Origin of the sequence: Streptomyces sp. 2323.1 (assembly GCF_900221035.1) — a bacterium.
Taxonomy (GTDB): Bacteria; Actinomycetota; Actinomycetes; order Streptomycetales; family Streptomycetaceae; genus Streptomyces; species Streptomyces sioyaensis.
Genome location: NZ_LT907981.1, coordinates 7434540 through 7492210, shown reverse-complemented (window position 1 = coordinate 7492210; position 57671 = coordinate 7434540). Strand labels below are relative to the sequence as shown.

48 protein-coding genes (2 of these 48 cut by a window edge) are annotated in these 57671 nt (G+C 72.9%); 34 read left to right on the top strand and 14 right to left on the bottom strand.

Going from position 1 to position 57671, the window contains the following annotated elements:
• The 3 genes from CPH93_RS32395 to CPH93_RS32385 form a co-directional block, all read left to right on the top strand.
• Window positions 1–1630: the 3' portion of a SpoIIE family protein phosphatase gene (locus tag CPH93_RS32395; protein ID WP_096214874.1), read on the top strand. The gene continues 548 nt to the left of window position 1, outside the view; 1630 of the gene's 2178 nt are visible here — the last part of the coding sequence; its start codon lies beyond the left edge, outside the window; its stop codon occupies window positions 1628–1630.
• A gap of 83 nt (window positions 1631–1713) precedes the next feature.
• The gene (locus CPH93_RS32390; protein WP_096214873.1) at window positions 1714–2892 is read left to right on the top strand and encodes a MalY/PatB family protein; all 1179 of its coding nucleotides are present in this window, start codon (window positions 1714–1716) and stop codon (window positions 2890–2892) included.
• Window positions 2893–3185: 293 nt separating this feature from the next.
• Entirely contained in the window at window positions 3186–4004 is an 819-nt protein-coding gene (locus CPH93_RS32385; RefSeq protein WP_093481733.1) for an IclR family transcriptional regulator, read from the top strand.
• Here CPH93_RS32385 and CPH93_RS32380 read toward each other — a convergent pair.
• A complete protein-coding gene (locus tag CPH93_RS32380; RefSeq protein WP_096214872.1) occupies window positions 3983–4864 on the bottom strand; it encodes a fumarylacetoacetate hydrolase family protein in 882 nt (293 codons plus the stop codon). The two genes, CPH93_RS32385 and CPH93_RS32380, sit on opposite strands and share 22 nt — an antisense overlap.
• 568 nt (window positions 4865–5432) lie before the next feature.
• Here CPH93_RS32380 and CPH93_RS32375 point away from each other — a divergent pair.
• Both CPH93_RS32375 and CPH93_RS32370 read left to right on the top strand, forming a co-directional pair.
• A complete protein-coding gene (locus CPH93_RS32375; RefSeq protein WP_096214871.1) occupies window positions 5433–6707 on the top strand; it encodes a VWA domain-containing protein in 1275 nt (424 codons plus the stop codon).
• Window positions 6707–7531 carry a hypothetical protein gene (locus CPH93_RS32370; RefSeq protein ID WP_096214870.1) on the top strand — a complete coding sequence of 275 codons (825 nt, stop codon included), beginning with the start codon at window positions 6707–6709 and terminating at the stop codon, window positions 7529–7531. Before CPH93_RS32375 ends, CPH93_RS32370 begins: the two co-directional genes overlap by 1 nt.
• Window positions 7532–7678: 147 nt before the next feature.
• On the opposite strand, the gene CPH93_RS32365 is transcribed toward CPH93_RS32370, so the two are convergent.
• Window positions 7679–8998, bottom strand: a complete 1320-nt coding sequence (locus CPH93_RS32365; RefSeq protein ID WP_096214869.1) for a DUF5685 family protein — start codon at window positions 8996–8998, stop codon at window positions 7679–7681.
• 401 nt (window positions 8999–9399) lie between these two features.
• Window positions 9400–10233, bottom strand: a complete 834-nt coding sequence (locus CPH93_RS32360) for an undecaprenyl-diphosphate phosphatase (protein ID WP_093481738.1) — start codon at window positions 10231–10233, stop codon at window positions 9400–9402.
• A gap of 789 nt (window positions 10234–11022) precedes the next feature.
• Between CPH93_RS32360 and CPH93_RS32355 the strand changes: the two genes are divergently transcribed.
• The 5 genes from CPH93_RS32355 (at window position 11023) to CPH93_RS32335 (ending at window position 18869) form a co-directional block, all read left to right on the top strand.
• Window positions 11023–12171 carry an acyltransferase family protein gene (locus tag CPH93_RS32355; RefSeq protein WP_107470910.1) on the top strand — a complete coding sequence of 383 codons (1149 nt, stop codon included), beginning with the start codon at window positions 11023–11025 and terminating at the stop codon, window positions 12169–12171.
• A gap of 23 nt (window positions 12172–12194) precedes the next feature.
• The gene (locus CPH93_RS32350; RefSeq protein WP_096214868.1) at window positions 12195–12872 is read left to right on the top strand and encodes a response regulator transcription factor; all 678 of its coding nucleotides are present in this window, start codon (window positions 12195–12197) and stop codon (window positions 12870–12872) included.
• A complete protein-coding gene (locus CPH93_RS32345; RefSeq protein ID WP_096214867.1) occupies window positions 12869–14230 on the top strand; it encodes an ATP-binding protein in 1362 nt (453 codons plus the stop codon). The genes CPH93_RS32350 and CPH93_RS32345 overlap by 4 nt, the downstream gene beginning before the upstream one ends.
• Before the next feature lie 386 nt (window positions 14231–14616).
• Window positions 14617–16248, top strand: coding sequence for a PucR family transcriptional regulator (locus tag CPH93_RS32340; RefSeq protein ID WP_231977033.1), 1632 nt, complete (start codon window positions 14617–14619; stop codon window positions 16246–16248).
• Window positions 16249–16391: 143 nt separating this feature from the next.
• On the top strand, window positions 16392–18869 hold the full coding sequence (locus CPH93_RS32335) for a SpoIIE family protein phosphatase (protein WP_096214866.1): 2478 nt from the start codon (window positions 16392–16394) through the stop codon (window positions 18867–18869).
• A gap of 39 nt (window positions 18870–18908) precedes the next feature.
• On the opposite strand, the gene CPH93_RS32330 is transcribed toward CPH93_RS32335, so the two are convergent.
• Entirely contained in the window at window positions 18909–20279 is a 1371-nt protein-coding gene (locus tag CPH93_RS32330) for an NAD-binding protein (protein ID WP_093481743.1), read from the bottom strand.
• Window positions 20280–20993: 714 nt separating this feature from the next.
• On the opposite strand from CPH93_RS32330, the gene CPH93_RS32325 reads away from it, so the two are divergent.
• The 14 genes from CPH93_RS32325 (at window position 20994) to ppk2 (ending at window position 36635) form a co-directional block, all read left to right on the top strand.
• Window positions 20994–22457 (top strand): amino acid permease, encoded by a 1464-nt coding sequence (locus CPH93_RS32325; protein WP_173909924.1) that lies wholly within the window; start codon window positions 20994–20996, stop codon window positions 22455–22457.
• A gap of 181 nt (window positions 22458–22638) precedes the next feature.
• Window positions 22639–23628: a hypothetical protein gene (locus CPH93_RS32320; RefSeq protein ID WP_096214865.1), complete on the top strand. Its 990-nt coding sequence runs from the start codon at window positions 22639–22641 to the stop codon at window positions 23626–23628.
• Window positions 23629–23814: 186 nt separating this feature from the next.
• The gene (locus CPH93_RS32315; RefSeq protein ID WP_096214864.1) at window positions 23815–24255 is read left to right on the top strand and encodes a hypothetical protein; all 441 of its coding nucleotides are present in this window, start codon (window positions 23815–23817) and stop codon (window positions 24253–24255) included.
• Between the two features lie 101 nt (window positions 24256–24356).
• A complete protein-coding gene (locus CPH93_RS32310; RefSeq protein ID WP_096214863.1) occupies window positions 24357–24584 on the top strand; it encodes a hypothetical protein in 228 nt (75 codons plus the stop codon).
• Between the two features lie 101 nt (window positions 24585–24685).
• A complete protein-coding gene (locus tag CPH93_RS32305; protein WP_096214862.1) occupies window positions 24686–25714 on the top strand; it encodes a zinc-dependent alcohol dehydrogenase family protein in 1029 nt (342 codons plus the stop codon).
• Between the two features lie 217 nt (window positions 25715–25931).
• Complete coding sequence (locus CPH93_RS32300; protein WP_096214861.1) at window positions 25932–28472, top strand: SpoIIE family protein phosphatase; 2541 nt, start codon at window positions 25932–25934, stop codon at window positions 28470–28472.
• A gap of 1 nt (window position 28473) precedes the next feature.
• Window positions 28474–29571, top strand: coding sequence for a sugar ABC transporter substrate-binding protein (locus CPH93_RS32295; protein WP_096214860.1), 1098 nt, complete (start codon window positions 28474–28476; stop codon window positions 29569–29571).
• 11 nt (window positions 29572–29582) lie between these two features.
• Window positions 29583–30383, top strand: coding sequence for an ATP-binding cassette domain-containing protein (locus tag CPH93_RS32290; RefSeq protein ID WP_093481751.1), 801 nt, complete (start codon window positions 29583–29585; stop codon window positions 30381–30383).
• A gap of 2 nt (window positions 30384–30385) precedes the next feature.
• The gene (locus CPH93_RS32285) at window positions 30386–31678 is read left to right on the top strand and encodes a sugar ABC transporter permease (RefSeq protein ID WP_096214859.1); all 1293 of its coding nucleotides are present in this window, start codon (window positions 30386–30388) and stop codon (window positions 31676–31678) included.
• 54 nt (window positions 31679–31732) lie between these two features.
• The gene (locus CPH93_RS32280; protein WP_096214858.1) at window positions 31733–32917 is read left to right on the top strand and encodes a permease; all 1185 of its coding nucleotides are present in this window, start codon (window positions 31733–31735) and stop codon (window positions 32915–32917) included.
• A 108-nt stretch (window positions 32918–33025) separates the two neighbouring features.
• A complete protein-coding gene (locus CPH93_RS32275; protein ID WP_096214857.1) occupies window positions 33026–33916 on the top strand; it encodes a universal stress protein in 891 nt (296 codons plus the stop codon).
• Window positions 33917–34079: 163 nt separating this feature from the next.
• The gene (locus CPH93_RS32270; protein ID WP_093481755.1) at window positions 34080–34379 is read left to right on the top strand and encodes a dsRBD fold-containing protein; all 300 of its coding nucleotides are present in this window, start codon (window positions 34080–34082) and stop codon (window positions 34377–34379) included.
• Window positions 34380–34436: 57 nt separating this feature from the next.
• Window positions 34437–35783, top strand: coding sequence for a nicotinate phosphoribosyltransferase (locus CPH93_RS32265; RefSeq protein ID WP_093481756.1), 1347 nt, complete (start codon window positions 34437–34439; stop codon window positions 35781–35783).
• A gap of 33 nt (window positions 35784–35816) precedes the next feature.
• Complete coding sequence (ppk2, locus tag CPH93_RS32260; RefSeq protein ID WP_096214856.1) at window positions 35817–36635, top strand: polyphosphate kinase 2; 819 nt, start codon at window positions 35817–35819, stop codon at window positions 36633–36635.
• 10 nt (window positions 36636–36645) lie between these two features.
• Here the strand turns inward: ppk2 and CPH93_RS32255 are convergent, their stop codons facing one another.
• Entirely contained in the window at window positions 36646–37521 is an 876-nt protein-coding gene (locus CPH93_RS32255; protein WP_096214855.1) for a universal stress protein, read from the bottom strand.
• Window positions 37522–37735: 214 nt separating this feature from the next.
• Here CPH93_RS32255 and CPH93_RS32250 point away from each other — a divergent pair, with 214 nt between their 5' ends.
• The 3 genes from CPH93_RS32250 to CPH93_RS32240 all read left to right on the top strand — a co-directional run bounded on the left by CPH93_RS32250 (window position 37736) and on the right by CPH93_RS32240 (window position 41584).
• Complete coding sequence (locus CPH93_RS32250) at window positions 37736–38308, top strand: Rv1733c family protein (protein ID WP_231977032.1); 573 nt, start codon at window positions 37736–37738, stop codon at window positions 38306–38308.
• A 109-nt stretch (window positions 38309–38417) separates the two neighbouring features.
• On the top strand, window positions 38418–39182 hold the full coding sequence (locus CPH93_RS32245; RefSeq protein ID WP_096214854.1) for an HAD family hydrolase: 765 nt from the start codon (window positions 38418–38420) through the stop codon (window positions 39180–39182).
• On the top strand, window positions 39179–41584 hold the full coding sequence (locus CPH93_RS32240; protein ID WP_093648505.1) for a glycoside hydrolase family 65 protein: 2406 nt from the start codon (window positions 39179–39181) through the stop codon (window positions 41582–41584). The genes CPH93_RS32245 and CPH93_RS32240 overlap by 4 nt, the downstream gene beginning before the upstream one ends.
• 64 nt (window positions 41585–41648) lie before the next feature.
• Here CPH93_RS32240 and CPH93_RS32235 read toward each other — a convergent pair whose 3' ends face one another.
• A complete protein-coding gene (locus CPH93_RS32235) occupies window positions 41649–43994 on the bottom strand; it encodes a collagenase (RefSeq protein ID WP_231977031.1) in 2346 nt (781 codons plus the stop codon).
• A 142-nt stretch (window positions 43995–44136) separates the two neighbouring features.
• Between CPH93_RS32235 and CPH93_RS32230 the strand changes: the two genes are divergently transcribed.
• Window positions 44137–45522, top strand: coding sequence for an aminopeptidase P family protein (locus CPH93_RS32230; protein WP_096214853.1), 1386 nt, complete (start codon window positions 44137–44139; stop codon window positions 45520–45522).
• Window positions 45523–45561: 39 nt separating this feature from the next.
• Here the strand turns inward: CPH93_RS32230 and CPH93_RS32225 are convergent, their stop codons facing one another.
• The 6 genes from CPH93_RS32225 to CPH93_RS32200 all read right to left on the bottom strand — a co-directional run bounded on the left by CPH93_RS32225 (window position 45562) and on the right by CPH93_RS32200 (window position 51331).
• Window positions 45562–46266, bottom strand: a complete 705-nt coding sequence (locus CPH93_RS32225; RefSeq protein ID WP_096214852.1) for a GntR family transcriptional regulator — start codon at window positions 46264–46266, stop codon at window positions 45562–45564.
• A 99-nt stretch (window positions 46267–46365) separates the two neighbouring features.
• Complete coding sequence (locus CPH93_RS32220; protein ID WP_096214851.1) at window positions 46366–47367, bottom strand: proline racemase family protein; 1002 nt, start codon at window positions 47365–47367, stop codon at window positions 46366–46368.
• Between the two features lie 10 nt (window positions 47368–47377).
• Complete coding sequence (locus CPH93_RS32215; RefSeq protein WP_096214850.1) at window positions 47378–48274, bottom strand: dihydrodipicolinate synthase family protein; 897 nt, start codon at window positions 48272–48274, stop codon at window positions 47378–47380.
• A 76-nt stretch (window positions 48275–48350) separates the two neighbouring features.
• Complete coding sequence (locus CPH93_RS32210) at window positions 48351–49739, bottom strand: FAD/NAD(P)-dependent oxidoreductase (protein ID WP_096214849.1); 1389 nt, start codon at window positions 49737–49739, stop codon at window positions 48351–48353.
• The gene (locus tag CPH93_RS32205) at window positions 49720–50046 is read right to left on the bottom strand and encodes a (2Fe-2S)-binding protein (protein ID WP_093481765.1); all 327 of its coding nucleotides are present in this window, start codon (window positions 50044–50046) and stop codon (window positions 49720–49722) included. Before CPH93_RS32205 ends, CPH93_RS32210 begins: the two co-directional genes overlap by 20 nt.
• A gap of 112 nt (window positions 50047–50158) precedes the next feature.
• Window positions 50159–51331, bottom strand: a complete 1173-nt coding sequence (locus CPH93_RS32200; protein WP_231977030.1) for an NAD(P)/FAD-dependent oxidoreductase — start codon at window positions 51329–51331, stop codon at window positions 50159–50161.
• Between the two features lie 351 nt (window positions 51332–51682).
• Here CPH93_RS32200 and CPH93_RS32195 point away from each other — a divergent pair, with 351 nt between their 5' ends.
• Entirely contained in the window at window positions 51683–52387 is a 705-nt protein-coding gene (locus tag CPH93_RS32195; protein WP_096214847.1) for a pyridoxamine 5'-phosphate oxidase family protein, read from the top strand.
• Between the two features lie 61 nt (window positions 52388–52448).
• Window positions 52449–53240 carry a uracil-DNA glycosylase gene (locus CPH93_RS32190; protein WP_096214846.1) on the top strand — a complete coding sequence of 264 codons (792 nt, stop codon included), beginning with the start codon at window positions 52449–52451 and terminating at the stop codon, window positions 53238–53240.
• Between the two features lie 64 nt (window positions 53241–53304).
• Here the strand turns inward: CPH93_RS32190 and CPH93_RS32185 are convergent, their stop codons facing one another.
• Window positions 53305–54216 carry an SDR family oxidoreductase gene (locus CPH93_RS32185; protein WP_096214845.1) on the bottom strand — a complete coding sequence of 304 codons (912 nt, stop codon included), beginning with the start codon at window positions 54214–54216 and terminating at the stop codon, window positions 53305–53307.
• 1 nt (window position 54217) lies between these two features.
• Window positions 54218–55093, bottom strand: coding sequence for an SDR family oxidoreductase (locus tag CPH93_RS32180; protein WP_096214844.1), 876 nt, complete (start codon window positions 55091–55093; stop codon window positions 54218–54220).
• A gap of 82 nt (window positions 55094–55175) precedes the next feature.
• On the opposite strand from CPH93_RS32180, the gene CPH93_RS32175 reads away from it, so the two are divergent.
• The 4 genes in view from CPH93_RS32175 to CPH93_RS32160 are tightly spaced (at most 2 nt apart) and all read left to right on the top strand, a layout consistent with a single transcriptional unit that may run on beyond the window.
• Window positions 55176–55949, top strand: a complete 774-nt coding sequence (locus CPH93_RS32175) for an enoyl-CoA hydratase family protein (RefSeq protein WP_096214843.1) — start codon at window positions 55176–55178, stop codon at window positions 55947–55949.
• Between the two features lie 2 nt (window positions 55950–55951).
• Window positions 55952–56791, top strand: a complete 840-nt coding sequence (locus CPH93_RS32170; protein ID WP_096214842.1) for a CoA transferase subunit A — start codon at window positions 55952–55954, stop codon at window positions 56789–56791.
• A complete protein-coding gene (locus tag CPH93_RS32165; RefSeq protein ID WP_096214841.1) occupies window positions 56788–57534 on the top strand; it encodes a CoA-transferase subunit beta in 747 nt (248 codons plus the stop codon). The genes CPH93_RS32170 and CPH93_RS32165 overlap by 4 nt, the downstream gene beginning before the upstream one ends.
• A protein-coding gene (locus CPH93_RS32160) for an NAD(P)H-dependent flavin oxidoreductase (protein ID WP_096214840.1) crosses the window boundary here: on the top strand, window positions 57531–57671 show its beginning. It continues 951 nt past the right edge of the window; the window shows 141 of its 1092 coding nt (coding positions 1–141); it begins with the start codon at window positions 57531–57533; its stop codon lies beyond the right edge, outside the window. Before CPH93_RS32165 ends, CPH93_RS32160 begins: the two co-directional genes overlap by 4 nt.

Below are 57671 nucleotides of genomic sequence, written 5' to 3'. Positions count from 1 at the left end.
CGTCTCGGTGCTGCTCGCCGATGCCGACGGCCGGCATCTGCGGCACGGCACCGGCCCGAGCCTGCCCAGCTTCTACAACGCGGCGATCGACGGCATCGCCACCGGTCCGCGCGTGGGCTCGTGCGGTACGGCCGCCTATCTGCGCGCACCGGTGATCGTCACCGATATCGCCACCGACCCGCTGTGGGAGGACTACCGCGAGCTGGCCGAGCAGGCCGGGGTCGCGGCGTGCTGGTCCACCCCGATCATGGCTGCGAACGGCCGGCTGCTGGGCACCTTTGCGATGTACCACCGCACCCCCAAGGCCCCCGACGACAAGGACGTGACCCTCAGCTCGGCGTTCGCCCGTATCGCATCCCTGGCCATCGAGCGCCACCAGGCCAAGGAGGCGGGCCGCGCCGCCCAGGACCGGGAGAAGGAGGCCCGGGAGGACCTGGCCTTCGTGCTGGACGCCAGCACCGCCATCACCCGCGAGCCGCACTTCACCGACTGCCTGCAGTGCCTGGCCCGGCTGACCGTGCCGACCCTGGCGCCGCTGTGCACCGTCCATGTGCTGGAGGACGGCCGGACCCGGCGGATCGCCGTCGCCGCCACCACCCGCTCCGACGAGGATCTCCTCGCCTTCCCCGCCGTACGCGACCGGGTCGACGAGGCGGTGGCGCGGGTCCTGGCCTCCGGCAGCACGGAGACGGACCACTCCGGCGCCGCACGGGACACCCGCGCCGGGATACCCGGCACCACCGGTTACGTCTGCGTCCCGCTGGCCACCCGCGGCCGCACCTTCGGCGTGCTGACCCTGCTGGCCACCGGCCGGCCGCTGGACGGCCACATCGCCGCCCTCGCCGAGGAGCTGGCCAGCCGGGCCGCCGCCAGCGCCGACAACGCCCGCCAGTTCTCCGACCGGGTCCAGCTCGCCCGTGAGCTACAGGCCGGCCTGCTCCCCCCGGAGCTGCCCAGGATTCCCGGTGTCGAGCTGGCGGCGTCGTACCACCCGGCCGGCGAAGGGCTCGATGTCGGCGGCGACTTCTACGACGTCTTCCCGCTCCCCGGTGACCGCTGGGCGGTGATGATCGGCGATGTGTGCGGCCGCGGCGCGACCGCCGCCACCACCACCGGCATGGTCCGCCACACCGCACGCGCCGCCGCGCGGCTGCTGGACGACCCGGCGGACGTGGTCCGCGCCATCAACGACGCGCTGACCGGCAGCTCGGTCAGCGCGGACCACTTCGTCTCGCTCGTCTACGGAGAACTGCTGCCCGGCACCTCCCCGCTCACGCTGGAGCTGCTGCGCGCCGGCCATGTCCCCCCGCTCGTCCGCCGCACCGACGGCACCGTCGAGCAACTCGCCCAGTCGGGCCTGCTCCTGGGGGTCGGCCCGGAATTCGACGGCTCCCCGTGCCGGGTCGAGCTGCATCCGGGCGACAGCCTGGTCCTGGTCACCGACGGCATCACCGAGGCGCGCTCGCCCGACGGCGATTTCTTCGACGAGCACCGGCTGACCGACGCCCTCCTGACTTCCGGCTCCTCCTGTGCCGCCGGCCTCATCGCAGCGGTCAATGCCGCGGTGACCGCCTTCGCGGGGCCCTCCACCCCCGATGACCAGGCCGCTCTGGTCCTCACCGCCGTCTGAGCCCCGCGCCGCTGCCGACCGGCGGGCGGGCCGTCCCTGCCGCTCCCCTGCCGCGTCGGACGGATCGTGCTTATTTTTGCCTCATGGACCAAGCGCCCCGCGACGCCTTTGACCACCCCGACCCGCTGCGCCGGCTCACCCTCGACGAGCTGCGGCTGCGCACGAGCATGAAGTGGCGCACCTACCCGGACGACGTGCTGCCCCTGTGGGTGGCGGAGATGGATGTGCCGCTCGCCGCCCCGGTCGTCCGGGCGATCACGGAGGCGGTGGCCCGCGGCGACACCGGCTACCCGTCCGGGACGGCGTACGCCCGTGCCCTGGCCGACTTCGCCCGGACGCGCTGGAACTGGCCCGGGCTCGCCGTGGAGCGTACGGCGATCGTGCCCGATGTGATGCTGGGCGTCGTCGAGATGCTCAAGCTGGTCACCGGCCCGGGCGACCCGGTGGTGGTCAACTGCCCCGTCTATCCGCCGTTCTACCAGTTCGTGACGCATATGGACCGGCGCGTGGTGGAGGCGCCGCTGGGCGAGGACCTGCGGATCGACTTCACCGTGCTGGAGGGGGCCTTCCGGCACGCCACCGCGGGCGGGGGCCGGGCCGCGTATCTGCTGTGCAGTCCGCACAATCCCACGGGCACGGTGCACAGCGCGGAGGAACTGGCGGCGGTGGCGGCGCTGGCGGACCGGTACGGCGTACGGGTCGTCGCCGACGAGATCCATGCACCGGTGGTGGCTCTCGACGCCACCTTCGTGCCCTATCTGAGCGTGCCCGGGGGTGAGCGCGGTCTCTCACTGATGTCGGCGTCCAAGGCGTGGAACCTGGCCGGTCTCAAGGCCGCACTCGCCGTCGCCGGGCCTGCCGCGGCCGACGACCTGGCCCGCCTTCCGGAAGAAGTCAGCCACGGCCCCAGCCACGTCGGCATCCTCGCCCACACCGCCGCGCTGCAGGACGGCGGCGACTGGCTCGATGCGCTGCGCGGCGGTCTCGACGACAACCGGCGGCTGCTCGCCGACCTGCTGGCCGAGCGGCTGCCCAAGGTCCGTTACCGGCCGGCCGAGGGCACGTTCCTCGCCTGGCTCGACTGCCGCCCGCTCGGCCTCGGCGACGACCCCGCCGCGGTGTTCCTCGACCGCGGCAGGGTGGCCTTCAGCTCCGGTCCGCTCTTCGGCACCGGCGGCGCCGGTCATCTGCGGCTCAACCTGGCGACCTCTCCCGAACTGCTCACCGAGGCCGTCCGGCGGATGGCCGTGGCGGTCGCCTGACACCGCGATCGCGCGGCTGCGGATTCCGTCCCCGGCCGACGGCGCCCGCGTCCGGCGCTCGTCATGCCGGGCGCCTCCCTGCCCATGCACCCCTCCTGCAGCACAGAATTCCCCTTCCCGCCGCACCACTTGACAGTCCCACCCATTGGGACAGAGTCTCGTTCAGTGGGTTGGTTGAACGCCGTAATTGCCGTAAGTGCGGCGCAAGTCCCAGTGACAGCGTCTGAATTGGCTGGCTAGGGTCACCGGCGAGTCGGATGCGCAGCAGGGACTGGGAAGGGCCGAAGGCGACCATGAGCAAGGCAGTGACGCCGGAGTCCGGCCGGGCATCCGGCGGCGGGGGCGCGGGCGAGCGGGCGGCGGGCGCACTCGACCGGGGGCTGGCGATCCTGACCCATGTGGCGCGCCACCGCGGCATCTCCACCGCGGACATCGCCCAGGCGCTGGGGCTGACCCGCAGTACGGCCTACCGGCTGGTCGACCGGCTGCAGGAGCAGGGCTGGCTGGCGCAGGCCCCGGCCACGGCCCGGTGGCAGTTGGGACCGGCGGCGGTACGCCTGGCGTCCGCGGCGGTCGCCTCGACCACGCTGCGGGATGCGGCCGCGCCCGCGCTGCGCAAGCTCGGTGAAGTCACCCAGGAAACCGTCAGCCTCGGTGTGCCCAACGGCCTGACCATGGTGTTCGTCCACCGTGAGCGCGGCACGAGGCCGGCCACGGTGACCGCGGAGCTGGGTGCGGCCCGCCCGCTGCACTCCACCTCGCTGGGCCGCGCCTATCTGGCGGCGCTGCCGCAGCAGAAGCTGGAGGACACCCTGATAGAGCTGGTCCGCGACCCGCTGTCACCGGTGACCGCGGCCACGGTCTCGGATCTGCATGCCGAGATCGAGCGCACCCGGGAGCGCGGCTGGTCCCAGGACCTGCGGGACTTCGACGAGTCGAGCTGCTGCTGCGGCGCCGCCGTCCATGACCACACCGGGATGCCGGTCGCCTGCATCAGCGTGGCCGGTGTGGCCGAGCGCATGGGGCCGCTGATCCCGGCGTACGGGCCGCTGGTGGCCCAGGTGTGCCGGGAACTCTCCTACGATCTCGGCTATCTGCCGCCCGCTTCCTGATATCCCGGGCAGCCGGCCCCGGCCCCGGTGCCGTCGCGCACCCCGCCCCGCACCGGGTTGACCAGGCACCCGATCCCCTCCACTTCCGACTCCAGCACATCGCCCGGCCGCAGGGCGCGCGGCGGCCGCATGAAGTCGCCGCAGCCGGCCGGGGTTCCGGTCAGCACCACGTCGCCCGCCCGCAGGGTGAAGAACCGGCTGAGGTAGGCGATCAGCGCAGGGATGCGGAAGACCATGTCGGCCGTCGTTCCGTCCTGCACCGTCTCGCCGTTGACCCGGGTACGGATCCGCAGCCGGTGCGGGTCGGAGATCTCGTCGGCGGTGACGACCACGGGCCCCAAGGGGCAGAAGGTGTCCAGGCCTTTGCCCCGCATCCACTGGCCGTCGCGCTCCTGCAGATCACGGGCGGAGATGTCGTTGGCGACGGTGTAGCCGAAGACGTACTGCAACGCGTCCGCCTCGGGCACCCGGTGGGCCTCGGTGCCGATGACGACGGCCAACTCGGTTTCCCAGTCGACGCGTTGGGTGAGGTCCGGGTCGAAGACGATCGCCTCGCCGCTGCCGATGACGCTGGAGGAGAGCTTGGGGAAGAGGACGGGCTCGGAGGGCCACTCCCAGCCCATCTCCGTGAGGGTCTCCGGGTAGTTCGGGCCGACGCCGTAGAGCGCGCCCGGCCGGTAGGGCAGGGCCGGCACCGGGTCGGTGCCGATGGGCAGTTCGCTCCACGACCAGGGCAGGGCGCCGCCGGCGATGACCTCCGCCAGGGTGACGGAGGGCGGCGCCAGCCGCCAGGGGTGCTGCGACGCGAGCCGGCCGACGAGCCTGCGGCGCCCCTGATGGGTGAGGGTGGCCAGATGCATGGGTGAGCTCCAGGGCGATGCGGCGCCCCCCGTGGGCACGGCGGGGCGGTCTGCTCAGGGGGATGGAGTACCGGACAACGGGGCGCCAGGCCCCAGGGCGGATGCGGCGCACGCCGCCGGGGAATCCCTCCGCGGCCGGCCGGGGAAAGCAGCCGCCGCACCGGTCGGGAGGGGCGGGAGCGCGCCCAGGACTGCGGGTCTTCCGTCATCGGGGACGGGCGCCGCCCGGTCCGTCAGGCCGGCCCCCGCCGCGTGACCTTCCTTGCCATCTTCCCCTCCTTCAACACCGCATCGGGTCCCACTGGTTGGGACGTGCGAGCAATCGGTGGGAGGCGGTCTGCCCGACGGTAAGCGAGACCGTGCGCCGACCGCAATGGCCGATGCGCTTTCGGCGGCCGCAAGTCGTATGGGGAGGCGGGCGCGCCGCCCGGGAGGGAGTCGGCCGAGGGTGCGTACCCGGCCCGCCGGCCGCGCCGGCCCGGCCACCACCCCGCGGCCGCCGGGTCGTTACCGCCCCTGGCCCGCGAACCGTTTTGGACTGCGGGGCGTTTCTCCATACGATCCGTCGATGATCACAAGAAAACGGCTGGCGGCCGGGGTGTGCGGCCTGCTCGCCGCGATGACCGTCGCGCTTCTCCCCACACCCGCCCTCGCCGCCGGTGAACCGGATGCGGACGCTTCTCCCAAGGTCGAGTTGACCCTCGACGTCAGCGGCTCGATGCGAGCCCGCGACATCGACGGGCAGAGCCGGATGGCCGCGGCCAAGCAAGCCTTCAACGAGGTGCTGGACGCCGTGCCGGACGACGTCCAGCTGGGCATCCGCACCCTCGGCGCCAACTACCGCGGCGAGGACCGCAAGGTCGGCTGCAAGGACACCCGGCAGCTCTACCCGGTCGGGCCGCTCGACCGGACCGAGGCGAAGACCGCGGTGGCGACGCTCACCCCCACCGGCTGGACGCCCATCGGGCCCGCCCTGCTGGGGGCGGCCGACGACCTCAAGGGCGGCGACGCGAGCCGCCGGATCGTTCTCATCACGGACGGCGAGGACACCTGCGCCCCGCTCGACCCCTGCCAGGTGGCGCGGGACATCGCCGCCAAGGGCATCCATCTCACCGTCGACACCCTCGGGCTGCTGCCGGACGCCAAGACCCGCAACCAGCTGAGCTGTATCGCCGAGGCGACCGGCGGTACCTACACCTCGGTGGAGCACACCAAGCAACTCCGGGACCGCGTACACCAGTTGGTGGACCGGGCGGCCCGTCCGGTGGCCACTCCCGTGGCGACCCAGGGGGCGGCGGACTGCGCCGGCGCCCCCAAGCTCAAGCCCGGTCTCTACAGCGACCGTGAGAAGTTCGCCGAGCACCGCTGGTACCGCGTCGACGTCCGGCCCGGCCAGGAGCTGCGGGCGTCGGTCAGTGTCGCCGCCGACCGGGCGGTCAACAACGACTACGGGGTCCTGCTGCGGGCCTCGACCGTGCACGGCCGGGAGATCGTCCGCGGCGCGGAGGCGGGCGACGGCCGTACGGATGTGATCTCCTCCGGGCTGCGCTATCCGAAGGCGCCCAGCGATGCCTCGGACGAGGACGCGCCCGCGGCGGAGACCGTCTGTCTCCAGGTCAGCAACTCCTTCTCGGCCCCCGCCTCGGTCAAGACCGACCCCGGGATGCCGGTCGAGCTGACCGTCGACCTGGTGGACGGCCCCTCCGACGCCTCCGACGCCGCCTTCTTCGGGCTCGGCCACGGCTGGTGGCTGCTGATCACCCTGGCCCTGTCCGGGCTGGTGGCCGGTCTGCTGTGGGGCTGGATCTCCCGTTGGCGCGTCACCGTCTGGAGGACCAACTGATGCGTACCGTACGCACTCTGCTGACCGCTGTGCTGGCGAGCGCCGGCCTCCTCGGCATGGCGGGTACCGCCCTCGCCGACAGCCCGTCCCCCTCGCCGAGCGGCAGTACCGGGGCGGAGGCGGCCGCGCCGACCGAGGCCGGCACGTCGTTCCGTACGGCGACCGCCATCAGGCCGGGCCAGCCGGCCACGGCCAGCGCCTCCACCGGCGACTACCTCTACTGGGTGCTGCCCGTGGATGCCGGACAGCGCGCCACCGTCAAGGCCAAGGTGACCCTGCCGCAGGCCGCCCGGCACGGCGCGGCCACCTGGCAGCTCGATGTCTACGACGGGCTGCGCCGACGCCAGGCCTGCACCTACGGCGCCCAGACCAGGGCGGCCGACAAGGACACCGGCTCGGTCGAGCTGTCCTGCACGCTGCGCACGGTCCGCGCCTGGGCGGAACCCTGGGCCAACGACCCGCTGCCGGGCAGCTACTACATACGGCTGACGGTCGTCGATCTGCCGAAGGACGACCTCGGTCTTCCGGTACACGCCGAGGTCGACGCCACCACGGCCGACACCGGCGGCGCCCAGGCGGTGGACGGCACGCTCGCCGCACCCCTGGTGCCCGGCGCCTCCACCGCAACGCCGCAGGACAAGGAGAGCCCGGCGGCGCAGCCCGCGGCCCTGAGCGAGCCGGACGGCGGCTGGTCGTCCGGCTGGTGGTCCGACCGCTGGATCTGGACGGCGGTGGGCGGGCTGCTCGCGGCCCTCGCCGGGATCGCCGGGTATCAGCTGACCCGGGGCTCCGGCCGCCCGGCACGGATACCGCCGGGCGCCTGACCGAACGGGGCGGCCATGGCAGGGTCATGGCCGCCCGACGGACGGGGGCACATGGCCGCGCCTCGCCGGGGGCACGGCCGCTGTCTCAACGGGGACAACCGGGCGGCGGCAGTACCCCGTCAGGGATCAGGGGTCAGGCGTCAGGGCTCAGCAGTCGCAGCAACTGCAGCAGTCACAGCAATCGCAGTTGCAGTCGCAGCAGTCGCAGTCGTCGCAGCACCCCTCGCGCTTCTTCCGCGACCACGGGCCCTCGTACTCCTCCGCACAGCAGAGCTTGCAGGTGCAGCACAGTCCGATGGCGACGGCGCAGCCGGCGAAGAAGCCCCGCGGCTTCTTCGGCTGCTGCGGGAAGTGCGGCATCCCACCGCCCCCGCCGCCCGGGCCTCCCCCATGGCCGCCACCCGGACCGCCGGGCGGCACCGGGCCGCCGCCGTGCGCGTGTTGCGGGCCGTTCAGCTGCTGACCCTGGACGTACGGGCCACCGGCGGCCGGTGCCTGGCCGTACGGGGGCTGTCCGCCGTAGGGGGACGGCCGGCCGTATCCGTTCCCGTACGGGCCCGGGCCCTGGCCGTCGTACGGCCCCGGCGCGCCGTGCCCCTGGTGGGAGCAGGCGGCCGTCCCGAAGGCACGGTCCACCGACCGGCGCAGCTCATGCACCAGCAGCACATGCACCAGCCTGGAGTCGCTGAACTCCACCTCGCGCAGCGCGAGTCGGATGCCGTGCAGGGCGTCGTCGCACAGCCGGCGGGCCTGTGCGGGGGTGGCGCCGGTGGCGGTGAGCGGGTTCCAGGCGCCCTCGGCGGCGTCCGCCGCGCGGTCCTCCACGGCGTCGAGAAGGTGGGCCAGGCGTCCGAAGAACCGGCCCGCCTCGGCCAGTGGCGCGGCGTTGCCCGGCCGGCCCGCCAGCACCGCGGTGTGGGCGAAGGCCGCGGCCGTCGCCGTCTCGGTCGGTTCGGTGACGACCGTCAACGGGGTGCCGGGGCCGGCCAGTTCCTCGATGCCCAGCTGCCGGTCGACCGCACCGACGAGCAGCGTGGTGTCGAAGCCGAGGGCGGCGCCGGTGCGCGCCCCGGCCCGGTCCCAGCCCGCGGCGACCTTGCGGGCGGCGGCGGCCACCGGCCGACGGCGCAGCAGTCCGTTCCGGTCGGCGACATGGTCGCGTATCTTCGCAGAGGCGAGCACCAGGGACACCGAGGCCGCCAGGCGTGCGCCCTCCCCCTTCGCCACCGAAGCGGTCCGCATCCCGCGCAGCGGGCAGGGCCCGGCGGTGCGGCGCGGTGCCTGAGCAGAGCCGGACTGGGCATCCGTCAGCACGGAGACGATCAGCCCGTCGTAGTTGGTGACGACCCGGGCGAACTGCCCGTGGTCGCCGCGCAGGGCGAGACAGAGTCCGCACAGGTGGGCCATCCACTCGGCCTTGAGCCCTTGGGACAGCCGATGGGTGCAGGGCCTGACGATTCCGAACACGTGGAAACCCCCGTAAGACGTCGGCAGGGCACGGCCTGAGCCGGTGTGGCAGGCCTGGCCGACCCGCAAAAGCGTAGCGAGTGGGCCGTTGACCTGGACACACACCCCTGGTGCGGGTGCCGGATGGGGCTGACGGGTCGTCAAGTCACCGAGGACGGGCGGGCGGTGCGACCGGGGAGCCGGGCGGGGCGCAGAAGTGCCGCGGCCGCTCCGCCCCGCCAGGGGAGGGCGAGGGCGGAGCGGCCGCGGGGCCCTGGTCCACAGGCAGGCCGGGCCGGGCCGGGAATCGGGGAAAATCCCTCGGCGCACCCTTGAGTACGGAGCGTGCCGCGGGAGCGTTCAACCGGATTCCCGATCCGTCGAAGCCGGTGTGCCGGCCCGGCGGGGCCCCCGGGCGGTCGTCAGCTGAGGATGCCCATGCCCAGCAGGCCGAAGAGGAGGGCGCCGACCAGGATCCGGTAGATGACGAAGGAGTTGAAGGAGTGCTTGGCCACGAACTTCAGCAGCCAGGAGATCGAGGCGTAGGCGACGACGAAGGAGACGACGGTGCCGATGGCCAGCGGTGCGACGGCGGCGCCGCTGCCGATGGCGTCCTTGAGCTCGTAGATGCCGGCGCCGGTCAGGGCCGGGATGCCGAGGAAGAACGACAGGCGGGTGGCCGCGACACGTTCGAGGTCGAGGATGAGGGCGGTGGACATGGTCGCGCCGGAGCGGGAGAAGCCGGGGAAGAGGAGGGCGAGGATCTGCGAGCAGCCGACCCACATGGCGTCCTTCAGCGAGGTGTCGTCCTCACCGCGCTTGTGCCGGCCCATCTGGTCCGCCGCCCACATCACGCCGCTGCCGATGATCAGCGACCCGGCGACCACCCACAGGGAGGCGAGCGGGCCCTCGATCAGGGGCTTGGCGGCCAGGCCGACGACGACGATCGGGATGGTGGCGTAGATCACCCACCAGGCGAACTTGTAGTCGTGGTGATAGCGCTCCTCGCGGTTGCGCAGGCCCCGGAACCACGCGCCCACGATGCGCACGATGTCCTTGAAGAAGTAGACGAGTGCCGCGGCGATCGCGCCGACCTGAATGACGGCGGAGAAGCCGACGACGGCCGTGTCGTCGACGCGGATTCCCATCAGGCCCTCGGCGATCTTGAGGTGACCCGTGGAGGAGACCGGGAGGAATTCCGTCACCCCCTCGACGGCTCCGAGGACGACGGCCTGGCCGATGCTGATGGCGCTCATGGGATCCATTTCTGGGAACGGTGCGGACGGCGGGCGCGGGTGCGCCGCGGTGGGCTGGGCGTGGGGCGGTGCGGCCGGGTGTGCGCCGGGAACCCGGTGGCATCGGCGTCATCGGCGATGTTCTCGGCTCGGCCGGGGCGGGTCCCAGGGGTGACTCCGGCGTCGCCTGCACACAGGTATGTCCCGGCATACAGACCGGTGAGGTGACTGTACTGGGGGTTGCGCCGTCCGGCCGAAAAGACCGGCTCCAGGGGCCGCCGCGGGGCCTGTGCGGCGGGGCGGCGGGAGCGGGGCAGCGGCGGCGACACCGGGGAGAGAAGGGTCATCACGGCGGGCCGGGGGGACGGCCGGCCGCCGGGGCCCGGGGCGGCTGCGCGGCGGTTCCGACCGGCGGCGAGCCGGGCGCGCGCAGCGGGGCACACAGCCATGCGGTCAGTCCCTCCCGTAGGGAGCCGGGGTGCGTTCCGCGCTTCCGGACGTCTACAGTGCCACCCAATGGTCTACAACACTGTAGACGACCAGCGGCGCGCATCCCGCCCTGGCCGGGCACGGGCTCCTCATGCTCAGCGGGCCCGCCGGAGGCGGGGAGCCACCCAGCATTGTGGGCCACCGGCCCCCGCACGCTCACATCCGGAGTACTTCACAGCAACGCCTCGTAGGGTGCCGCACCATTCCCCTCAGTCCACAAAGAGGAGCCAGGATGCCGCTCACCATGATCAGTACGGCCATCGCCCCCACCACCACGGCAAGAAGGCCGCGACGGCCCACTGATCGCTGGGAGGCCGTTTCGTGACCCTCGCCTCCCACTCCGTTCGCCCCCCGGGCACCGGCCGTGCGGCGCCCGAACGGCCCGCCGTCCGCGCGCCCGCAGCCGCCGGCGCCCCGGGCGACAAGACGCGGCCCGCCCCGGAAAAGCCGCGGGACGCGTTTTTCGACAACGCGAAGTATCTGGCCATCGTGCTGGTGGCTCTCGGCCATGCCTGGGAGCCGCTCTATGCCACCAGCCGGAGCGCGGCCGCGCTGTACATCTTTGTGTACGCCTTCCACATGCCCGCGTTCACCGTCATCTCCGGCTATTTCTCGCGCAGTTTCGATATGCGCCGCGACCGGCTGCAACGGCTGATCACCGGCGTCGTCGTCCCCTATCTCCTGTTCCAGACGGCCTATGCGCTGTTCCGTTACGCGGCCGGCGACACCCCGAGTTTCTCGGTCAGCCTGGCCGACCCGTGGTTCCTCACCTGGTTCCTGGTCGCCCTGTTCATCTGGCGGCTCACCGCGCCGCTGTGGCGGATCGTGCGGTGGCCGGTGCCGCTGGCCCTGGCGATCGCCGCGACGGCCTCCGTGTCGGATCTGGGCAGCGATCTGGATCTCCAGCGGGTCCTGCAGTTCCTGCCGTGCTTCGTCCTCGGCATGTGCCTGAAGGCAGAGCACTTCAGCCGCCTGCGCTGCTGGCCGGCGCGGATCGCCGCGCTGCCCGTCGTGGCCGGGGCGCTGGCCTTCGCGTACTGGGCCGTGCCGCGGATGAACGACGCGTGGTTCTACCACACCGACAGCGCACAGAACCTGGGCGTTCCGTGGTGGTGCGGCGTGCTGATGCAACTGGCCATGTTCGGCTGCTCGCTGGTGCTCACCGCCTGCTTCCTGGCCTGGGTACCGGGCCGCCGGGCGTGGTGCACCGCACTGGGCGCCGGCACCCTCTACGGCTATCTGCTGCACGGCTTCCTCGCCAAGGGCTCCCGCTGGTGGGACTGGTACGACGCCGACTGGATCCACACGCCCTGGGGCGCCGTCGTCGTCACCCTGCTCGCCGGCGCGGTGGTGACCCTGCTGTGCACCCCGCCGGTGCAGCGGATCTTCCGCTTCGCCATGGAGCCGAAGATGCGCTGGGCGTTCAGAGCCGAACCCCGGCTCGGCGCGGCACCGGGGCGTACGCCATGACCCGGCAGAGAGGGCGAAGCTGAATGACGAGGACCGCTCCCCGCATTCTGGTCGTCGAGGACGACCACGGCCTGCGCGACGTACTGGCCCGCGGACTGCGCGACGAGGAGTTCGACGTGGTGACCGCCGCCGACGGTGCGGCGGCGCTGCGCACCGTCGACGCGTCGGTGGACGCGGTGGTGCTCGACGTCGGACTGCCGGATTCCGACGGGCGGGACGTCTGCCAGGCGATGCGGGGAGCGGGCGTCACCGTCCCGGTGATCTTCCTTACGGCGCACGGCAATCTCACCGACCGGCTCGCCGGTTTCGCCTCCGGAGGCGATGACTACCTCGCCAAGCCGTTTCACCTCAGCGAGCTGGTGGCCCGCATCCGGGCGGTGCTGCGCCGCGCGGCCGCCGACGGCAGCATCGTCGGCGGGGACGGTGCGCTGCGGCTGGACCCGGTGCGGTACCAACTGACCGTGCACGGGGAGGCGGTCGCCCTGACGCCCACCGAATTCCGGCTGCTGGCCTGCCTCATGGCGGACCCCGGGACCGTCGTCCGCCGCCGGTCCCTGCTGCGCGCGGGCTGGCCGGAGGGCGCCCAGGTCAGTGACAACACGCTGGACCAGTATCTGTGGCGGTTGCGCCGCAAGCTGCGCGAGGCGGACAGCCCGCGGGGCATCGGTACGGTCCGCGGCATCGGCTACCGCTTCGCATGAGACGCCCCCGGCGCACCCTGCGCGGCCGGCTCGCCCTGATGGCCCTGATCACCGGCGCGGTGTGGGTCGCCGTCCTGACGACGGCCTTCAATCTGGCGCTGGAAAAGCGGCTGCACGAGCAGGCGGACGACGTGCTGCGCACCCGGGCGGAGGCCGTGGCGAGCACCGTGGAGGCCCGGCCGGACGGGCGGCTGGTGGTCCATGAGCCCGCCCAGGACCAGGCGCTGGACTCCGGAGTGTGGATCTACCAGGGCCGCCGGATCAAGGAACGGCCGCCCGGCGCACCCGCCGCACTGCAACGGCGGGCGGAGCAACTGTCCGGCGGACACGAGGTGTTCAGCGACGTCGCAGTCGGCGCCGACGGCGGGTCCGGCGCGACGCGGCTCTACGCCCTCCCGGTGCCCGCCGCCTCCGGCCCCGGGCAGGCCGGCACCGTGGTCGCCTCCGTGAGCCTGGACCCTTACCGCAGCACGGCGGACGCCGCACTGGCCGGTTCCCTGGCACTGGCGGTGCTGCTGCTCGGCACCGTCTACCTGCTCACCCGGCTCGTGGTCGGGCGCGCCCTGCGGCCGGTCGCCGAGATGAGCGACCAGGCCACCCGGTGGAGCGAGGCCGGCGCCCCGGAACGGTTCGGCGCGGCCGGCCGGCCCGCCGAACTCGCCTCGTTCGCCACCAGCCTCGACGCACTGCTGGACCGGCTGGCCGCGGTGCTGCGCCATGAGCAGCACCAGGCCGCGGCGCTGTCCCACGAGCTGCGCACCCCGCTGGCCCGGATCACCGCGGAGACCGAATGGCTGGCCCGGCGCCCGCGGACCGCGGCCGAGCAGGACACCTCGCACGAGGCCATCGCGCACGCCGCCGCGACGATGCGGCAGATCTGTGACTCCCTGCTCTCCGAGGCCCGTACCCGCGGTGCGCAGACCCCCGGCAGCTGCCGCTTCCCCGCTCTCGCGGAGGAAATCGCCCGGCGCATCGCGGCCGACCACCCGGGCGCACCCGCCGTGGCGGTGACCGGCGATCCGGTGACCGCGGGCGTACCGGCGGCGGTGGCCGAGCGGATCCTGATGCCGCTGCTGGACAACGCCCGCCGGTACGCCGTGCACACCATCGCCGTCCACTGCACGGCCGGCGCCGGCCAGGTCACGCTGTATGTCGGCGACGACGGTCCCGGCGTGCCCGAGGCGTTCCTCGGCGCGCTCTTCGAACCGGGCCGGCGCGCCGATCCCGGCGACGGGCACGACGGCGCGGGCCTCGGCCTGGCGCTGGCGCGGCGGCTGGCCCGCGCGGCCGGCGGTGACCTCACACTGGCCGCCGCCGGCCCCGGCGCACGCTTCGCCGTCACGCTCCCTGCGGGCTGACCTCCCCGGCCACGGCCACGTCCCGCTTGGTGCGGATGAGGTGGACGACGAGCCCGAGGATGACGGCCATGGGTATCCGTTTCGGTGCTCATGGTGCCGGACGGTGTCAGGGGGCACCTGAACGCTGCCTGACCGGCGCACGGCCTCGTTGACGCCGTCGGGGGCCGGGGGCCTCCCGGACACCCCGGCCGGCAGCCGCCGGCGGCGCCCCGCGGCACCGATCGCCGCGCCGGATAGCATCAGTACTGTTGGCGTGGCTCATACGTGCGAGGGCGGCTCTTTTTTGGGCCGGCCGGCTGCTTGACACCGACGGGACCCGGATCCGTCTGCGAGCCGGCCGTCCGCCCGATGAGCCCAGGCCACCCGAACCAGCAGAGGCACCACTCATGGATCCAGCTGCCGCGGCATCACCGCCCCGTACGGGCATCAGCCTGCGCCAGTTGCTGATGTCGCTCGGCGAACCCCTGGTGGAGCTGCAGGCCGCGCCCGCCGGGCTGGATGTCGAGATCAGCAGCGTGGCACTGCTCGACCCCGAGGACCCACCGCGGGCGCACCCCGGTGAGCTGATCCTCGCGATAGGGGCCCGGGGCCGCGCCGCGTTCCCCGCGCTGCGGGTCGCCGGGCGGGACGGCGCCGCCGCCGTCGCGGTGAAGCTGGACGTTCCCGGGCAGGCCGCGGCGCTCAGCGAGACCGCCGTCGAAGCGGGCGTGGCGCTGCTGTCCGTACGGGGCGAGGCCCGCTGGGAGCAGGTGGACGCGCTGGCCCGGGCGGCCCTCGACAGCGCGCCGCAGGTGCTCCCCGGCGAGGGGCCGGAGGAGGGCGACCTGTTCGCGCTCGCCCAGACCACGGCGATACTCACCGGCGGCATCGTCAGCATCGAGGACACCACCAACCGTGTGCTGGCCTACTCCCGCTCCACCGACTCCGACGAGGTCGACGATCTGCGGCGGCTGTCCATCCTCGGCTGGCAGGGCCCGGAGGCGTATCTGACCCGGCTGCGGAAGTGGGGGGTGTTCCAGCGGCTGCGCGCCTCCGACGAGGTGATCTGTATCGACAGCCACCCCGAGCTGGGGATCCGCCGCCGGCTCGCGGTGGCCATCCGGTCCGGCGAGCGGCAGCTGGGCACGATCTGGGTGCAGGAGGGCTCGACGCCGCTGACCGAGCAGTCGGACCAGGCGCTGCTGGGCGCCGCCCGGGTCGCCGCGCTGCATCTGGTGCGGCGCCGCCGGGAGCTCTCCGCCGATCTGACGCTGACCCGTACGCTCGCGGCCGGCCTCCTGGAGGGCAGCACCGGCCCCCAGCCGCTGGCCAGCCATCTGGCCCTGGACGCATCCCGCCCGGCCGCCGTCCTGGGCTTCTCGTGCGCGACCGACGAGTCCGCCGCACCGGAGCTGACCCGCTCCGAGGTCAGCAATCTGATCTCGGTGCACACCGCGGCCCGGCACCGCAGTGCCCTGGTCACCCAGGTCGACGCGCGGATCTATGTGCTGCTGCCGCAGCTGCCGCGCAGCATCGACACCGGCACCCTGCGCGGCTGGGCACAGGCGATCGCCGAGGCCGCCCGGCTCCATCTGGGCCTGTCGTTGTGCGGCTCCGTCGGCTGTATCGTCCCGGGGCTCGGCGAGGTCCCCGACTCGCGCCGGGAGGCGGACCGGATCCTCGACGCCATGGTGACCGTCGGCGTCACCACCACGGTCGCCGCACTGCCGGACATCCAGGCGGAGGTGCTCGTCAGCGAGGTGCTCGCGCTGCTCTCCGCGCACCCCGAGATGCGTGACCCCCGGCTGACCGCCCTGGTCACCCATGACAGCCGGAACCAGGGGCAGTTGGCGGAAACCGTCCTCACCTATCTGAACGCCTTCGGCGATGTCCGGGCCGCCGCCGCGGAGCTGCATGTGCACCCCAACACGCTGCGCTACCGGATCCGCCGGGCGGAGGAGCTGACCGGCCTCGACCTCAACCGGCCGGACCAGCGGCTGCTGGCGATGCTCCAGCTGCGGCTGCCGCCCGCCGGCTGAGCCGGAGGGCGGCGCGGGCGCCCCAAGCCCCACCGGCGCCGGCCGGCGCACCAGGCCCGGCGCCGCTCTGCCGCGCACCCGCCCACTGGTCCACGATTCTCCTAAAATGGGCGATATTGCTCCATTGAGCAGACGGGTTCGCCATGATGACCTCGGAGAATGCCCCGCCAGGTGGGCCGGATCGCGCAAGCGACCTCGCGCAGGCAGCCACCGCCGAACTCGACGGACAGGGGCGGGTCATCGCCTGGACCCGGGCGGCGGAGCGGCTGCTGGGCTACCGGGCCGAGGAGATCCTCCACCGGCCCGCGACGGAGCTGCTGGCGGTACCCGGCGATGCGGCGAAGGTGACCGCTGTGGCCCGGTGGTGCCGTGCCGCGGACGGCTGGGGCGGATCGGTGGCGGCACGCCACCGCGACGGCCGGAATCTCCAGCTGGCGGTCCAGGCCACCCCGGTCCTCGACGGTGCCGGCCACGAGCGGTGGTCGGTCCTCGCCCTGGAGGAGTGGCGGCTGCCGGGCGGCGGGGTGAACCAGCTGGTGCTCGAACCGTTTCTGGCGCATGCGCCGGTCGGGATGGCCGTGCTGGACACCGCGCTGCGCTACGTCTGGGTGAACGACGCCCTGGAGCGGCTGATCCCCCTCGACCGGCGGCTGGGGAGGAGGGTGGCGGAGGTGCTGCCACCGCTGGAGGCCGAGGCCTTCGACGAGCGGATGCGGCGGGTGCTGACGACCGGGAAACCGGTGATGGACTACGAATTCCGCAGCCCCACCTACGCGGACCCCACCCAGGAGCGCTCCTACTCGGCGTCCTTCTTCGGGCTGTCGGACTCCCGGGGCCGGCGCATCGGCATCTGGTACATGGTCATCGATGTCACCGAGCGCTGGCGGGCCCAGGAACGCCTGGCCCTGCTGAACGACGCCAGCGTCCGTATCGGCAGCACGCTGGACGTCACCCGGACCGCACAGGAACTGGCCGATGTCGCCGTCCCGGCGCTCGCCGACTTCGTCGCCGTCGATCTGCTGGATTCGGTCCTCAAAGGCGGGGAACCGGTTCCCGGGCCGGTCGACAGCACCCCCGTCATGCGCCGCTCGGGTCAGCAGTCGGTCCACGAAGGCTGCCCGGAGGCCACCCTGGCCGTGGGGGAAGCCGTCCGGCGCTCCCCCACGTCACCCATCGCCCGCTGCCTGCTCACCGGCGAGTCGCTGGTGGAGCCGGTGCTGGACGTCGCCACCAGCGCCTGGGTCACCGAGGACGCGGCGCGGGCCGGGGTGATCCAGGAGTTCGGCTTCCGCTCGGTGATGGTGGCGCCGGTGCAGGCCCGTGGCATCACCCTGGGCGCGGCGACGTTCTTCCGCTCCCGCCGTCTGGGGCCCTTCGTCGCGGACGACGTACGGCTGGCCGAGGAGCTGGTCGCCCGGGCTGCCGTGTGTGTCGACAATGCGCGCCGCTTCACCCGGGAACGCACCGCGGCGCGGGTGATGCAGCAGAACCTGCTGCCGCACGAACTGACCGGCGGCTCCGCCCTGGAGGTCGCGTCGTGGTACTTCCCGGCGGACGCCCCGAGCGGGGTGGGCGGCGACTGGTTCGATGTGATTCCGCTGTCCGGGGCGCGGGTCGCCCTGGTCGTGGGGGACGTGGTCGGACACGGCCTCAACGCCGCGGCCACCATGGGGCGGCTGCGCACCGCCGTACGCACCCTGGCCAACCTGGACCTGCCGCCCGACGAACTCCTGGCCCGGCTGGACGACCTGGTCACCGGCCTGGTGAAGACGCACGGCAGCGAGCCGGCGGCGGACGCCGGGAGTCCGAGCGTGGCCTCGACCTTCATGGGGGCCACCTGTCTGTACGCCGTGTACGACCCGGTCAGCCGGCAGTGCAGCATGGCGCGCGCGGGCCATCTGCCCCCGCTGATCGTCCGTCCTGACGGCACCGTCGACTCCCCCGACCTTCCGGCCGGACCACCGCTCGGACTCGGGACGCTGCCCTTTGAGGCCTTCGAGCTGGAACTGGCCGAGGGCAGCCTGATCGCGCTCTACACCAACGGGCTGATCACGACCTGCGACCGGGACATCGGCGTCGGGCTGTCCCGGCTGAGCACCGCCCTCGCGGTCCCCGGACCGGCGTTGCAGGACATCGGCGGGAACGTGGTCGACGCCCTGATGACCGGCCCGCCGTCGGACGACGCCGCACTGCTGCTGGCCCGGACCCACGCCCTGGGCACGCACCAGGTCGCCTCCTGGGAGCTGCCCGCCGACCCGGCGGTGGTCGCCCGCGCCCGTACCCTCGCCGACCGGCAGCTGTCGGAGTGGGGAATGGACGAGCTGCTGTTCACCACGGAGCTGATCGTCAGCGAACTGGTCACCAACGCCATCCGCCATGCCGCCGGACCGATCACCCTGCGGCTGATCCGGCAGGACGCCCTGATCTGCGAGGTCTTCGACACCAGCAGCACCTCGCCGCGGCTGCGGCACGCCCGGACCACCGACGAGGGCGGACGCGGGCTGTTCATCGTCGCGCAGCTCGCCCGGCAATGGGGCACCCGCTACACCCCCACCGGCAAGATCATCTGGACCGAGCAGAGCATGCCGGCCGGCCCCGATACCTCCGATGAACCGTTCTGAGCCCCGCTCGCCCGGCCGGTCTTCCGGAGGCTGCCCCGCTCAGCGGGCTCCGGGAGCGGCGCGGGCCGTGTCCAGCCCGTCCCCGGCCGCCGCCGCGGGCACATGCCCGCAGTCGTCCCCGGCCGGCACGGGCCAGCCGACCAGACCGTGTGCGGGCAGGTCGACATAGTCGCAGTCGGCATCGGCGACGACCTGCCGCGGCGGCCCGCCGGCCGGCCGGGACGTCAGATGGGCGGTCACATAGGCGGCGCTGGTCCGGACGATGTCGCGGGTCAGCCCCAGGGGAAGCAGCGAGCGGGTCTCGGCGATCGCCTCGTCCTCGCCGGCCCGCAGCACCACCCGCACCTCGGGCGCCACCGCATGGGCGGCGACCGCGACGGCGATGTTGTCGAGCTCATGGGAGCCGACGGCGGCGAGGGCGCACGCCCTCCCCAGCCCGAGCCGCGCCAGCACCTCGCGGTCCTCACCATGGGCCAGCACCACGGGTATCCCCATCGACCGCGCGAGGCGGAGGTTCGGGGCGGCGGGCTCCCGCTCCACGCCGATCACCGGTACCCCCAACTGACGCAGCGTCTGGCACAGCCGCAGCCCCACCTGTCCCAGCCCCACCACGATGACGTGACCGGAACGGGGCAGCACCCGCGGCCCCAGGACCCCGACCAGCCGCGGGCCGAAGAGCCGGTCGACGATGCCCGCGGTCAGCAGCGCGGTGAAGCCCACCGTCACCAGCATCGCCACCCCGGACACCACCTCGTACCCGGGGTGGCCGTCGTGCGGTGCGGCCGGCCCCACCCCGGCGACGACCCGGGCGGCTTCCAGGAAGGCGGTGCTGGCCGGCCGGTGGAACACGCTCACCAGCCACGCCCAGTCCAGCGCCAGGACGGCCACGATGCCCAGCAGCCCGATGAGCAGCAGCCGGGCGTCCGCGTCATGGGGCTGCAGCTGTCCGCGCAGCCGTCCGAGCAGCGCCCGCCGCCGGGCCGCCGCGCCGGCCCGCCACGGCGTCTCCACCAGCCGTCCCCGCTGCCGGCGGACCGCCACCGCCCCGTGCCCGTCGTCCCGTACGGCCAGCGCCTCGGGGTCCACGCACAGACCGGCCAGCGTCGGCGCCAGGAGGTCGGCGGGCGAGACCGGGACGCAGTCGTGCAGGAGCAGCCGCAGCTGCTGCGCCACGGTGCGGTCGAAGACCGTGACGACGATCCGGACGCGGTCGCAGACATGGCGTACCGCGAGGGCGTAGCGCAGCGCGGACAGGTCGTCGCCCACCAGGACGGCGACGCCGTCGGGCCGTGCGGCGAGCGCACGGCGCAGGTCCCGGTCGTCGGGTGCGGCGAGGTGGTCGACCCGGTGGCCGCTGCCGTCCAGCGAGGCGCAGACCCGGCGGGCCAGCGTGGTCGCCCCGATCACCACGAACCGCTCGCCCGGAGGCGTCGTCGCAGGCGTCTTCGGAGATGCCGCACTGCCTTCATCCGGCGTTCCGTCAGCGGACCCGCCGCCGTCGCCCACCACCGGTGGGGTGGGGGAAGAACCGGTGGTCACAGCGGTAGGAGTCTGTCGGGCGGGGGGAAGGGCGGCCATGGAGTCCCCTTGCGCGTCGGCCGGCGGTATGACCGAACTCACGCTAGAGCGCGCGAGGTGCGGGGCATCTGTGCTGCTGACCAAGGGTTCGCGCGCGGCATTGTCCGAGCGCACCAGCCGCCGCTCAAAACCCACCGAAGCAGGCCCCGTTGGCGGCTTCGATACCGGGCGGAGTGTCGCTTCCCGCTAGCGTGAGCTGCTTTCTCCGCTCCGGCACATTGGCCGGACGGACAGCCATTGAGAACGAATTTGTCCGTTCTCACAAATATTTCGCGACGCACCGCCACATACGCTTGCGCAAATCCAATCCGGACGTGATGCGGCTCACCTCTCATGAGGAGGACGGGCGAATAGCGTGGCGGCGCAAAACAAGCGCTCCCCATCCACGCAGGCATCCGTGGGCCGCGGCCGATGTGCGTCGCGCCTTGGAACTTCGACAGGGCCATGATCGCCACCTGCCAGCACCCGGCCCTGTCGTGCGTCCGGATATTGAGGCGATCAGCTGTCACCACATGCAGGACCCTCCAACCCTCATTGGATGTTCAGATGTCAACTTCTCCCTCCAGCTCTGTGGCTGCCCCGCCCGCCCCGCCGGGGAACGGGCAGGCTCCAGAGCAGTCCGGTCTGCAGTCGGGCCTCAAGAACCGCCATCTGTCCATGATCGCCGTGGGTGGAGTCATCGGCGCCGGCCTGTTCGTCGGCTCCGCCTCCGGCATCGCCGCCGCCGGCCCCGGCATCCTGCTGTCGTACGCCCTGGTCGGCGCGCTCGTCGTCTTCGTGATGCGGATGCTGGGCGAGATGGCGGCCGCCAACCCGACCTCCGGCTCCTTCTCGGCGTACGCGGACCGGGCGCTCGGCCGCTGGGCCGGCTTCTCCATCGGCTGGCTGTACTGGTTCTTCTGGGTCGTCGTGCTCGCGGTCGAGGCGACCGCCGGCGCCGCGATCCTGACCAGCTGGGTCCCGGCCGTCCCGCAGTGGGCCTGGGCACTGATCGTGATGATCGTCCTGACCGCCACCAACCTCGCCTCGGTCTCCTCGTTCGGTGAGTTCGAGTTCTGGTTCGCGGGCATCAAGGTCGTCGCCATCGCGGCCTTCATCGCCCTCGGCGGCCTGGCGATATTCGGCGTGCTGCCCGGCACCCACCACGCGGCCACCGGCTTCGGGAACCTCACCTCCCACGGCGGCTTCCTTCCGCACGGGCCCAGCGCGATCCTCACCGGTGTGCTGATGGTCGTCTTCTCCTTCATGGGCAGCGAGATCGTCACCCTCGCCGCCGGTGAGTCCGAGGACCCGGAGCGTGCGGTCACCAAGGCCACCAAGAGCGTCATCTGGCGAGTCGGCATCTTCTACCTGGGCTCGATCCTCGTGGTCGTCTCCCTGCTGCCGTGGAACTCTCCCGCGATCGCCAAGAAGGGCTCCTACGTCGCGGCCCTGGACTCGATCGGCATCCCGCACGCCGGCCAGATCATGAACGTCATCGTGCTGACCGCCGTGCTGTCCTGCCTCAACTCCGGCCTCTACACCGCCTCCCGGATGGCCTTCTCCCTCGGCCAGCGCGGCGACGCCCCGAAGGCCTTCGCCCGGACGAACTCCCGTGGCGTCCCGCAGGCCGCGATCCTGGCCTCGGTCCTCTTCGGCTTCATCGCGGTGGGCTTCAACTACCTGTGGCCGACCACGGTCTTCCAGTTCCTGCTGAACTCCTCGGGCGCGGTCGCGCTCTTCGTCTGGCTGGTCATCTGCTTCTCGCAGCTGCGGATGCGCGGCATCATCCAGCGCGAGAGCCCCGAGAAGCTGATCGTCCGGATGTGGCTGTTCCCGTACCTGACCTGGGCGACGATCGCGATGATCTCGTTCGTGCTGGTCTACATGCTCACCGACGACAGTGAGGGCGGCGGCCGGATCCAGGTGCTGCTGTCGCTGCTGATCGCCGTGCTGGTGGTCGGGATCTCGCTGGTCCGCGACCGGCTCGGCCGCGGCTCCGCCGAGAAGGCAGCCGTCACCACCCGCTGACCGGAAACCGTGCCGTACGGGCAGAGGTGCCCTTCCCCGCACCTCTGCCCGTACGGCACGTCTGCACGTCCACACCGCTGCCCGTACGGCACCTCCGCACCCCCGCGCCTCCGCACCGCACCGGACCGACTACGCTCGGCCGCACCTCCGCCCCGACGCACCAGGGAAGACCGCCGCAGACATGCCCGTGTTCAGACGCCGCAAAGGCAGCGTTCCCCGCCTGGTCCCCGAGCTCGACGACGCCCCTCTGGGCCAAGTACGGCGACGCGTCGAGACCTGCTGGTCCCGCGGTTCGCTGGACACCGCGGTCATGGCCCTGATGGCCAACGTGATCGACGACGCCGGCGAGGACTGGGACCGCAAGGCCCACCGGCTGGCGGTGCTCGCGGGGTCCGCGGGACGGTCGCTGCCCGGCATCTGGCGCCAGCACCGCCCGGAGCACCACGGCGCACTGCTGCTCCACGCCTGGTCGGATCTGCTGCACGCCCGGCAGCAGGACGCCGCCGTCGATCTGGACGCCACCCGGGAGACCTGCCGGCTCGCGGCCGAACTGGTCCCCGCCGACCCCACCCCGTGGACCCTGCAGCTGGCCCTCCTCCGCCTGGAGCGGCGCCCGTCCTCGGAGCTGTCGGCGATCTGGCGCGAGATCAAGGCCCGCGATCCGTGGAACCGTGAGGCACATCTGCAGGCCCTGGGCTATCTGTCGCCGGACGAGTGCGGCTCCAGCGCCCTGGTGCTGGATCTGCTCGACGGCGTCCGCTCCGCCATGCCGTCCGATGCCCCGGCCGCCGGACTGGAGCTCACCGCCTACGTCCGCAGTCACCAGCGGGCGGTCGCCGAAGGCGGGCTGGCAGCCGTGGGCGCCGGCGAGATCTGGCGCCGCCCCGACGCCGCCAGGGCACTCGACCATGCCGCGCACTACTGGACGAGCCCGGGATTCCTCAGCCATGCGGCCGCCCTGGCGGACCTCAACCTGCTGGCCTATGCGCTGCTCAAGTCCTCCCGGACCGACGAGGCCGGTGCCGTGCTGCGCGCCACCGGAGGCGTGGTGGTTCCCTGGCCGTGGAGCCTGGAGGGAGACCCCGTGGAGCGGTACGCGCATTACCACGGGCGGTATGCGAGCGATGATCCCGACGCAGGTTCCGCGGGGCGCGGGGGCCGGCGGCGCTGACGGCGCGACCGGCGAGCGCAAGAGGCGGCCGGCAACTCGGCCCCGCTGAAAGGCGCGTGCCGGGGCGCGGAGCATATGTGCGAGCGCCTACCCGGAACGGGTGGTTTTGTCGGCTCTTGCGGCGTATCGGGAGTGTCCGGCTCTCTTCCAGGGGATCCCCTCACGGAAGAGGGTTGGGAGATCCGCATGCGCGACAGCGTCAGCACCGGCCGCCCGGCGGCACGTGACGGCCTGCGCATGCTGCTGTTCCTCGCGTTGCTGGCCCTGCTGTTCGCCACGCTGACGCCCTGCTGTGTGCACGCCCCGGCCCTCGACCCCACCGGCTGCCCGCTCCGGTCCGGCGCCCCCGCCGCAGCCGCCCCGGCCGAAGGTCCGTGCCTGCCCGCGGGGCCGGTGCTGGCGTCGAACGACGGGGCCGCCAAGCATCCGGGCAGCGGCGTCCGGCGCCTGTGCGAGGCGACGCTCTGTCATCTGCGCCCGCACCTCCCCACCGGCGCCGGCGGCAAGACGCTCGGGGACTCTCCCGTGACGGAGATCAGCCCGGCCCCTGGAGATGCCTCCTCCGCGGTGGTCATGACGGCCGCCGCCCCTGCCGCGCCGAAGCGAGCGGCCGTCCTGCGCTGCTGAGCCGGCCCGGTCGCACTCAACTCCCCCTGTTCCCACGGGACTTGGGGCGAGTGCGGCCTGCCGTCGTCAGCGCTTTGGACTTCCACCGCAGGAGATGTGGCATGCCCCTCGACGTCTTTGCCGCGCTCGGCGCGCTCGTCCGTGCCGAGGCCAGGCGCACCGCACCGGATCCCAGGACCGCACCCGCCGACGAGACCCTGCCCCGGCCCCCGGCCAGCCCGGCTCCCCCGCCGCACGGCCCGCAGGCCACCGCCCCCGCCACCGCTCCCCCGACCCGGAGGTGCCTGCTGTCCCGGATGCTGCAGAGGCTGGCGGCGCTCTTCCGGTAGGGGCCGGACAGCCCCCTGGCGCAGTCGGTCCAGGCTGGGGGGCGGCCATCTCGGCCGGCGCACCGTTTGTCCGTCCCCGCGGTGGGCGCGATCCTGGGGTCATGGCCACCGTCGCAGGCCCGGACACGGTGTCCGGCTGGGCCGTTCATCGCCCTGGCCCGGTCGACTCCGGGCCACTGGCCTTCGTCCGCCGCCCCACCCCCGAGCCGGGCCCCGGCGACCTGCTGCTCAGGGTGGAGGCCTGCGGTGTCTGCCGTACGGATCTGCATCTGGCGGAGGGCGATCTGCCGCCGCACCGAACGGCTACCGTGCCGGGCCACGAGATCGTCGGCCGGGTGGCCGCCATCGGTGAGGCGGTGACGCAGTTCCGGGTCGGCGACCGGGCCGGCGGGGCATGGCTGCGCGGCACCTGCGGGGTCTGCCGGTATTGCCGTGCGGGACGCGAGAACCTCTGCCCGGACTCCCGGTACACCGGCTGGGATGCCGATGGCGGCTTCGCCGAGGCCGCGCTCGTGCCCGCGGACTACGCCTACCCGCTGCCAGACGCCCAGGACGCCGCCCTGCTGGCGCCGCTGCTGTGCGCCGGGATCATCGGCTACCGCGCGCTGCGCCGCAGCGCACTGCCCCACGGCGGCCGGCTCGGCCTCTACGGCTTCGGCGGCTCGGCACATCTGGCCGCGCAGGTCGCCCTCGCCGAGGGCGCCACCGTCCATGTGCTGACCCGGTCCCCGCAGGCCCGTGAACTCGCCCTCGAACTGGGCGCGTCCTCGGCGGGCGACGCCTACGACAGCCCGCCCGAACCGCTGGACTCGGCGATCCTCTTCGCACCGGTGGGCGATCTCGTGCCGGTGGCGCTGGCAGCGCTGGACCGGGCGGGAACCCTCGCCGTGGCCGGGATTCATCTCACCGACATTCCCCCGCTCACGTATCAGCGCCATCTCTTCTACGAGCGCAACCTGTGCAGCGTGACCGCCAACACCCGCCAGGACGGCCGGGAGTTCCTGGCGGCCGCGGCGCGGATCGGCATCCGGGTCACCGTCAGCCCCTATCCGCTGAGCCGCGCCCCGCAGGCGCTCGCGGACCTGGCCGCCGACCGGGTACAGGGGGCCGCCGTGCTGACGCCGGACTGATCCGGGGCCCGGCGGCCGCCGCGCTGGTCCGTCCGCGCCACCCCGGCCCGCCGCGGACGCATCGAGCCCCTCCCCGGTCACCCGCCGTGTTCCGCCTGTCGACTAGCTCCCGCCTCCCTGCGTGCCGCACCATGGAGACAAGGCGGTAATTTCCGACTTATCCGATGAGGCGGTGGCGGGGCGGACGCCCTGGCCCCCGAGGGCGGATACGGCGACCGTGGCTTACGACGACGGCTTCCGGCGTACGGAGGCGGTACAGGCAGTGACCGCACGAGTCCTTGGGTCTACCGGGGCCGAGCTGACCGCCGTCTACGTGCCGGCCGAAGCGGACGGCGAACTTCAGCTGGCCGAGATGGTCGGCGGCTCCGGTGTCCCGTACGGACTGCCGACGCGCTACACGCTGTCCGGCACTTCCCCGGTCGCCACGGTGTTCCGCACCGGCGTCCCGCTGTGGCTGGGCCCGGCCGAACTCGCGGAGTACGGCACCGCCGGTCCCCCCGAGACCACCGGCGCGGACGCCTGGAACGACTCCGGCACACCCCCGGCCGATGTCTCGCTGGCCGTGCTGCCGCTGGGCGGGGAGACCAAGCGGCTGGGGTGCCTGGTGGTCGTGGAGCAGGCCGCGGGGGCCTTCGACGACGACCGCCGGCATCTTCTGGAGCTGCACGCCGACCAGGTGGCGGCGGGGCTGGAGGCCGTGGGCGCCCGGGTCATGGCCCGGACCGAGCGGCGGTCGCTGCTGGGACCGGGGCTGGACACCCTCCGTGGCGGCGCCTTCACCCTGATGCTGCGCACCGGACGGATGGAGGCGGACCGCCAGGTGCTGGAGCTGTTCGGCATCCCTCCCGAGCAGTTCGACCGGCGGGTGGAGACCCTGCTGGCGCACACCGCACCGGACGATGTGCCCGCCCTGATGTCGATCGTGGAGCCGGGCCGGCAGCCCGTCCCCGGCCAGCAGCTGTCGATCCGTATCCGCCGGACCAATGGCGAACTGCGCTGGCTGACGCTGCGCAGCCGGGTGCTGGTGGACGCCGACGGCGCCCCGGAACGGATGCTCGGGGTGGTCGCCGACGCCTCGTATCTGCGCCCCACCGCCGACGAGGTCTCCATCGTGCAGCGGCTGTCCGCCGCACTGGGCGGCGCCACGACCGTCCGGGACGTCAGCCGGGTGGTGGTCGCCGCGCTGCGGCTGCCGCTGGCGGCGAGCCGGATCGCGGTAGCCGAGCTGGAGGCGGACCGGCTGGTGGTGTGCGTCCTCGATCCACCGGAACCCGCGGACTGGCCCGCCTTCTGGCAGTCGGAGTGGCGGTCGGAGTGGCCCGATACGTCGTGCCAGTCGATGCCCACGCTGGAAAGCGTGCTGCGGGCCGGCCATGTGGCCCTGTGGCCGCGGGGGGCCGCCCTCGAACCCGGCCTGGCGGACATCGGGCCCGGCGGTCTCGCCGTCCTGCCGCTGCCGGCCGACGGCCGGATCGTCGGGGTGTGCCTGCTGGGGTGGGACAAGGAGCATGCGTTCGGGCCGGAGGAACGGTCCCTGCTGACCGCGACCGCCGGTCTGGTGGGGCAGGCCCTGGTCCGCGCCCATGCCCTGGACGCGGGGCACGAGCTCGCCACGATGCTGCAGCGCAGTCTGCTGCCCCGCAAGCTGCCGTCGCTGCCCGGAGGGGTGGCCGTCGCCCGCTATCTGCCCGCCACGATGGGGCTCGAAGTGGGCGGTGACTGGTACGACGTCATCCCGCTCTCCGACGGCCATGTCGCGCTCGTCATCGGCGATGTGGAGGGCCACAGCGCCGGCGCGGCCACGATCATGGGCCAGATGCGCACCGCCATCAGGGCCTACGCGGTGGAGGGCCATCCGCCGGATGTGGTGGTCTCGCACGCCAACCGGCTGCTCCTGGGCATGGAGACCGATCTGTTCGCCACCTGCTGCTATGTGGACCTGGACATGGAGGAGGGCATCGCCTGGTTCGTCCGGGCCGGACATCTGCCGCCGCTGTTGCGGCTGCCCGACGGCAGCACCGAGGTACTGCCGGTCGAGGGCGGGCCGCCGCTGGGCGTGGCCGCGGACGGGGAGTTCCCGCTGACCGAGGTCGGGCTGGCCCCGGGCACCGTGCTCGTGCTGCTCACGGACGGCCTGGCCGAGTCGGCCACCGTCCCCCTCGACGACGGCATCGGCCGGGTGTGTGAGGCGCTCACCGCCGCCGATCCGGCCGATGCCGGGCGGCTGGCCGATGACCTGCTCGGCAGCGCCAAGCGGCGCGACGACGACGTGGCGCTGCTGGTGCTGCGCTACGACGGGATGCGGGTCCGCCCCACCCGCGTGCGCTGGGCGGTGTGGCGCCTGCCCGACGCGGTGATGCACGCCCGCCGCTTCACCGCCCGCACGCTGCGCTCCTGGGGCGTGACGGACGAGCTGGACGTGGCTTTGTTGGTGGTGTCCGAGCTGGTCACCAACGCCATCGCACACACCCAGGGCGAGGTCCGGCTGGATCTGACGCTGACCGCGGACCGGCTGCGGGTCGCGGTGAACGACGCCTCGCCGCGCGCCCCGGCCAAGCCGGCGAGCGTGGACTGGGAGGCGACCGGCGGCCGCGGGCTGCTGCTCGTCGAGGCGATGTCGGCGTCCTGGGGTTCGGTGCCGTTGAGCGGCGGCAAGCAGGTGTGGAGCGAGATCACCCTCCAGCCGGGAGAGCGGCTGGTTGCGGCGGACGCTGCGGACGCTCCGGACGTCCACTGGAACGGCGAGGAGGTGCGCTGAGGTGCGTGCACGGCTGCGCGGAGCCGGCGTGATCCTGGCCGGGCTGTGCCTGATCGCGGGCCCGGTCGCGTGCGGGGAGGCCGGCGGCGTGCACGAGCCCGGCGGACCGTCCGGCGGGCCGGTGCGGATCGGTGTGCTGCTCCCGGACAACACCTCGCGCTTCTACAAGTTCGACCGGCCCCTGATCGAGAAGGAGATCCACCGGCTGTGCCGCGAATGCACGGTGGAGACGGTCAGCGCCCAGCACGATGTGGCCACCCAGCAGCAGCAGATGGACGCAATGATCACCAAGCGGGTCGAGGTGCTGGTGCTCGACGCCGTCGACTCCAAGTCGCTGCGCTCCTCGGTCGACGACGCGCACAAGGCGGGCATCCCCGTCGTCGCCTACGACCGCCTCGTGGAGGGGCCGGTCTCGGCGTACGTCTCCTTCGACGGTGCGAAGGTCGGCAAGTTGCAGGGCGAGGCGCTGCTCAAGGCGCTCGGCAGCAAGGCGCACAACGGCCAGATCGTCATGATGAACGGCGCTTCGACGGACCCCAACTCCGCCTGGTTCAAGCGGGGTGCGCTGGCCGCGCTGCAGGGCAAGGTGAAGATCGGCAAGGCGTACGACACCGCCGGCTGGCGGCCGGAGAACGCCAACCTCAACATGTCCGCCGCGATCTCGGCGCTCGGCGCCGACACCATCGTCGGCGTCTACTCCGCCAATGACGGACTCGCCGCCGGCATCATCTCCGCCCTGCGGGCCGCCAAGATCGATCCGCTGCCGCCGGTCACCGGCCAGGACGCCGAACTCGCCGCGATTCAGCGCATCGTCAAGGGCGATCAGCTGATGACCGTCTACAAGCCCTTCACGCCCGAGGCCGACACCGCCGCCGCCATGGCCGTCGCGCTGGGACGCGGCAAGAGCCTCGGCACCCTCACCACCCACAAGGTCAACAGCCCCACCACCCAGGGCATTCCGGCCGTGCTGCTCACCCCGATCCCGGTGACCGTGCACCACATCAAGGACACCGTGGTCAGGGACGGGATGTACACCATCGAGCAGATCTGCACCCCCAAGTTCGCGGCCGCCTGTCTGAAGGCGGGGCTCACCAAGTAAGGCAGGTAGCCATGGAGTCCGGCGCATCCGTCCGGCGACCGCCGTCGCCGCCGCTGCTGGCGCTGCGCGGCGTCTTCAAACGGTTCGGCGCCGTCCAGGCACTGGCCGATGTCGATCTGGAGGTCCGTGCCGGCCAGGTCGTCGCGCTGGTGGGCGACAACGGCGCGGGCAAATCCACGCTGATCAAGGTGATCGCGGGCGTGGACCCCGCCGACGAGGGAGTGGTCGAGTGGGACGGCCGGCCCGTTCAGATCACCCGGCCCCACGAGGCCCAGGCCCTGGGGATCGCCACCGTCTACCAGGACCTCGCGCTGTGCGACAACCTCGACGTGGTCGGCAATCTCTTCCTCGGCCGCGAGATCCACCGGGTCGGTGTGCTCGACGAGGTGGAGATGGAGCGTCTGACCCTGGACCTGCTCGACACCCTCGCCATCCGGATGCCCGATGTGCGCCTCCCGGTGGCCTCGCTCTCCGGAGGCCAGCGGCAGACCGTCGCGATCTCCCGCTCGCTGCTCGGCGAACCGCGGCTGGTGCTGCTCGACGAGCCCACCGCGGCCCTGGGCATCGAGCAGACCGCCCAGGTCCTCGACCTCGTGGAGCAGCTGCGCGAACGCGGTCTCGGCGTGCTCCTCATCAGCCACAACATGGGGGACGTCAAGGCCGTCGCGGACTGGATCGCGGTGCTGCGGCTGGGCCGTAACAACGGGTTCTTCGATGTGACGACCACGTCCCACGAGCAGATCATCTCCTCGATCACCGGAGCCACCGACAACGCCGTGACGCGCCGCGCCTCCCAAGGGTGGGGGGCGTAGCCGTGAGCCGGACATGGACGCTGCGGAAGCAGAAGCAGGCCGGTGCACAGGGCGGCGGGGCCGGGGCCGTCACCGCGGCTGACCGGCGGCAGCTCGCCGCCGGGGCCGGGCCCGGCGGCCAGAACCCCCTGGAGATCCTCAAGCGCCGGTTCCACAGCGGTGAGCTCGGCTCGGTACCGGTCGCCCTCGGCCTGGTCGTGGTGTGGATCATCTTCGAGAGCCTCAACGAGAACTTCCTCTCGCCGCGCAATCTGTCCAATCTGAGCGTGGACATCGTCGGCCCCGGCATGATCTCGGTCGGCGTCGTCTTCGTGCTGCTGCTCGGCGAGATCGACCTCTCGGTCGGCTCAGTGAGCGGCCTGGCGGCGGCCGTTTTCGCGGTGCTGAGCGTCAATCAGGGCATGCCGGAGGCACCGGCGCTGCTCCTCGCGGTGCTCGGCGGCACCCTGATCGGGGCCATCCAGGGCTTCTTCCTCGCCAAGGTGGGGGTGCCGGCGTTCGTGGTCACCCTTGCGGGCCTGCTGGGCTGGAACGGCCTGATGCTCTACATCCTGGGCGCCAGCGGCACGATCAATATCGACGAAAACGGTCTGGTCGCGAAGCTGACCAGCCACTACTTCACCAATGTGGCCGCCGCGTACGGCCTGGCGGCGCTCGGCACCGCCGCCTTCTTCCTCACCTCCTACCACGGTCTGCGGCGGCGCCGGGCGGCCGGCGTGCCCTGCCGGCCGCTGAGCGAGATCGTCCTGCGCACGGGCGTGCTGGCGGTGATCTCCCTGGCGGCGGCCTGGGTGCTCAACCAGTTCCTGGGGCTCCCGCTGGCCCTGCTGATCTTCCTCGTCATGCTCGTGGGGCTCGACTACGTCCTGCGCCGCACGCCCTACGGCCGCATGATCTTCGCGCTCGGGGGCAGCGTCGAGGCGTCCCGGCGCACCGGCCTCAATGTGAGCCTGGTGCGGATCTCGGTCTTCATGATCTCCGGGACGATGGCCGCGATCGGCGGCCTGTTCCTGGCCTCGCGCGTCACCTCGGCGAGCCAGACGTCCGGCGGGGGCAATCTGCTGATGGACGCCATCGCCGCCGCGGTCATCGGCGGCACCAGCCTCTTCGGCGGCCGGGGCCGGACCTGGTCGGCGCTGCTCGGCGTCCTGGTCATCCAGTCGATCGCCTCCGGGGTGGCCCTGATGGGCATCCAGACCGCCGTGCAGTTCATGATCACGGGCGGGGTGCTGCTCGTCGCCGTGGTCATCGACTCGCTCTCCCGGCGGGCACAACGGGCACACGGGCGGGTGTGACCCGCCGGGGCGGCGGGAGTTTGCGCCCCGGCCGGTCACGGAACACCTCAGCCGATGTCCGCGATCCTGCACGCCCTGTCCATCACCGGATCGATGACCTGGGAAATCACCTGGGCGCTGATCCTCGGCTTTGCGCTGTCCGCGGTCGTCCAGGCCGTGGTGCGCCGCTCCACCGTGGTCGGCCTGCTCGGCGACGACCGTCCCCGCACCCTGACCATGGCCGCCGCACTGGGCGCCGCGTCCTCGTCCTGCTCGTACGCCGCGGTCGCCCTGGCCCGCTCGCTCTTCCTCAAGGGGGCGAACTTCACGGCCGCGATGGCGTTCGAGATCGCCTCCACGAACCTGGTGATCGAACTCGGCGTGATCCTGGCGCTGTTGATGGGGTGGCAGTTCACGGCCGCCGAGTTCATCGGCGGACCGGTCATGATCGTGCTGCTGGCCCTGCTGTTCCGCCTCTTCCTGCGGGACGCCCTGCTGCGCCCGGCCCGCCGGCAGGCCGAACGGGGTCTGGCCGGATCGATGGAGGGGCATGCCGCCATGGACATGTCCGTACGCCGCGGCGGGTCCTTCGCCCGGCGGCTGTTCTCCGCCGAGGGCTACACCTCGACCTCGCACGTCTTCGTCATGGAGTGGGCCGCGATCCTCAAGGACCTGGTGATCGGCCTGCTGATCGCCGGCGCCATCGCCGCCTGGGTCCCGGACAGCTTCTGGCGCGCCTTCTTCTTCGAGGGGCACCCGCTGGCCGCGAAGCTGTGGGGGCCGCTGATCGGTCCGCTGGTGGCGATCGCCTCGTTCGTCTGCTCCATCGGCAATGTGCCGCTGGCGGTGGTGCTGTGGAAGGGCGGTATCAGCTTCGGCGGGGTGGTCGCCTTCATCTTCGCCGACCTGCTGATCCTGCCGATCCTGAACATCTACCGGAAGTACTACGGCGCCAGAATGTCCCTCTTCCTGCTGGCCACCTTCTACCCGGCCATCGTGGTGGCGGGCTATTTCGTGGAATTCACCTTCGGCGCACTGGGGCTGATCCCCCGCCAGGCCGACGCCATGATCCCCATGTCCGGCGTCTCCTGGAACTACACCACCTGGCTGAACATCGCCTTCCTCCTCCTCTCCGCCGCCCTGGTCCACCGCTTCCTGCGCACCGGGGGCCGGGCCATGCTCCGCATGATGGGCGGCGCACCGCCCGACGGCCGGGGGACGCACCCCGTGCCCGGCGGCAGCGGCCCTGGCCCGCACTGACGAAGGTCGGTCGGTCAGAGGACGAAAGTCTGATGCCCCGGCGGACAGGGCCGCGCACCGTGGGGACTAGGCGCGGACCTGTCTAGCGCGCCGGGATGGAACGAAACCATGAAGGACGTCGTCACCGCAGGGGTGGACGGTACGCCCGAATCCCTGTCGGCGGTCCTGTGGGCGGCCCGGGAGGCCCAGCTGCGGCAGGCGCAATTGCGGCTGCTGCACGCCTGGGTGCTGCTGGCGCCGGAGCCGAAGCACCGCCCCCCTCCCGACCAGGACCAGAACTACTGGCCGCACCGGATGATGCACGAGACGGCCGCGGAAGTGCGCACCCGCTTCCCGGACCTTCCGGTGGAGATGATGTTGGTGCCCAAGGACCCGCTGGACGCCCTCCGGGAAGCCGCGGAGGTGTCGGACCTGCTGGTCCTCGGCGCCCAGGACCTCGGCCCGGTGTCCCGCTACGCCCTCAGCGAGCTGGGGCTGAAGCTGGTGCCGTGCACCGATGCCCCCACGGTTCTGGTGCACGCCCGCCAGGAGGACACGGCCGAGCGGGACCGAGCCGTACTGGTGGGGCTGAGCCTGCACGACCCGTCTGTGTCGCTGCTCGATTTCGCCTTCGCCGCGGCCTCCCGGCGGCGGACCACCCTGCGGGTCCTGCACGGCAGGCACCTGCCCTCGTACGCGTACAACCGCGGCGGTGGGGTGGAGGCGAGCGCCGCCCGGGAAGCAGAGCACGATGCCCGCCAGGAGCTGTCCGCGGCGCTGGATCCGTGGCGGGAGAAGTACCCGGACCTCCCAGTAGACGACCGAGTGGCAATGCAAGGACCTGTGCCTGCGCTGGTGCACCACGCCGCGGACGCGGAGCTGCTCATCGTCGGCCGCCGGCACCGGCACCGGTACCGGCTGCCGGGCCCGCGGATCGGCCGCGTCGTCCAGTCGGTCGTCCACCGCGCGCCGTGTCCGGTGGCCGTGGTGCCGCACGACGGGACGCCGTCCAGGGGCTGAGACGGCCCGCGGCCGCCGGAGGACGACCCGCCCCGGGAGGCGGATGATGGCGGTGAGGGCTGACGCCCGGGACCGGCTGCCGGCGGGGGGCGGCGGGCGGCCCGGTCGCGCCCGTCCGCGGGCTCCGGCGGCGGCGCCCCGGGAAAGGAAGCGGAGGCTATCCATGGGACACACAGTCGAATGGCCCGTCCGGCTGTACCTCGTCGAGGAGGACGGGAAGACCACGGCGCGGGTGGCGCTGCACACCGGAACCACCACGCTCACCGGGCAGGGCACGGCCCGGTGCAGCCCCGACGACCAGGACGTACCGGAGATCGGGGACGAGATCGCGGCCGGCCGGGCGATGCGGGACCTCGCCGGACAGCTGCTGCAGGTGGCCGACAAGGACCTCGAAGGCGTCGGCGCCGCACCGCCCCGGCGTGAGCAGCGCGTCGCCTACGGCTGGACGAGTGCGATGGCATGAGCCCGGTGCGGGCCGGCCACCGCCCGGCCGGGGCCCGCCCGCGGAAGGGAGTCGGCCATGTCGGATGCGACGACCACCGACCTGTACGAAGTGACCATGGCCCTGTCGTACCTCCGCGAGGGCATGACGCAGCCGGCGACCTTCAGCTGCTTCGTGCGGACACTGCCGCCGGACCGGGGCTTTCTGATCGCCGCCGGGGCCGAGACGGTCCTCGATTACCTCTCCGGCTTCCATCTCGGACACGAGGACGTCGAGGTGTTCGCCGAGGCGCTGCAACGGCCGGCTGAGGAGCTGGCGCCGCTGCTGGACCTGCGCTTCACCGGCGAGGTCCGGGCCGTGCCGGAGGGGCGTGTGGTGCTGGCGGGTGAGCCGCTGCTGGAGATCACCGCGCCGCTGCCGCAGGCGCAGCTCGTGGAGACCTTCGTGCTCAACCACCTCAGCCATCAGACGGCCATCGCCTCGAAGTGCATCCGCTGTGTGATCGCCGCGCAGGGATGCGACCTGGTGGACTTCTCGCTGCGGCGTACCCACGGGACCGCGGCCGCCCACCAGGTGGCCCGGCTGGGGGCCATGACCGGTTTCGCGGGCACCAGCAATGTGGCGGCGGCGCACGCCGAGGATCTGACGGCGGTGGGCACGATGGCGCACTCGTACATCGAGGCGTTCGAGGACGAGGAGGCGGCCTTCACGGCGTTCGCGTTGTGCCATCCCGGACCGGTGACCTTCCTGGTGGACACCTACGACACCGAGTCCGGCGTCGCGGCGGCGGCGCGGGTGCTCAACGGGCTGGGGCGCGGGGACGGCTCGGCCATCCGTCTGGACAGCGGTGACCTCGCACAACTCGCCCGCCGGGCCCGCGCGATCCTCGACAACGCGGGGCTTCCCCAGGTGCGCATCGTCGCCAGCGGCGGGCTGGACGAATACGCCGTGCACGACCTGCGGCGCGCGCGGGCGCCGATCGACGTCTATGCGGTGGGCACCCGGGTCGGCGTCAGCGCCGACGCGCCCGCGCTGGACTCGGCGTACAAGCTGGTCGCCTACGACGGCCGCCCGGTGATGAAGCTGTCGGCGGCGAAGCTGACCGCCCCGGGCCGCAAGCAGGTCTTCCGCCGGCCCGGCTGCCACGATGTGCTCGGCCTGGCCGACGAGCCGCTCCCGGCGGGCAGCACCCCGCTGCTGGAGACGCTGATGCGCGACGGCCGGCGCAGCACGGCGCGCGGCCGGCTCGACGACGCCCGGCGGCGGGTCGTGGCCGATGTCGCGGAGCTGCCCGCCACGGCCCGTTCCATCCGGTCGCCGCACGCCGTGCGGCCGAAGATGTCGCGGCGGCTGTCCACCCTGACCGAGCGCGTCCGGCGGCGGATCGAGCGGGAGGTACTGGCCCCGTTCGGCACGCACGCCTGAGCCCGCGCGGGCATTTGTCCGTACCGTCGTGGCATGGCGGAGAAGCACGGCAACGGGCCCCGGAAGCTGTCCCGGTCGCGGTACGAGCAGGAGCTCTACCGGCTGCAGACGGAGCTGGTCAAGCTCCAGGAATGGGTACGCAGCGAAGGGGCCCGGCTGATCGTGGTCTTCGAGGGGCGGGACGCGGCGGGCAAGGGAAGCACGATCAAGCGGGTCACGCAGTACCTCAACCCCCGGGTGGCGCGGATCGTGGCCCTGCCGCGGCCCACCGAGCGGGAGCGCACCCAGTGGTACTTCCAGCGCTATGCGGAACACCTTCCGGCGGCGGGCGAGATGGTGCTCTTCGACCGCAGTTGGTACAACCGGGCCGGTGTCGAGCGGGTCATGGGGTTCTGCACGCCGGCGGAGCACCAGCGGTTTCTGCGCCAGTGCCCGGTCTTCGAGCGGATGCTGGTGGAGGACGGGATCCTGCTGCGCAAGTACTGGTTCTCGGTGAGTGACGAGATCCAGGAGCAACGTTTCCGGCGCCGGCTGGCGGACCCGGCTCGGCGCTGGAAGCTCTCCCCCATGGATCTTGAGTCGCTGACCCGCTGGGAGGAGTATTCGCGGGCCAAGGACGAGATGTTCGTCCACACGGACATCGCGGAGTCCCCCTGGTACGTCGTCGAGAGCGACGACAAACGGCGGGCCCGGCTGAACATGATCGCCCATCTGCTGTCGACCGTGCCCTACCACGAGATCGCCCCGCCGGCGCTGGAATTTCCGCCGCGGCCGGCCGCCACCGGCTACCAGCGGCCGCCCCGGGATCTCCAGACGTATGTGCCCGATCATGCGGCCCGGCTGGAGCAGTGAGGAGCGGGCGTCAGAGGTGCCGCGGTACGACCGCCACGGGGCAGGCGGCATGGCACAGCGCGTGGTGCGCCACCCGGCCGGGCTGGAGCCCGAAGTGGCCGTGGCGCCGCTGCACCCCCACCACCAGCAGATCCGCGGCGGCCGCGCGGTGCACCAGCACCTTGTGCGCCGCCCCCTCGACGGTGGCGCGGCGCACCCGCACCGCTGGATGTTCCCCGGCCGCCTGCGCCAGCGCCTCGTCCAACACCTCCGCCGCCCGCTCCTCCCGGACGTTCCGGGAGCCCGCGACGGGCGGCGGGGCCTCGTCGGTCCCGTGGGCGGGGAGCGGCCAGGCGCAGACGGCCATGAGCAGGCACTGGCGGGCCTCGGCCTCGCGGAAGGCGAAGCGGGCGGCCGTCGCGGCCGTGGCCGGGTCGTCGATCCCGAGGAGGATGCGCCCGTGCGTGCCCGCCAGTCCGGCGGCGTCGCCGCGCACCACGATCACCGGGCACTTGGCGCGGGCCGCGACCGTCAGGCCGACCGATCCCAGCAGCAGACCGGCGATCTCGCCGCGCCCCCGTGACCCCAGGACCAGCGCCGAGGCATGGAGTCCCTCGTTGAGCAGGGTGGTGACCGCGTCGCCGGGCAGCACCTCTGCCGTGATCGTGACCTCCGCGTTCCGCCGTCGGGCGTGGGCGGCGGCGGAAGTCACCACGGCCTCCTCCAGCACCTGCTCGCCGGGGCGTTCCGCGCCCTCGGCGAGCGACGCTCCCTCGTAGTGCTCCCAGCTGGAGGCGTGCACGATCCGCAGCGGGAGCCCGTGGCGGGCCGCCTCGTCCACCGCCCAGTCCAGCGACCGGACGGCGGAGTCCGACCCGTCGGTCCCCACGACCAGCGGATGCTCCATCACCGCCACTTCCTTCCGGGCATCGGCGACGAGGTGGTGCGTACTGCCACGGTCGCACCGTGCGCTGCGGTGTGCAGGATCCGCGACGGCGTCTGGGCCGCCCGTGAGCCCTGCCGCGGCCCCCGTCCCGACCAGCCCCCGGAGAGGGCCGTTCGGCCCCTCCTTCCGGTCCCGCACGGCATGCCACGGTCGGGGCAGAGGCAGGGGGTACGTGATGGCTCTGGGCACGCTCCGGCCGTGGCGGCGCGGTCCGCTCCGCCGGCGTTCGGATGTGGCGGAAACCTGGCTGGCGCTGGTCACCGGCGTGCTGATCGTGGTGGGCGCACCGGCCGCGGGGCTGGCGGCCGCCCACGCGGTGGACGACGGCGCCGCACGGCAGCCACCGGGCCGGCACACCGTCTCGGCCGTGCTGACCGAGGACCCGCCGGCCCGCATCGGGGTGGATACCTCCGGGGGCCTCGGCACCCGCACCCACGCCACGGTGCGCTGGACGGACGCCGACGGCCGGACCAGGACGGGCATGACGACGGTGGCACCACACCTGCGGGCCGGCGACCGGACGTCCGCCTGGCTCGACCGCCACGGGAGCCTGCTCCGCGACCCGGTCACCCCCGGCCGGGCCAGGAGCGAGAGCATCGCGGTCGGCACCGTGTCCGCGACCTCGGCCGGCCTGCTGCTCTTCGGCACCGAGCGCGCCGGCCGGGCCCTGCTGAACCGCCGGCGCTATGACCAGTGGGAGCGGGAGTGGGCGGCCGAAGACCCCCGGTGGGGGCGGCCGGCGGCGTGACGCACGGCGGGGGCCCACCGGAGAGGGTTACGGGCCGTCCGTGCGGCGCGCCCCCGGCCCGTAGCCGTGGTGCCATGGAAGGGACACTCCGACGAACGGAACCGTCACCATGACCGGTGCGCCGTCCCTGGCAGCGCCGCTGCGCTCGCTGCGGGCCGTGGTCTTCGACACCGACGGGGTCATCACCGACTCCGCCGCCGTGCACGCTGCGGCCTGGAAGGACGCCTTCGACGCGTGTCTGTCGGCCGCGGGCGGGCAGCGCCCCTTCGATCCGGCGGACGACTATCTGCGGTACGTCGACGGCCGCGCACGGGAGGACGGGGCAGCCGCGTTCCTGCGCTCCCGGGGCCTTGAGCTGCCGCTCGGCGAGGTGGACGACGCCCCGGGCACGGCCACCGTCCGCGCCGTCGCGGCCCGTAAGGACGAGCTGTTCACCGCGCAGCTGCACACCCGTGCCATCGCCACCTGGCCCGGCACCGTGCGCCTGCTGCACGCGCTGCGGGACCAGGGGGTGCCGTGCGCCGCGGTCTCCGCCTCCCGCCATGCGACCGAGCTGCTCTCCGCGGCCGAGGTGCTGCCGCTCTTCGCGGCCGTGGTGGACGGCAATGAGGCGCACCGGCTGGGGCTGCCGGGCAAACCTGACCCGGCGCTCTTCGTGGAGGCGGCACGACGGCTCGGGGTCCCGGCACATGACACCGCCGTGGTGGAGGACGCCCTGGCCGGTGTCGAGGCCGGCCGCCGCGGCGGATTCGGCCTGGTGGTGGGCGTGGACCGGACGGCCGGACCGCACAGCGCCGCCGCCCTGCGCCGGCGCGGCGCCGATGTGGTGGTGTCCGACCCCGGTGAGCTGCTGCGCTCCGGGGAGGGCGGATGACGCGCGCGTGGACCTGGTCGTACGAGGGGTACGACGCGGACACGGAACGGCTGCGCGAATCGCTCTGTGCGCTCGGCAACGGCTACTTCGCCACCCGCGGCGCGGCCTCCGAGGTGCTCTTCGGCCCGGCGCACTACCCGGGCACCTACGCCGCCGGCTGCTACAACCGGCTCACCTCGACCGTGGACGGCCACACCGTCGAGAACGAGGACATGGTCAACCTGCCCAACTGGCTCCCGCTGCGCTACCGGATCTGCCCCGCCGACACCGCTCCCGGCCCCTGGCTCTCCCCCGACCACGCCTTTCTGACGGAGCACCGGCAGACCCTGGACCTGCGGCACGGCACCCTGACCCGCTGGTCGTGCTACGAGGACGAGGCCGGCCGACGCCTGAGCGTGGAGCAGTGCCGGCTGGTGCACATGGGGGATCCCCATCTGGCCGCGCTGCGCACCTGTTTCACCGCGCACGGCTGGTCGGGGGCCGTGGAGGTGGAGTCCGGGATCGACGGCGCGGTCCGCAACGCCGGCATCGCGCGCTACCACGGCCTGGCGGACCAGCATCTGACGGGATGGGACACCGGTGACGAGCGGCCGGACATCGTGTGGCTGAGCTGCCGGACCCTGGACTCGGACATCCGGATCGCGCTGGCCGCCCGGACCCGCGCCTCGGCCGGCCGCGGCGGGATGCCCCACCCGCAGCTCTCCGCCCTGCAGGCCTTCCACTCGCTGGTGCTGCCCGTCACCGCCGACGTCCCCTCGGTGGTGGAGAAGACGGTGACGCTGTACACCTCCCGCGACCCGGCGATCGACAGCCCGCTGCACGCGGCGGTGGACGGGGTGGTCCTGGCTCCGCACTTCCGGCAGCTGCGCGCTTCGCACCGCCGCGCCTGGGAGAACCTGTGGCGGCAGGCCAAGCTGGAGGTCCCCGGGGAGGCCGGCGGCATCCTGCGGCTGCACCTCTTCCATCTGCTGCAGACCCTCTCCCCGCACACCGCGGAGCTGGACGTCGGGGTGCCGGCCCGGGGGCTGCACGGTGAGGCCTACCGCGGGCATGTCTTCTGGGACGAGCTGTTCGTGCTGCCGTTCTTGAACCTGCACCTCCCGCAGGTCTCCCGGGCCCTGCTCGACTACCGCTACCGGCGGCTGCCCGCCGCCTGCCATGCGGCACGGGAAGCCGGCCGCGCCGGGGCGATGTACCCGTGGCAGAGCGCCGGTGACGGCCGCGAGGAGACCCAGCAGCTCCATCTCAACCCACGCTCGGGGCGCTGGCTGCCCGACCACTCCCGGCTCCAGCACCACGTCGGATCGGCGATCGCCTACAACGTGTGGCAGTACGGACAGGCCAGCGGCGACACGGAGTTCCTGCACACCAGGGGCGCGGAGATGCTCGTGCAGATCGCCCGCTTCTGGGCGGCGGCCGCGGACTGGGACGCCGCCCTCGGCCGGTACCGGATCCGCGGGGTCGTCGGTCCCGACGAGTACCACGACGGCTATCCGGGCGCCGTCGCGCCGGGGGTGGACGACAACGCCTACACCAATGTCACCGCGGCCTGGGTGCTGCTGCGCGCCCTCGATCTGTGCCGTACGCTCCCCGAGGCCCATCAGCGGCAGCTGTCCGAACGCCTCCAGCTCGACCCGGAGGAGCCCGAGCGCTGGGACGACATCGCGCACCGGCTCCATGTGCCCTACCACCAGGGCGTGATCAGCCAGTTCGCCGGGTACGAGGAGCTCGCCGAGCTGGACTGGGAGGGCTACCGGCAGCGTTACGGGGACATCCGCCGGCTGGACCGGATCCTGGAGGCGGAGGGCGACACGGTCAACCGCTATCAGGCCTCGAAACAGGCCGATGTGCTGATGCTGGGCTATCTCTTCTCGCCGGCCGAACTCGGCTCGGTGTTCCGCCTGTTGGGCTGTCCGCTCGACGACGACACCTGGCACGCCACCGTCGACTACTACCTGCACCGCACCACGCACGGCTCCACGCTCAGCGCCCTGGTGCACGCCTGGGTGCTGGCCCGGGTACACCGCCCCGACGCCTGGACGTACTGCGAGGAGGCACTGACCGGGGATGTGGCGGACGTCCAGGGCGGCACCACCGCGGAGGGCATCCACCTGGGCGCGATGGCCGGCACCCTGGACTTCGTGCAGCGCGGCATGACCGGCCTGGAGACCCGTGACGAGGCCCTCTGGCTCGATCCGGCGCCGCTGCGCGAGCTGTCGAAGTTCGGGGTGCGCATCCGCTACCGCCGCCACTGGGACATCGATCTGCGCATCCGTGCCGAGCAGGTACACATCGCGGTACCGGCCTCCGACAACGCCCCGGTGCGGGTGAATCTGCGCGACCGCTCGTTCGCGCTCGCCCCCGGTACGTCCCGCCGGCTCGACCTGCCCGAGGACCCCTGAGGGCGCGGCGGCGGCACAGCCCGTCCCGCGGACGAGCCGTGCCACCGCCGGGCGCACGGCGCCGTCAGCGTCGCAGCGGACCCTCACAACTGAAGTCCGCGGTGCCGGCCTTGCCCGAGGACCAGATGTCGGTGGGCCCGAACGAGCAGTTCATGTCGTTGAAGTTGTTCCCGGCGGGCTTGGTGCGCTCCAGGATGAAATAGTCGACGGTGTCGGACATGTCCTTGAAGATCTGGTCGGGACTGCCGGCGTTGCCGAGGTTGGCGGTGATCCGGCCGGTGCACAGGAAGCGGCCGATGCCCGGGTCGCCCTCGTCCTTGCAGGTGGGCGTGTTGGCGGTGGCGGCGGCGAAGGCGCTGCGGACCTCGCCGGGCGTGGCGAACTTCAGCGAACCGTTGGGCGTGAACGCCGTGCTCGGCACATAGAGATCGTCGAGGTGGGCGATCTGGGTGTCGAGGAACGCGTCGTACTGCTGCTGGAGTCCCGTGTCGGATCCCATGCGGTTGCGCCAGTCGTCGAACGCGGCCGGGTCGTTGTCCCGCAGATGCCGGTACATCTCCTGGAGTTTCGCCGGGTACTGGCGCCACAGGAACTCGAAGAACGTCCCGGCGTAGGAGTAGAACCGGAAGCCGTCCCCGTCGTAGGTCGCATGCAGCATCTGCTGGATGGTCATGCGGGGTTTGCCGCCGGCGGTGTCCGCGATGATGTCGCGGACGAGGGACTTGCGTACGGCGATGCCGTGGTCGCGGGTCGAGCCGTCGAAGAACTCGGCGCTGCCCTCGTCCATGGCGGTGGTGCGGTCGCCCTGGTACCAGGGGCCCTCGCCGAAGAAGCCGGGTACGGCGAAGCGGCCGTTGAGGTAGTGCGTGTACTCGTGCCGGAAGAGCTCTTCGAGGGTGAGGCTGGAGTCCTGGGGGACGCGGCGCTGGTAGGTGTAGAAGGTGGCGCCCTGCTCTATGTAGACGCCGCCGTTCTTCGTGCCCATGCCGGTGAGCAGCGGGTGGTAGACCTCGTAGTCGCGGCGGGAGGCGTACAGGACGATGGTGAGCGTGGTGTTGGGGTCGCCGGCCAGCGGCGTCTCGGTGCCGATCACCCGGTGGAACTGGGCCCTGACCTGCTTGGACGCATAGTAGAGCTGGTCGACGACGGCGCGGTCGAGGGCGGTGCGGACCTTGATGCCGCCGTTGTCGTAGGAGTACGTGCGCGGGAAGATCCGCTTTTCGATGTCCTCCTTGCACACGGCGTAGGGCTTGCAGGCGTTGAAGTAGTTGAGCCAGCTCGCGACCTTGGCCCAGGGCTCGCTGCCGTCGCCGAAGTTCTGCACGAGGGGGCCGAGCAGGGCGCCGAGGTCGGCGATGATGGCCCGCTTGAGGGAGGCGATCTCACCGAAGCGGCCGTACTCCCCGAGCGCATCGCGGACGACCCAGGCGTTGGGCGTGTCCTTGAGGTGGGTGTACTTGGCGAAGGCCTTGAAGACGGCGCGGTAGCCGGGGTCGGTGGCGGCCGCGTACTGGAAGGCGGTGTCCTTGTTGCCGGGGTAGACCCCCAGGTAGTTCACGGACAGCGCGGCGAGGGCGGCGTTGCCCCAGGCCGGGTCCTTGTGGGTGGCAGTGTGCGCCGGGTCCATGGTGGCCAACACTCGCTCGATCAGGTCGAGTTGATGCTGCCGCAGCCCCGGCGCGCTGGCGGCGTAGAGGGCCTCGCGCAGGGTGTCGGCGTTGGTGCGGGTGACGTCGAAGGTGCGGGCCGCGGTGCCGAAGGCGTCGACCGCGCGCCGTACAGCGTCGACGGTGGGGGCGTCGGTGGTGTCGATCTCGTCGTGCGAGAAGTCCTGGTAGGCCACCGCGTGCAGGTACGTGAACATCTCGTACAGGTGGCTGGTGTTCTTGCCGTCGTGGGCCGCGGCCAGGCCGGTGATGCGGCGCGCCACGGCCTGGACGTGCGCGTCGGACATGACCGGGATCAGCCGGGGGTCCCAGGTCCACAGGAGGCTGCGCAGACAGACGTCGGCGGTGACGGCCGGGTCGGCGAGGAAGTCCGCGAACTGCTCGGGGCTCAGGCCGGTGATGCCGTCGAGGGTGCAGGGCGCGACGGCGGATCTCCCCTGGTGCGGCGCGGTCGGCGGTCTGGTCTGCGGGCCCGGGATGCCGTCCCTTCCGACGAGGGAGCGGGGCGCGGGCGGGGGCGTGACGGCGAACTTGGGTGCCCGGGTGAGGCGTTGGGCGTGATCGAAGGGGTTGTCGGTGGGAACTGACGGCCGGGTGGCGGACGGTTGCGCCTGGTGCGCTCGCGCGGGGAGGACGGACGGGTGGGACACGGCGGCCCGGGCCGGCTGAACGCTGGGCAGGGCGAGGGTCGCCGCGAGGCTCGCGGCCAGCAGGATGGTGCGCGGCAGATGCGAAGGGGGCACCTGAACCTCCGGAGGGGGGTGGGGGGTTGAGAGTGGAGAGCAAGGCGAGGGGCCCTTCACTCCACGAGGTGTGACCCATAACATAGTAATGTGAAATTGCACTGACAAGGCTTCAGGAACTTTCTTTCCCGGAGGTGTCCACATGACCTTGCACCACCCCCAACTCCACACCGGGAGCCACGACTTGCCGGTGTCGAGCGCCCTCGCGGACTTCATGACCGACGGATGGGCCACGCCCTCGCTCCCGGCCGGCACCTGTGTGCCCGGCTTCGCGCACTTCGCCGGGCGCCGGGCCCGCCTCGCCGCACGCTTCCCCGGCGAGCGGCTGCTCGTCCCCGCCGGGGAGTTGCGGGTCCGCTCCCACGACTGCGACCACCGCTTCCGGCCGCACAGTGCGTACGCCTGGCTGACCGGGCTGACCGGCGAGGACCAGCCGGGCCATGTCCTGGTGCTGGAACCGGACGGCGAGGCGGTGCTGTATCTGCGGCCGCGGTCGCCGCGGGACGCCGACGGCGCGTTCTACCGGGACCGCAAGTACGGCGAGTTCTGGGTGGGCCGCCGCCCCGATCTGGCCGAGGCCGAGCAGCTCACCGGCGTGCGCTGTGCGCATCTGGACGACCTGGCGCCCCGCCCGTCCGACCGGAATGCCGCCCAGGACGCCGAACTCGCCACCGCCCTCAGCGAGTTGCGGCTGGTGAAGGACGCCTGGGAGGTGGATCAGCTACAGCAGGCCGTCGATCACACCGTCACCGGCTTCGAGGATGTCGTACGGTCCCTGCCCGCCGCGCTGCGCCACCCGCGCGGCGAGCGCTGGATCGAGGGGGTCTTCCAGCTGCGCGCCCGCGCCGAGGGCAACGGCACGGGGTACGAGACCATCGCCGCCGCCGGCGCGCACGCCTGTGTCCTGCACTGGATCCGCAACGACGGCCCGCTCGACCCGGACCAGTTGCTGCTGCTCGACGCGGGGGTGGAGACCGACTCGCTGTACACCGCCGACATCACCCGCACCCTGCCGCTGTCCGGGCGCTTCTCCCCCGTGCAGCGCCGGGTGTACGAGCTGGTGCTCGCCGCCCAGGACGCGGGGATCGCCGCGCTCAAGCCGGGCGCCAGCTTCCGCGACTTCCACCGGGCGTGCTCGGGCGTCCTGGCCGAGGGCCTGGCCGACTGGGGGGTGCTGCGCATCCCGGCGGCACAGGCACTCGCCGCCGACAGCGGTCTCCACCGGCGCTACACGCTGTGCAGTTCCGGCCACATGCTCGGCCTCGATGTCCACGACTGCGGCCGGGCCCGCGCCGAGCAGTATCTGGACGGCGTCCTGACCGAGGGTCAGGTACTGACGGTCGAGCCGGGGCTCTATCTCCAGCCCGACGACGAGACCCTGCCGCGGGAGCTGCGCGGCATCGGCGTCCGTATCGAGGACGACCTGGTGATCACGGCGGACGGGGCCCGGCTGATGTCGGGCGGGCTGCCGCGCACCGTCGACGGGGTCGAGGAGTGGATGGACGGGCTGCTGGCCGGGAACGCCTGACCCGGCGGCCGTCCCCGGGCCCGGCCGTCCCGGGCCCGGTCAGCCCTGGCGGTCGCGCAGCTCCGGCACCGGTGGTTCCGCCCGCGCCTGGGCCCACAGCGAGCGGACATGACCGAGGTGGCGGGCCATACAGGCCTCGGCCGCCTCGGCATCGCCGGTCAGCATCAGGTCGAGGAGTTCCACGTGTTCCTCGGCGGAGGGCAGCAGCTGGTTGCGCTCGTCGAGGCGGGTGAGGCCGTAGAGACGGGAGCGCTTGCGCAGTTCGCCGACCGTTTCGACGAGGCGGTCGTTGCCGCTGAGACCGAGCAGCGCGAGGTGGAAGCGGCGGTCGGCCTCCAGATATCCGATCAGGTCGTGTGCGCGGGCGGCGGCGACGATCTCCAGGGCGGCCGGGCGGAGGGCTTCGAGCTGTTCCCGGCCGGCGGTGCGGGTGACCTGGCCGATGACCGGGACCTCGATCAGTGCCCGGATCTCGGTGTACTGATCGAGGTCGCGCTCGCTCACCTCGGTGATCCGGAAGCCCTTGTTGCGTACCGGTTCGACCAGACCCTCCCGGGCCAGATCGAGCATCGCCTCGCGCACCGGGGTGGCGGAGACACCGAAGTCCGCGGCGAGGCCCGGGGCCGAGTAGACCGATCCCGGGCGGAGTTCGCCCGCTATCAGGGCCGCGCGCAGCTGATGGGCGACCTGATCGCGAAGTCGCTCCTGCGCGGTGATCAGGCTGCGGTGCTTGAGTTCACCCATCGTGGTCCTCCGAGTTGCTGCGGAGTGCCAGCGTACAATGTCACGTTGCGCGAACCCCCTGGTGGCGGCAGTTGCCAAGCCGCCGCCCCGGTCCGGCGTTCAGAGCAGGAACCCCGCGGGGAACGGGTCGGCCGGATCGAGGAAGTACTGCGCGGTACCGGTCACCCAGGCCCGCCCGGTGACGGTGGGGACGACGGCCGGCCGCCCGCCGACCGTGGTCCGGCCCACGAGCCGCCCGGTGAACTCCGTCCCGATGAAGGACTCGTTGACGAAGTCCTGCCCCAGGAAGAGTTCCCCGCGGGCATGCAGCTGCGCCATCCGCGCGGAGGTGCCCGTACCGCAGGGTGAGCGGTCGAACCAGCCGGGGTGGATGGCCATCGCGTGCCGGGAGCGGGTGGCATTCGATCCGGGTGCGGCGAAATAGACGTGCTTGAGGCCGCCGATCCGCTCGTCCTCGGGATGGACCGGCCGGTCGGTGGCGTTCACGGCGTCCATGAGGGCGAGTCCGGCGGACAGGATGTCGTTCTTGCGGTCCCGGTCGAAGGGCAGCCCGACGCTGTCCAGCGGCAGGATGGCGTAGAAATTGCCCCCGTAGGCGAGGTCATAGCTGAGCGTGCCGTATCCGGGGACAGTGACCTTGCGGTCGAGTCCGGCACAGAACGCGGGCACGTTGGTGAGCGTGACGGCCGTCGCCGCCCCGTCCGTGACCTGCACCTCGGCGGTGACCAGCCCGGCCGGGGTGTCCAGGCGCACCGTGGTCACCGGTTCGCACACCGCCACCATGCCGGTCTCGACGAGGACGGTGGCCACCCCGATCGTCCCGTGCCCGCACATCGGCAGATAGCCGGAGACCTCGATGAACAGCACGCCCCAGTCGGCGTCGGGGCGGGTCGGTGCCTGGAGGATCGCCCCGCTCATGGCGGCATGGCCGCGCGGCTCGTACATCAGCAGCGTGCGGATGTCGTCGCGGTGTTCGGCCATGTACAGCCGGCGCTCGGCCATGGTGGCGCCGGGGAGGGTGCCGATGCCGCCGGTGATGACGCGGGTGGGCATGCCCTCGGTGTGCGAGTCGACGGCATGGAAGACGTGGCGGGTGCGCATGGGTTTCCTCTCAGTGGTGGCCGTCGGCGAGGAGCTTCTCGGTGGCGGCGCGGAGCTGGGCCGACTGCCCGGCGGGGAGCGGGAAGCGGGGCGGGCGGGTCGGACCGCCGCGGTGGCCGGCGAGGTCCATCGAGAGCTTGATCGCCTGCACGAATTCGGGCTTGGAGTCCCAGCGCAGCAGCGGATGCAGGGCACGGTAGAGCGGCAGCGCGGTGTCCAGGTCCCCGGCGACGGCGGCCCGGTAGAGGGAGCCGCAGGCCTCGGGCAGCGCGTTCGGGTAGCCCGCGATCCAGCCGACCGCGCCGGCCAGCGCGAGTTCGAGGAGGACGTCGTCGGCGCCGATCAACAGGTCGAGTTCCGGGGCGACTTCGGCGATCTCGTAGGCCCTGCGGACATCGCCGCTGAATTCCTTGACGGCGACGATGCTGCCGTCGGCATGCAGCTCGGCGAGGAGGCGCGGGGTGAGGTCGACCTTGGTGTCGTAAGGGTTGTTGTAGGCGACGACGGGCAGCCCGACGGCGGCCACCTCGGCGAAGTGGGCGCGCACCGCTGCCGGGTCGGCGCGGAAGGCGTTGGGCGGCAGCAGCAGGACGGATCCGGCGCCCGCCTCGGCGGCCTGCTCGGCCCAGCGGCACGCGGTGGCGCTGTCGTACGCGGAGACGCCGGGCATCACCCGGTCCCCCGCGCCGGCGGCCGCCACGGCGGTCCGGACGACCTGGGCACGCTCGTCGTCGGTCAGCGTCTGGTACTCGCCGAGGGAGCCGTTGGGGACGACGCCGTCGCAGTCGGCAGCGAGCAGCCGGGCGACCTGGGCGGCGTACGCGTCGTGGTCGACGGAGAGATCGTCGCGGAACGGGAGGGTGGTGGCGACCATGATGCCGTGCCACGGGCGGGTACGGATGACCATGTGCAGTCTCCTTCTATGAGGTGTGACATTTTACTGACCTTTAGCGGATTGCCAAGACCGCCGATCCGAACCGGCATTACTCTCGGGCGAGTTCGCCCAGCGTGACGGGGCAGGCGAGGAGCCTGCGGCCGGCCCCGGTTTCGGTCTCCCCCGCGAGGTGCGCCACGGCGGGACCGCATACCCGCCCCTGGCACCAGCCCATGCCGGCCCGGGTGAGCAGTTTGACGGTGCGGGTGTCGCCGGCCCCGAGGCCGCCGACGGCTTCCCGGATCCGGCCGGCCGTGACCTCCTCGCAGCGGCAGACCTCGGTGTCCGCGCCGAGCCAGTCGGACCAGCCCGGCCGCGGCGCATGCGCGGCGGACATCGCCCCGGCGAACCGCCGCAGCCGGTCACGACGCCGCCGCAGCGCATCCCCCGCCGTCCGCCGCGCGATGTCGTACGCCGCCAACTCCCCTTCCACAAGGGCGAGTTCGGCACCCCCTACACCGCCGGCCTCCCCGGCAGCCCAGACCCCGTCGACCGTGGTCCGCTGCCGGCCGTCGAGGACCAGCGCGGCGGTGCCGTCGGGACAACGGCGGGTCGCACAGCCCAGCGCGGTCGCCAGGTCCAGCTGCGGTACGAGTCCGTGCCCGACGGCGAGCGCATCGCACGGGATGCGCAGCCCGGTCCCGGCCACCGGCCGCCAGTCCCGGTCGAGCCGGGTCAGGGTGACGGCCTCGACCCGGTCGGTGCCGTGCACGGCGGTGATCGCGCTGTGGGTACGGAGGCGGACGCCGTACCGACGCAGGGTGGCCGCGTGCGAAGCCCCTTCGACGAGCTTGCGCGGGTTGGCGGCGAGGGTGCGCGGCGCGCGGGCGTATCCGGCGTAGCCGCCTGCCTCAGCAACCACCGGCACCCTGGCTCCGGCGGCGGCCAGCGACCCCGCGACGGCGAGCAGCAGCGGCCCGCTGCCCGCGACCACGATCCGCTGCCCCGGCACCACCAGCCCCGCCTTGAGCATGGCCTGCGCACCGCCGGCACCCACGACGCCGGGCAAGGTCCAGCCGGGGAAGGGCAGTTGACGCTCGTACGCACCGGTGGCGAGGAGCACCTTCCGCGCGGCCACCTCGGCCCGCCCCTGCGCCCCGTCGGGCCCGGTCATCGCGCGTACGGCCCAGTGCTCCGCCTCCCGGGTGACCGACCAGACATGGTGCTCGGTGAAGTGGTGGACCCGCCCGGCCGCCCGGTGCACCTCCAGCCGGGCTGCACGCCGGGCGAACGCGCCCCAGGAGTGGTGCAGGGCCTGCGGACGGGCCGCGCCCAGCCCGGGGGCCGACTGCCGGTAGAACTGTCCGCCGGGCCGGGCGGCGGCATCGACCAGCGCCACGGTCAGCCCGAGGTCGGCGGCGGTGACGGCGGCCGCGAGCCCGGCCGGCCCCGCGCCGATGACGGCGAGGTCATGGGTGTCAGACGGCGAGTTCGGCACGCCCGTGTCCCTCCTGGGTGGTGACCGCGTCCCCCGGCCGGGCCGGCACCAGGCAGGCCCGTTGATTGGGGACGCCGTTGACGGTGGCGAGACAGTCGAAGCAGGAACCGATCCCGCAGAAGGCGCCCCGCGCCCGGCCGCTCTGGCGCGTGGTCCGCCAGGAGAGCACCCCCGCCGCCCAGAGTGCGGCCGCGATGCTCTGCCCGGGCAGCGCGGACAGCGACCGCCCGTCGAGCGTGATCTCGAACGCCGGTCCTGGCACGGCCCGTACGAGCTCGGCTGGGGTGCGGCGTCGGCTTCGGGTCATACCGGGCTCCGTTCGGCGCGGGGGTGTGGAGTGGATTGCGGCGGGGCGGCGTGCGGAGCGGCGCGGCCCCTCCCCACTCGGTTCGTCCCGGCGGGGTTCACCCTGACTCCGCTCATTCCGGCTCCGTTCCTTCGGTGAAGCGCTCCGGGCGGAACGGGCGCGCGTCCAGCGGGCCGGGGGCGTCCGTCAGCGCGGCGGCGATCAGCCGGCCGGTGGCCGGGGCGAGGCCGATGCCCGCGCCCTCGTGGCCACAGGCGTGCAGCAGACCCGGGGCACGCGGATCGGGGCCGATCGCCGGGAGGTGGTCCGGGAGATAGGGCCGAAAGCCCTGGTACGTACGGATCACCCGGACGCCCGCCAGGACGGGGAACAGCGCCGCCGCCTGGGCGGCGAGCCGGCGCAGCACGTCGGCCGAGAGCGTGCGGTCGAAGCCGACGCGTTCCCGGCTGGCGCCGATGAGCACCGGGCCCGCCGGGGTGCCCTCGACGACGGCGGAGGTCTGCAGCGCGGCCGAGCCGCTGGCCACGTCGGCGACATAGTCCGCGGCATACACCTTGCGGCGTACGACACGCGGCAGTGGCTCGGTGACCAGCACATATCCCCGGCGCGGCAGGACGGGGACGGTCACCCCCGCGAGCGAGGCCAGCCGGCCGGCCCAGGTGCCGGTGGCGTTCACGACCGCGGGGGCAAGCAGGTCGCCGCGCGGGGTACGGACGCCGCGGACCGCCCCGCCAGGCCCGCGCAGGATGGCCGTGACCTCGGCCCCCAGATGCAGTCGGGCTCCGGAGGCACGCAGCAAGTGGGCGGCGGCCAGGGCGGGCTGGACCTGCGCGTCCTGCGGGTAGAGGACGCCGCCGGCGAGGCCGGGCGCGAGATGGGGTTCGACGTCCCGCAGCCGGTCGCCGGGGACGTCCGTGCTCTCCACGCCCGCCTTTTCCTGCGCCGCACGGAACGCGCGCAGGGACGTCATACCGGACTCGTCGGCGGCGACGACCAGGCCGCCCTTCGTCTCGTACTCGATCTCCGGCGGGAGTGCGGCGGCCAGTTCGCGCCACAGGCGGGTGGAGAGCAGCGCGAGCGCGAGTTCCGGGCCCGGCTCCTTGTCGGAGACCAGCAGGTTTCCCTCGCCGGCTCCGGTGGTGCCGCCCGCGACGGGTCCGCGGTCGACCACGGCGACGGAGAGACCGGCGCGGCCGGCGTAGTACGCACAGGCGGCGCCGACCACACCGGCCCCGACGATCACGACGTCCGCCGCATCCAGGGAGTGTCTGTGTCTCGTGGGCACGTCAGTAATATGTCACACAACACAGTCTCGGAAAAGGGTACTTCGTGATCCTCGGCCGCGAACTCCCCCAGGGCGGCGGGTGGAATGGGGCTGCCCATCCCGTGTCGTACCCATGCTTGGCGCCTCGTACGGCCCCGGGGGGCGGCGGAGGGGCGACCTGACCAAGGGCCGGGGGCATGTCGGAGCAGAAGCCGAAGCCGGAGGACTCGGTGTGCGGAATTCGTTGCCATATGAGTTTATGGCGACGAAATCCCGCTCCATCTAGCGAGACGACCACGGGATCAGTAGAATCCTGGGAAAGGGTCGGCTACCTGCCCCGCCCCCTCCCCCGCACCCTTCGGAAGGGCCGTGATGACCTCCCCCTCGCCCGGGCGGACGCTGTCGGAGACCGAGCGCACCCGCCATCGCCGGCTGCGTGAGCAGGGCAGCCTCGACCGGGCCGCGCTCGATGCCGTGCTGGCCGCCGGCTTTCTGTGCCACCTCGGTGTGCTCGTGGACGGCTCACCGATGGTGGTGCCCACGGTCTATGGCGCGGACGGCAGCACGCTGTACTTCCACGGGTCGGTCGCCAGCCGCAGCCTGATCGCCTCGCCCGGCGCGAATGTCTGTGTCACCGTGACGCATGTCGACGGGCTGGTGCTGGCCCGCTCGGTGTTCGAGCACGGCGTCAACTACCGCAGCGCGATGGTGTTCGGCACTCCCCGCCAGGTCACCGACCCGGAGGAGAAGCTCGCCGGTCTGCGCTGTCTGACCGAACAGGCGGCGCCGGGCCAGTGGGACTACGCCCGGCGCCCGAGCCGCAAGGAACTCGCCGCCACGGCCCTGCTCGCCCTCTCCCTCGACGAAGCTTCCGTGAAGATCCGGACGGGTCCGCCGGACGACGGGGACGGTGCGGACGCCGAACTCGGCCTGTGGGCCGGTGTACTTCCCCTGCACTCCTCCTGGGGCCCCCTCGAACCGGCCCCCGCGCTCCCCACGGACCTCGCCCCTCCCGCGCATCTCGCCGAGCGTGCCGCGTCCCCGGCCGGCCGCCGCGGTCCAGACGCCGCTGTCTGATGCCTGCTCCGCCCGACCGTGTCAGGGGCGGGACGTTGCGGACACCGCCTAGCGTGGAGGAATGGACGAGACCGGGGCGGCGCAGACACCGCCGGGCAGCGACGAGGAGGCCTTTCCGGCCTACCGCGCGGCGCGGTGCGACGGGCTCGCCGAGCTCGACGCGCAGTTGATCGGGTGCCGGGCCTGTCCCCGGCTGGTGGAATGGCGGGAGCGGACCGGCGCGCATCCGCGTGCGGCGTTCCGGGACTGGGAGTACTGGGCGCGCCCCGTCCCGGGGTTCGGGCCGCCCGACGCGGCACTGGCCGTCGTCGGGCTGGCGCCGGCCGCGCACGGCGGCAACCGCACCGGCCGGATGTTCACCGGGGACGCCTCCGGTGACTTCCTGTTCAGGGCACTGCATGCGGTCGGCCTCGCCTCCCAGCCGACCGCGACGCACCGGGGCGACGGCCTGGAACTGTACGGGGTCCGGGTCACCGCGCCGGTCCACTGCGCTCCGCCGGAGAACAAGCCGACGCCCACCGAGCGCCGCACCTGCCGGCCGTGGTTGTCGGCGGAGCTGGAACTCCTCAGCCCCCACCTCCGGACGGTCGTGGCGCTGGGCGCCTTCAGCTGGCAGGCGCTGCTGCCCGTACTCGGCGAGGCGGGGTGGCCGCTCCCCCGTCCCCGGCCGGCGTTCGGTCACGGCGTCCAGCTGACCCTGCCGGCCGCGGGCCCCCGGCGGGAACTGCAGGTGCTGGGGAGCTACCACCCCAGCCAGCGCAATACGTTCACCGGCCGGCTCACCTTCGACATGCTCGTCGAGCTGCTGGCGCGCGCCGCCGGGCTCGCGGGGCTGGGGCGTCCGGGCGGCTGAAAGCACCGGGCCCGGGACACCGGCTGCCGCGAGTGGTGCGCACCCGGTCGGGTCCCCGGCCCGGTCACCGCGCGCCGTACACCGCTCCCGGCTCCTCGGCGACGGCCAGCAGCCGGCGGGCGGCCGCGCCCGCTTCGGCCGGGGACCAGCGGCTCCCCTTGTCCGCGGTGGGGCCGGGGCGCCAGCCCTCCATCACCGTGATCCGGCCCGCCTCGGCCTCGAAGACCCGGCCGGTGACCCCGGCGCTGTCGGCGGAGGAGAGCCAGACCACCAGCGGGGAGACGTTCTCCGGGGCCATCGCGTCGAACTCCCCGTCGGCCGGCGCCGCCATCGTCGCGGCGAAGGTCCGCTCGGTCATCCGGGTGCGGGCGGCCGGCGCGATGGCGTTGATCTGGACGCCGTAGCGGGCCATTTCGGCGGCGGCGACGAGGGTGAGGCCGATGATGCCGGCCTTGGCGGCGGAGTAGTTGCCCTGTCCGACGCTGCCGAGCAGCCCGGCGCCCGACGAGGTATTGATGACGCGGGCGTCGGGGGTGCGGCCGGACTTGGCCTCGGCCCGCCAGTGGGCCGCGGCGTGCCGCAGCGGGAGGAAGTGGCCCTTGAGGTGGACGCGGATGACGGCGTCCCAGTCGTCCTCGTCGAGGTTGACGAGCATCCGGTCGCGCAGGAATCCGGCGTTGTTCACGAGGGTGTCGAGCCGGCCGAAGGTGTCCAGGGCGGTGGCGACGAGGGAGGCGGCGCCTTCGGTGGTGGTGATGTCGCCGCGGTGGGCGACGGCTTGGCCGCCGTGTGCGCGGATCTCGTCGGCGACCTGCTGGGCCGGGCCGGCCGAGGCGCCGGCGCCGTCGGCAGCCACCCCGAGGTCGTTCACCACAACCTCGGCTCCCTCGGCGGCGAGGGCCAGCGCATGGGCCCGGCCGAGCCCCCGGCCGGCTCCCGTGACGGCGGCGACCCGTCCGGCGCAGATTCCGGTCATGTCAATTCTCCTTGGGGGCTTCGGCATCGGCGATCGAGGGGGTCTCGTCGGACACTTCACGGAAGGCGGTGGGGTGGTTGGCCATGGAGTGGTTGACCGTGGGGCGGTTGACGGTGGCGGCGTCCAGGAAGGCGGGGCGCTCGCCGCCCCCGTGGACGAGCAGGCTGGCGCCGGTGACGTACGCGGCCCGGTCGGAGGCGAGGAAGACGCAGGCGTCGCCGATCTCGGCGGGTTCGGCGAGCCGGCCGGCCGGGACGGTGGCGCCGACGGCGGCGATGCCCGCCTCGTCCCCGTAGTGCAGGGCGGAGAGTTCGGTGCGCACCATGCCGAGGACGAGGGTGTTGACGCGGACCAGAGGAGCCCATTCGACGGCCATGGAGCGGGCGAGGTTCTCCAGGCCCGCCTTGGCCGCGCCGTAGGCGGCGGTGCCGGGCGACGGACGGGTGCCGCTGACGCTGCCGATCATGAGGACCGAACCGCCGGCCGGCTGCTGCCGCATCACCTCGTAGGCGGCGAGCGAAGCGGTCAGCGGGGCGAGGAGGTTGAGCGCGACGACCCGGGCGTGCCGGTCGGCGTCGGTCTGTCCGAGCAGCCGGTACGGCGTGCCGCCGGCGTTGTTCACCAGGCAGTCCAGCCGGCCGTGCGTCGCCGCGAGCCGGTCGAAGAAGGCCCGTACGGCGTCGGGTTCACGCAGATCGAGGGGGTGGAAACGGGCGCTGCGGCCGGCCGCCGTGACGGGGCTGGCCGGCGGCCGGCGGGCGCAGATCACCACCTCGGCGCCGGCCCGCAGGAAGGCGCGGGCGATGCCGGCGCCGACGCCCCGGGTGCCGCCGGTGACCACGGCGAGCTGTCCGGACAGATCGAGGGTCAGGCTCACCCGGCACCCCTCCCGCAGCGCGCGGTCCGCTGCTAACTTCGCTACCTAACAAACGCTTGGTGGAAAGGTAGCTGATCCGCTCATGGGTGTCTCCACCTCCAGGCCGGACCACGGCATCGCCCTGGTCACCGTCGACTTCCCGCCGGTCAACGCCCTTCCCGTACAGGGCTGGTACGACCTCGCCGATGCCGTACGGGCCGCCGGGCACGACCCGGACCTGCGCTGTGTCGTCCTCGCCGCCGAGGGCCGCGGCTTCAACGCCGGTGTCGACATCAAGGAGTTGCAGCGGGACACCGCCGCCGGCGGTCATGACGCCCTGATCGGTTTCAACCGCGGCTGTGCCGAGGCGTTTTCGGCGGTCTACACGTGCGAAGTGCCGGTCGTCGCGGCGGTGCACGGCTTCTGTCTGGGCGGCGGCATCGGGCTGGCCGGGAACGCGGATGCGATCGTGGCCAGCGAGGATGCCACCTTCGGCCTGCCGGAGCTGGACCGCGGTGCGCTCGGCGCGGCCACCCATCTGGCCCGGCTGGTCCCCCAGCATCTGATGCGCGCGCTCTACTACACCTCGCGCACCGCCACCGCCGCCGAACTCCAGGCGCACGGCTCGGTGTGGAAGGTCGTCCCGCGCGCCGGTCTGCGCCGCGCCGCACTGGATCTGGCGCGGGAGATCGCCCGGAAGGACGGCGCTCTGCTCCGGCTCGCCAAGGCCGCGATCAACGGCATCGACCCCGTGGACGTCCATCGCAGTTACCGCTTCGAGCAGGGCTTCACCTTCGAGGCGAACCTCAGCGGTGTCGCCGACCGCGTCCGCGACACGTTCGGCGCACCGGCCGGCGCACCGACGACGGAAGGCTGACCGTGACCGACAAGACCATGACGCCCGAGGACGTGGTCTCCCGGCTGCGCAGCGGGATGACCCTCGGCATCGGCGGCTGGGGGGCACGCCGTAAGCCGATGGCGCTGGTACGGGCGCTGCTGCGCTCCGACATCACCGATCTGACGGTGATCTCGTACGGCGGTCCCGATGTCGGGCTGCTCGCCGCCGCGGGCCGGATCCGCACGCTGGTCGCGGCGTTCGTGACCCTCGACTCGATCCCCCTGGAGCCGCACTTCCGCGCGGCGCGCCAGCGTGGTGCGTTCGAGCTGCGGGAGATCGACGAGGCGATGTTCCTGTGGGGCCTCACCGCCGCCGCCCACCGGCTGCCGTTCCTCCCCGTCCGGGCCGGTCTCGGCTCGGACGTCATGCGGGTCAACCCGGGCCTGCGGACGGTGACCTCGCCGTACGAGGACGGGGAGACCTTCGTCGCCGCGCCGGCGCTGCGGATGGACGCGGCGCTGGTCCATCTCAACCGTGCCGACCGGCGGGGAAACGGCCAGTACCTGGGCCCCGACCCGTACTTCGACGATCTGTTCTGCGCGGCCGCGGACCGGGCCTATGTCTCCTGCGAGCGGCTGGTGGACGACTTCGGCACGGCGGTGCCGCAGACGCTGCTGGTCCCGCGGCACGACGTGTCCGGAGTCGTCGAGACCCCGAACGGGGCGCACTTCACCTCCTGCGTCCCCGATCACGGCCGCGACGAGGCCTTCCAGAAGATGTACGCGACCACGCCCTGGCCGCAGTTCGCCGAGCGGTTCCTGTCCGGGGACGAGAAGGCGTATCAGTCGGCGGTCCAGACCTGGCACGAGGAGCAGCAGTGAGCCCGACCAGCACGGCCACCCGCGCCGAGTACTGCGTGATCGCCTGTGCCGAGGCCTGGCGCGACAACGGGGAGGTGCTCGCCAGCCCGATGGGCCTGATCCCGTCGCTCGGCGCCCGGCTCGCCCGGCGCACCTTCTCCCCCGATCTGCTGCTGACCGACGGGGAGGCGCTGCTCGTGGGTCCGGACGGGACGGCGGAGGGCTGGCTGCCCTACCGCCGGCATCTGGCCATGGTGACCGGCGGGAAGCGGCACGTGATGATGGGCGCGAGCCAGCTCGACCGTTTCGGCAACCAGAACATCTCCTGCATCGGCGACTGGCACCGGCCCGCCCGCCAGCTCCTCGGCGTCCGCGGCGCACCCGTCAACACCCTGAACAATCCGGTGAGTTACTGGGTGCCGAAGCATTCGGCACGGGTCTTCGTCGAGCGGGTCGACATGATCTGCGGGGTCGGCTACGACAGCGCGGCCGCCGCCGGCCCGTCCGCGACCCGCTACCACCGCATCCCGCGCGTCGTCTCCCACCTCGGGGTCTTCGACTTCGACACACCGGACCACCGCATGCGGCTGGTCTCCGTGCACCCGGGGGTGACGGCCGGACAGGTCCAGGAGGCCACCGGCTTCCCGCTCGCGCTGCCCGCCGAGGTGCCGTACACCCGCGAGCCCACCGCCGAGGAGCTCCGGCTGATCCGTACGGAGCTCGATCCGGAGCGGCTGCGGGAGCGCGAGGTGCCGTCGGCATGACGGACGACCGGATCGAACCCCGGATCGAGACCCGGATCGAGACCCCGCTGACCCGGCTCGTCGGGGTGCGCCATCCCGTCGTGCAGACCGGCATGGGGTGGGTGGCCGGGCCCCGGCTGGTGTCGGCCGCGGCCGAG

Excerpts from the sequence above, each read along its gene's own strand:
- CPH93_RS32360 (WP_093481738.1), bottom strand. The coding sequence starts at position 10,233 with ATGAGCGCCATCAGCATCGGCCAGGCCGTCGTCCTCGGAGCCGTCGAG.
- CPH93_RS32280 (WP_096214858.1), top strand. The coding sequence starts at position 31,733 with ATGTCCGCGATCCTGCACGCCCTGTCCATCACCGGATCGATGACCTGG.
- CPH93_RS32390 (WP_096214873.1), top strand. The coding sequence starts at position 1,714 with ATGGACCAAGCGCCCCGCGACGCCTTTGACCACCCCGACCCGCTGCGC.
- CPH93_RS32220 (WP_096214851.1), bottom strand. The coding sequence starts at position 47,367 with ATGCGCACCCGCCACGTCTTCCATGCCGTCGACTCGCACACCGAGGGC.
- CPH93_RS32190 (WP_096214846.1), top strand. The coding sequence starts at position 52,449 with ATGGACGAGACCGGGGCGGCGCAGACACCGCCGGGCAGCGACGAGGAG.
- CPH93_RS32290 (WP_093481751.1), top strand. The coding sequence starts at position 29,583 with ATGGAGTCCGGCGCATCCGTCCGGCGACCGCCGTCGCCGCCGCTGCTG.
- CPH93_RS32225 (WP_096214852.1), bottom strand. The coding sequence starts at position 46,266 with ATGGGTGAACTCAAGCACCGCAGCCTGATCACCGCGCAGGAGCGACTT.
- CPH93_RS32305 (WP_096214862.1), top strand. The coding sequence starts at position 24,686 with ATGGCCACCGTCGCAGGCCCGGACACGGTGTCCGGCTGGGCCGTTCAT.
- CPH93_RS32175 (WP_096214843.1), top strand. The coding sequence starts at position 55,176 with ATGGGTGTCTCCACCTCCAGGCCGGACCACGGCATCGCCCTGGTCACC.
- CPH93_RS32340 (WP_231977033.1), top strand. The coding sequence starts at position 14,617 with ATGGATCCAGCTGCCGCGGCATCACCGCCCCGTACGGGCATCAGCCTG.
- CPH93_RS32270 (WP_093481755.1), top strand. The coding sequence starts at position 34,080 with ATGGGACACACAGTCGAATGGCCCGTCCGGCTGTACCTCGTCGAGGAG.
- CPH93_RS32250 (WP_231977032.1), top strand. The coding sequence starts at position 37,736 with ATGGCTCTGGGCACGCTCCGGCCGTGGCGGCGCGGTCCGCTCCGCCGG.
- CPH93_RS32345 (WP_096214867.1), top strand. The coding sequence starts at position 12,869 with ATGAGACGCCCCCGGCGCACCCTGCGCGGCCGGCTCGCCCTGATGGCC.
- CPH93_RS32320 (WP_096214865.1), top strand. The coding sequence starts at position 22,639 with ATGCCCGTGTTCAGACGCCGCAAAGGCAGCGTTCCCCGCCTGGTCCCC.
- CPH93_RS32315 (WP_096214864.1), top strand. The coding sequence starts at position 23,815 with ATGCGCGACAGCGTCAGCACCGGCCGCCCGGCGGCACGTGACGGCCTG.
- CPH93_RS32245 (WP_096214854.1), top strand. The coding sequence starts at position 38,418 with ATGACCGGTGCGCCGTCCCTGGCAGCGCCGCTGCGCTCGCTGCGGGCC.
- CPH93_RS32335 (WP_096214866.1), top strand. The coding sequence starts at position 16,392 with ATGATGACCTCGGAGAATGCCCCGCCAGGTGGGCCGGATCGCGCAAGC.
- CPH93_RS32350 (WP_096214868.1), top strand. The coding sequence starts at position 12,195 with ATGACGAGGACCGCTCCCCGCATTCTGGTCGTCGAGGACGACCACGGC.
- CPH93_RS32215 (WP_096214850.1), bottom strand. The coding sequence starts at position 48,274 with ATGGTCATCCGTACCCGCCCGTGGCACGGCATCATGGTCGCCACCACC.
- CPH93_RS32325 (WP_173909924.1), top strand. The coding sequence starts at position 20,994 with ATGTCAACTTCTCCCTCCAGCTCTGTGGCTGCCCCGCCCGCCCCGCCG.
- ppk2 (WP_096214856.1), top strand. The coding sequence starts at position 35,817 with ATGGCGGAGAAGCACGGCAACGGGCCCCGGAAGCTGTCCCGGTCGCGG.
- CPH93_RS32370 (WP_096214870.1), top strand. The coding sequence starts at position 6,707 with ATGCGTACCGTACGCACTCTGCTGACCGCTGTGCTGGCGAGCGCCGGC.
- CPH93_RS32230 (WP_096214853.1), top strand. The coding sequence starts at position 44,137 with ATGACCTTGCACCACCCCCAACTCCACACCGGGAGCCACGACTTGCCG.
- CPH93_RS32255 (WP_096214855.1), bottom strand. The coding sequence starts at position 37,521 with ATGGAGCATCCGCTGGTCGTGGGGACCGACGGGTCGGACTCCGCCGTC.
- CPH93_RS32275 (WP_096214857.1), top strand. The coding sequence starts at position 33,026 with ATGAAGGACGTCGTCACCGCAGGGGTGGACGGTACGCCCGAATCCCTG.
- CPH93_RS32240 (WP_093648505.1), top strand. The coding sequence starts at position 39,179 with ATGACGCGCGCGTGGACCTGGTCGTACGAGGGGTACGACGCGGACACG.
- CPH93_RS32205 (WP_093481765.1), bottom strand. The coding sequence starts at position 50,046 with ATGACCCGAAGCCGACGCCGCACCCCAGCCGAGCTCGTACGGGCCGTG.
- CPH93_RS32380 (WP_096214872.1), bottom strand. The coding sequence starts at position 4,864 with ATGCATCTGGCCACCCTCACCCATCAGGGGCGCCGCAGGCTCGTCGGC.
- CPH93_RS32385 (WP_093481733.1), top strand. The coding sequence starts at position 3,186 with ATGAGCAAGGCAGTGACGCCGGAGTCCGGCCGGGCATCCGGCGGCGGG.
- CPH93_RS32310 (WP_096214863.1), top strand. The coding sequence starts at position 24,357 with ATGCCCCTCGACGTCTTTGCCGCGCTCGGCGCGCTCGTCCGTGCCGAG.
- CPH93_RS32185 (WP_096214845.1), bottom strand. The coding sequence starts at position 54,216 with ATGACCGGAATCTGCGCCGGACGGGTCGCCGCCGTCACGGGAGCCGGC.
- CPH93_RS32195 (WP_096214847.1), top strand. The coding sequence starts at position 51,683 with ATGACCTCCCCCTCGCCCGGGCGGACGCTGTCGGAGACCGAGCGCACC.
- CPH93_RS32375 (WP_096214871.1), top strand. The coding sequence starts at position 5,433 with ATGATCACAAGAAAACGGCTGGCGGCCGGGGTGTGCGGCCTGCTCGCC.
- CPH93_RS32265 (WP_093481756.1), top strand. The coding sequence starts at position 34,437 with ATGTCGGATGCGACGACCACCGACCTGTACGAAGTGACCATGGCCCTG.